This window comes from Dyella sp. 2HG41-7 (genome assembly GCF_021390675.1).
In the GTDB taxonomy this organism is placed as follows: Bacteria; Pseudomonadota; Gammaproteobacteria; order Xanthomonadales; family Rhodanobacteraceae; genus Dyella_B.
Genome location: NZ_JAJEJV010000004.1, coordinates 516,417 through 572,254, shown reverse-complemented (window position 1 = coordinate 572,254; position 55,838 = coordinate 516,417). Strand labels below are relative to the sequence as shown.

Sequence of the window (55,838 nt, the reverse complement as noted above, 5' to 3'; positions counted from 1 at the left end):
CCGCTCGAATAAGCATTACACCCAGTCGCGCGGCTTGAGGTAATCCGCAAGCCGCGCTTCGGGGGACCCTTCCTCCGGCTGATAGGCGTATTCGAAACGCACGCGCGGCGGCAGGCTCATCAAGATCGATTCGGTACGTCCGCCGGATTGCAACCCGAACAGCGTGCCGCGGTCGTAAACCAGATTGAATTCGACGTAACGACCGCGCCGATAAAGCTGAAACTCGCGTTCTCGTTCGCCGTAAGGCGTGTCTTTGCGGCGCGCCACGATCGGCAGATACGCATCGAGAAAGCCCTGCCCCACCGCTTGTGTAAATGCAAAGCACTGCTCGAAACCGCCTTCGTTGAGGTCGTCGTAGAACAATCCGCCGACGCCGCGCGTTTCGCCGCGATGCTTGAGATAGAAATACTCGTCGCACCATTTTTTGTAGCGCGTATAGACGTCCGAACCGTACGGCGCGCATGCATCGCGCGCGATCGCATGCCAGTGCCGCACATCCTCGTCGAACGGATAGAACGGCGTGAGATCGAATCCGCCGCCGAACCACCACACCGGCTCGACACCCGGCTTGCTCGCCTCGAAATAGCGGACGTTGGCGTGCGTGGTGGGCACATACGGATTATTCGGATGCAGCACCAGCGAAACGCCCGTTGCGACAAAACTGCCGCCGGCCAATTCAGGACGATGCGCCGTGGCGCTGGGCGGCAGTTTGTCGCCATGGACCAACGAGAAATTCACGCCACCCTGTTCGAACACGGCGCCATCACGCAGCACGCGCGTGCGGCCACCACCGCCGGCGGCGCGCGTCCACGCATCTTCGACAAAACACGCTCGACCATCGACGTCTTCGACGGCTTTGCAGATGCGGTCTTGCAGATCCCGCAAGAAATGTTCGGCCCTTTCGACTTGCTCGCTTTTCATCTGCCCATCCGGCATTTCACTCTGCGTACAAGCTTAGCAAGGCGACGGCCGCAGGAAGCTGCGGCAGCTTACCGCGTCGCAGCGTGAACGCCGGTTAGCGCGCGCCGAAACGCCATCTAGGCAAGCCTTAAAGCCCTCGCTAGGCTCATGACATGCGCGTGACAACCCTTCCGCTCGCGGTGTCGGCCTTCACTGCAACCTCTGCATTGGGCTTCGGCCTGAGCGACCATCTCGATGCACTTCAACAGCAACAAAGCGGCCTGCGCACGAACGATTTCAGTAGCGCGCCGCTGGCTTGCTGGATCGGACGCGTCGCTGGCATAGAAAGCCAGCCGTTGCCAGACGCTTACGCGCCATGGGATTGTCGTAACAATCGCCTTGCCTGGACAGGGCTGAATCAGGACGATTTTTTCGCCAAAGTACAGGCGGCGCGAGCACGTTACGGTGCGATGCGTCTTGCGCTTCTGTTGGGCACATCCACGGCAAGCATCGGCGCGACGGAAGAAGGCTACCGGCGTCTGGACGGCGCACGCCTGCCGGACGATTTGCACCGCACGGCAATCCATACGCCGCACTCGTTGACCGCTTTCGTCGCCAAAGCGTTGGACATTGGCGGCCCGTGCCTGACCATCTCCACCGCGTGCTCGTCCAGCGCCAAGGTGTTCGCCAGCGCGGAACGACTGATTCGATTGGGGCTCGTCGACGCGGCTGTCGTGGGCGGCGTCGACTCGCTGTGCGATAGCACGTTGTTTGGTTTTAACGCGCTGGAACTCGTATCGCCCGAACCGTGCCGTCCGTTCGATGCTGCACGCCGAGGTATTTCCATCGGCGAAGCAGCGGGATTCGCATTGCTGGAACGTGTCGATGCGCAACCCGATGCAACGCTGCGATTGCTCGCCTGCGGCGAATCGAGCGACGCGCACCATATGTCGACGCCCGATCCGGAAGGCGTCGGCGCCGAGCTGGCATTACGCGATGCGCTCGCGCGCGCGCAACTCGACGTCTCGGATGTGGATTACATCAACCTGCATGGCACGGCGAGCCACAAGAACGACGCTATGGAAGCTGCCTTGATCGCGCGATTGTTTCCGGCGCACACACGCGTGAGCTCCACCAAAGCACTGACCGGCCACACGCTGGGTGCGGCAGGCATGCTTGAAGCGGCGATTACGTTGCTCGCGTTACGTGAGGGATTCGTGCCTGGCAATGCCGGCGTTCGTGAAGCCGATCCCGCATGTTCCACGCACTTCGCATGGCGCAACGAAGCACGCCCACTGAAGGTCGCGCTCAGTCATTCGTTCGGATTTGGCGGCAGCAACGCATGTCTCGCCTTTGCACGCGCGTCGGCGGAGAACGCCGCATGAGCGCGTTGTGTGTTCGTGTGGAAGGCATCGGACTGTGGTCGCCGCAGCTCGCGAATTTCGATGCGTTGCGTCGTGCGCTTGTCGGAGAAGCCCCGGAGCCTCCAGGCGCGCGACCGACCGCGTCGGCGTTATCGCCGAACGAACGACGACGTGCGCCCGAGAGCGTGCTCGTCGCAATCGAGGCCGCTACGCAGGCCGTCGCCTTAAGTGGGCGCGCCGCAGAAGATTTGGCATGCGTGTTCGCTTCGGCCTATGGCGATCAAGCCACGACGGATTACATGTGCCGCGTGCTGGCAGGCACACCTACTGAGCTGTCGCCCACGCGTTTCCATAATTCCGTGCACAACGCCGCTGCGGGTTATTGGACCATCGCCACCGGTTGTCGCGCGCCATCGAGTGCGACGTGCGCGGGAAGCGCTAGTTTCGGCGCTGGTTTGCTGGAAGCCGTCGCATTGGCTTGCGCCGATGATCGCCCGATCGTGCTTGTTTGCAGCGATACGGCCGGTGCAGGACCGCTGGGCGAGTTGATCGGATGCACGTTCGCGTTTGGCTGCGCGCTGGTGCTCGCTCCTGCCACAGACGCAGGTGTGACATTGAGTCTTTCGACGACAAAGGGATCGGAGCCCATTCACCCGCCACTTCCCGAACATTTCGCGACGTGGATGCGCAACAACCCATCCGCCGGCTGTCTGCCGCTACTGGCCATGCTGGCGCGCGGCGAAGCCGAGTGTGTGGTGGCGGTATCGGAACATTTAGGATTGCACGTCCAGAACGAGATGGCCGCATGAGCAGCACGACGCGATGGTGCGTATTGATCCCCTGCCTCAACGAAGAGAAGGCGATCGCGTCGGTGGTGAAATCCGCATTGCGGTTGAATGCACCCGTGATCGTTATCGACGACGGCTCCGACGATCGCACGCCCGATATCGTTCGTTCGCTGCCCGTCACGCTGCTGCGTCATTCCTATCGACAAGGTAAAGGCCAGGCATTGCGCACGGGCTTTCGTGAAGCGTTGCGGCAAGGGTTCGACGCCGTCGCGACGATGGATGGCGATGGCCAGCATCTCGCCGAAGATATTCCGCGCCTGGTCGACGTGGGCCAACGTTTTCCCGATCACATCGTGATCGGCGCACGCTTGCTCCAGCGCGACCAGCAACCCAAAGGCCGTCGACGCGCAAATGCGTTGGCGGATTGGGGCATTTCGTGGGCGTGCGCGCAGCCGATTGCCGATACGCAAAGCGGACAACGCTGGTATCCGCGTAGCGCGTTGGAACTGGTGGAACTGGATGCGCAGAATTTCGTATTCGAAGCCGCGCTATTGATTGCGGCGTCGCGCGAAAAAGGACTCGGCATTGTGTCGGTCCCGATCGCTTCGCGTTACGAGCGATCATTCCGCCTCAGTCATTTCAGCCCGGTGCGTGACGTGACGCGGATCGCGTTTTACACCATGGGGCGCCTTTGGCATTACGGCAAAATCTGGGCGAGCTACAGCCGCTCCCGCGCCGCGCCCATGATCGTGGACGATACGTACTCGCGCCGCATCGTCTAGCTAAACTACGCGTCGGCGTACATCACGGTCACGCGACCGGTTGCATACAACTTCCCGTTTTGTTCGACTTTGAAGGTGTACTGCGCGCCCTGCTCATCGGCGTAGAAGCACTCGGCATGGATATCAAGGCGACCGTCAGAAAGATCGATGTATTCGATCGCAAACTGCGCATCTCGAACACTGATCAATCGGCCCGCGCGCATTTTGGTGTCACCGCGCGCGCTGGCGAGCAGCGCGCCATGCACCGCTGTGGCTTGCGCGCCGTATTCGATCAGATGCACGACATGCAGACCCGACGCATTGCGCAGCGGATGCTCGCCCGGCTTATGCCGCTCGCCGATGGCGTGGATCGTCGTCTCGGTCCAATTCGCCACGGCGTCGATAAGCGCCATTGCGCCAGCGTGCGGAATAAGCGATTCCCAAACGTTTCGCGTCTGCACGCTTAGGCCTCGCGCGCGGCGCGTGGATGGGTGACGGCGGCGTCTTGCGTGCTTTCCTGCTGCCAGAAATCGTAGAAATTGAACCAGTTATACGGCTCCGCGCGAGCATAGTGTTCCAAGCGCTGCGCATAGCGGCGCAGCACCGTGTCGATGGCCTGATGACGCGCTTCGCGCGGAATATCCACGCTTTCCATAAACGGCTCGAAGTGCAGCGCGTAGCGGTTTTTGCCCCGATAAAGACCGAAGCACAGCATCACCGGCACCTGCAGCGTGCTCGCCAACAACCACGGGCCGATGGGAAAGGGTGCGGGCTCGCCCAGAAAATCCACGCGCCGCAGCGTTTCGTGCGAACGCCCGCGATCCGCAAGCAGCGCCACCATGCCGCCTGTGCGACAGGTTTCCGCCACGGCCAACGTGATGGCCGCGCCGCCTTGCGACACGTCGATCACGGCGTCGCCCACCTGCGGAGCCAGAGCTTCGAGCAACTCGGTGATCGCCGGCGTTTTTTGTTTGTCCAGCAAGACGCGCAACGGCACATCGGGACAACGCGCTGCCAGCACACGCATCACTTCGAAGCTGCCTTGATGCGAGCCGACCAACAACACACCACGCCCTTGCGCGATGCGATGCTGAAGCTCTTCGATGCCGCCGACCTCAATATCGAAATCGCGCTCACCGTGCGCCAGCAGATAGATGCGATCGAGCATCGTGGTTGCGAAGAAATAGAGATGCTTGAACACCTCGCGCATTCGCGCAGGACGGCCGAACAAACGCGTCAGGTAATCGCGCGACGCACGACGTTCCGCGCCACGCCGCAGCAGGTAATAAAGACTGATGGGATAGAGACAGAGCAACAGAAAGCGACGACCCAGATTCAGCGCGGCGGCCACCAGCACGCTCAACCAGAATCGATTGCCGCCCTCTCGCTGATTTTGCCAATGATCGCTCACGCCGCACCCTCGACCACGCCGCGTGCAATCACATGACCGTCGCAACGCATTTCGAAACGAACGTGCCCGGACTTTTCCGACAACTCAAGCTCGGCCGTTTCGCCTGGACGCAACGGCGCAAGAAATTTTGCTTCTCCGATACGCGCTATTCGTTGATTGCGCCAATCTCGCAATGCGTTGGCGACGTGCTCAAGCAGAATCACCCCAGGCACCAGCGGCTGTCCCGGGAAATGCCCAGGGAGGCACGGATGCTCCGACGTTACGCAAAACGTCGTTTGGAATCGGTTGTCAGAGGCGCGCTGATCCACGTGACTTGCCTGATGGAATACACGCCGATGATGCGGATTCGACCTGTCAGCCGGCTTAACCGCGGCCTCAGGCCGTACGCTCCCGTTCAATATGTTCGGAAAGCGCGTGCAAGCTGCTGAAGATGTGCTGGTTGTCCGGATGATCCGAGCGCAGTTGCATACCGTAGCGTTTGGAAACCGCGAGCGCGATCTCCAGGGCGTCGATCGAATCCAGCCCCAGGTCCCCGCCGAATAAAGGCGCCTGTGGATCGATCTGCGCGGGATCGATCGTCTCCAGATTGAGGGCGTCCACAATCAGGATGGCCAGTTCGTGTTCGGCGGCGGTCTGCGTGGGCATGCTGGGTTTCACGGCTCCGGATGCATGGCCAGCCCCCGAGGCTGGGTGGCCGGCCAGTGTAACATAGGGGTTCTGTCGTCCTCGGCTGCACGCATGGTTCAGGCAAGCGAAAACCTGCAGGCTCAACCCGCTTTACCGCGTACGCCGCGCGTCACGTATCGCATGGCGCCGCTTGCAGAGGCGTTGGCTGAGCCCGACACACTGGCCGTTTTCGGTTTCGGCGCCGGCTCGCCTCAGGACGACGATCCACGCTCGTTATGCGTAGCGCTGGAGTGTTTTGATGCGCCATCTCCGCTGGAGTTGTGGCAGGTCGAGGGCGAGGTCACCAGCGGCCGTCACGGGGACGTGCGGTGGTCCAGCGGCGGCGGCTGGGTATTCGCCGCGGTTGAAATGAACGAAAACGCGCACGGCGGCATCGAAGGCGCCGCCCGTGAGGCTTATGCGGCCTTGCGCGACTTCATGGGTACGCGCCGTGAACGCAACGTGTTGCGCATCTGGAACTACATCGGCGACATTAACGAAGGCGATGGCGATACCGAACGCTACAAGCAGTTTTGCGACGGCCGCGCCGCCGGTCTCGGGGATTTTTTCGCGGAAGGTTTTCCGGCCGCCACCGCTATCGGTCATCACGACACGAAACGCGCGCTGCAAATCTATTTGCTGGCCAGCATCGATGCTGGAACGCCGATAGAAAATCCTCGCCAAGTGAGCGCATGGCGTTATCCGCGCCAGTACGGCCGCACCTCACCCGGTTTCGCGCGCGCGATGTTGATGCCTGCGCACGATGCGCTGGCTATCTCGGGCACGGCGGCGGTGGTCGGTCATGCGTCGGCGCACGAAGGCGATCTGGAAGCGCAACTCAACGAAACGCTGACGAATCTGGAAACATTGCTGAGCACAGCAGAGATGGCTGCCGGTTTCGACACGCATTCGCCGCTCAAAGTGTACGTTCGTCACGCCACCGACGCGCCACGCGTACGCGACATTCTGCAGCATCGCTTGCCCGGCGTGCCCGCGCTGTTGATGCACGGCGACGTATGCCGCCGTGAGTTGTTGGTGGAAATAGACGGATGGCGCTACGTCTGATCCTGCGCGACGCTCCGCTTTCTAGCAGCGGAGCGGCATGATCATTTGGACTGCTTGGTCGGACGTTTCCAACCCATGAGCGTAGATTGCCTCGCACGCGCCACGGTTAGTTCGCCGGCCGGTGCGTCCTTGGTGATCACCGAGCCCGCACCGATCGTCGCACCGGCGCCCACGGTCACCGGCGCTACCAGCGCGGTGTTGGAGCCGATAAACGAATTGTCTTCGATGGTGGTGACGAACTTATTGATGCCGTCGTAGTTGCACGTGATCGTGCCGGCGCCGACGTTGACGCCACGACCGATCACCGTGTCGCCCAGATAGCTCAGATGATTGGCTTTGCTATTCTGGCCAATCGTTGTCTTCTTGGTTTCCACGAAGTTGCCCACGTGCACGCCGGACGCCAACACCGTGCCGGGGCGCAAGCGTGCAAACGGTCCGATGATGCACGGGCCGTGCGTTACGACGCCATCCAGATCGCAGTGCGCCAGCACCACGGTGCCGGCGGCCAGCTGCGCATCTTTTACGCGCGTGTAAGGCCCGATGCGCACATCGTCGCCGAGTTGCACGTTGCCCTCGAGAATGACGTCGATATCGATTTCCACATCGCTCGCAACGGCGACCTCGCCACGCACATCGACGCGGCGCGGATCGGCGAAGCGCACGCCGTTGAGCGACAGCGCCTGCACCGCACGTTGACGAAGGGCATCTTCGAGTTCAGTCAATTGCCACGGCGTATTGGCGCCGGCGGCTTCCATTGCGTCTTCGCACTCGATGCATTCGGCCGATTTGCCTTCCGACGCGGCCATCTTGAAGATGTCCGTGAGGTAATACTCGCCTTGCGCGTTGTTACGGTCGAGTTTGCCGATCCATTGTTTGAGCGCAGCAGCGTCACCGGCCACGATGCCGGTGTTGATCAAATTGATGGCGCGCTGCGTTTCATCCGCATCTTTTTCCTCGACGACGGCGCGCACGTACCCGTTGCCGTCGCGTTGAACGCGACCGTAGCCGTAAGGCATGGCTACGCGCGTGGCGAGCATGGATAGATTGCTTTCCGTCGACACTAGGCGATGCAGCGTTTCTACGCGCGTGAGCGGTACGTCGCCGTAAAGCACGAGCACCTTGGCGTTATCGGGGACGTCTTTCAAAGCCTGTCCGACGGCATGACCCGTGCCCAGTTGTTCGGCCTGCAAGGTCCAGCGCAGATCCGGTTGATCCTTGAACGCCGCCAGCACCTGATCGCCATGAAAACCGTAAACGACGTGAATCGCTTCGGGGCCCAACGCACGTGCCGTCGCGAGAACGTGCGCGAGCAGGGACCGGCCGGCGAGCGGCATCAGCACCTTCGCTTTCTTGGACTTCATGCGCTTGCCTTCGCCGGCGGCGAGGACGATCACGTGCAGAGAGGGTTGGCTCATGGCGGTTTTGATACCTGGGCGGTCCAGCGTTAAGGATACCTGTTCATTCGGTCGTGCTAAGGGCATGGCGGCGTCAAAGCGGTGTGCAAATAAAAACGCCGGCGCAAGGCCGGCGTCTAGTCAATCGCGCTGCGCAAGGAGATCGCAGCTTCTTTTGACGATGCGGCCATGGATGGCCGCTTTTTGATCTTTTTCTGCGCTCAAGGACGAGCGCCCACATCAGTGCTTCAGGTTCTTGCGCAGGCGTTCCAACGCCTGGAGCTGCGCCAGTGCCTGGGCGAGCTTGGCTTGCGCCTCGGACACTTCGACCGCGTCGGTGCGATTGGCCAGCGCGTCCTCGGCTTCTTTCTTGGCGCGCTGCGCGGCGGCTTCGTCCAGGTCGGCGGCGCGCGCGGCGGTATCGGCCAGCACCGTGACCACCTGCGGCTGCACTTCGAGAATGCCGCCGGAGACGTAGAACTGCTGACGCTCGCCACCTTCCAGTACCACATCGATGTGGCCGGGCTTAAGGCGCGTGATCAGCGGGGCGTGGCGCGGCGTGATGCCTAGCTCGCCCAACTCGCCGGTGGCGACCACCATCACCGCATCGCCGTGAAAGATTTCGGCTTCGGCACTGACGATGTCGCAACGAATGGTGCTCATAACGTTCTCGCTTCGTTCGACGTATCGAACGGAAATGATGTTGTCTTGCCGGAGTCACCCGTGCGGGCGACTCCGGTTGGAACGATCGATCAGGCCGCCTTCTTGGCGCCCATGTCCTCGGCCTTCTTGATGGCTTCGTCGATGGTGCCGACCATGTAGAACGCTTGTTCCGGGATATGGTCCACGTCGCCGTCGACGATCATCTTGAAGCCGCGGATGGTTTCCTTCAGCGTCACGTACTTGCCAGGCGCGCCGGTGAACACTTCGGCCACGTGGAAGGGCTGCGAGAAGAAGCGCTCGCACTTACGTGCGCGGTACACGACCTGCTTGTCTTCTTCGGACAGTTCGTCCATGCCGAGAATGGCGATGATGTCTTTCAGTTCTTTGTAACGCTGCAGCATGCCCTGCACGCGGCGGGCCACGTCGTAGTGTTCCTGACCGACGACCTGCGGATCGAGCTGACGGCTGGTGGAATCCAGCGGATCCACGGCCGGGTAGATGCCGAGCGAGGCGATCTGACGGCTCAGGGTAACGGTGGAGTCCAAGTGCGCGAAGGTGGTGGCCGGCGACGGGTCGGTCAAGTCGTCCGCAGGCACGTACACGGCCTGGATGGACGTGATCGAACCGGTCTTGGTCGAGGTGATGCGTTCCTGCAGCACGCCCATTTCTTCGGCGAGCGTCGGCTGGTAACCCACGGCGGACGGCATACGACCGAGCAGCGCGGAAACTTCGGTACCGGCCAGCGTGTAGCGGTAGATGTTGTCGACGAAGAACAGCACATCGCGGCCCTTGCCGTGTTCGTCTTTTTCGTCGCGGAAGTATTCGGCCATGGTCAGACCGGTCAGCGCCACGCGCAGACGGTTGCCCGGCGGCTCGTTCATCTGGCCGTACACCATCGCCACTTTCGATTCCGGCAGGTTGTCCAGCTTCACGACGCCGGCGTCCTGCATCTCATGATAGAAGTCGTTGCCTTCGCGGGTACGCTCACCCACGCCAGCGAACACCGACAGGCCCGAGTGCTGGGTCGCGATGTTGTTGATGAGTTCGAGCATGTTCACCGTCTTGCCCACGCCGGCGCCGCCGAACAGGCCGACCTTGCCGCCCTTGGCGAACGGGCACACCAGGTCGATCACCTTGATGCCGGTTTCCAGCAGTTCGTTGGCCAGCGCCTGATCGTCGTAGGACGGGGCTTCGCGGTGGATGACCCAATGGTCTTTCGCTTCGATCGGACCGACTTCGTCGATCGGGTTGCCGAGCACGTCCATGATGCGGCCGAGCGTAGCCTTGCCGACCGGTACTTTGATGCCTTCGCCGGTGTTGCGCGCCACGAGGCCGCGCTTCAGACCGTCGGTGGAACCGAGGGCGATCGTACGCACGACGCCGTCGCCCAGCACCTGCTGGACTTCCAGCGTGATGCTGGTGCCGTCGATCTTGAGTGCGTCATACACCTGCGGCACTTGATCGCGTGCGAACTCGACGTCGATAACCGCGCCGATGATCTGTACAACTTTGCCCTGGCTCATGAATGTGCTCCGGATAGATCTTTAAGTGTTTGGTCTAACTCAGCGCCCAACGAAGGTCGCTTGCTCTTTGTGAAAAATGCGGCCACGGATGACCGCTTTTTGATCTTCGCGGTCAAGGATGACCGCACTTGTGCAAACTTACACCGCTGCTGCACCACCTACGATTTCGGAAATTTCTTGCGTGATAGCCGCCTGACGCGCCTTGTTGTAGCTGAGCGTCAATTCGCCGATCACCTTGGTCGCGTTGTCCGACGCGGACTTCATCGCGACCATGCGCGCGGCGTGTTCGCTGGCGAGGTTTTCCAGCGCCGCCTGATACACCACCGATTCGATGTAACGCGTCATCACGTGCTCAAGCACGGTGGCCGCATCGGGTTCGTAGATGTAATCCCAGTCGTGCGACTGCTCCAGCGTCGCGCCCGCAACCTTCTGCGCTTCCATCTCGGCGGCGACTGCCGGCAGCGGCAGCAGCGCATCGATGGTCGGCTTCTGCGTCATCGTGTTGACGAAGTCGTTGTAGGCGAGAAACACGCGGTCCAACTTGCCTTCGGTGTACGAATCCAGCACCACCTTGATCACGCCGATCAGCTGCTCCACCTTCGGGCGCTCGCCCAGGTGCGTGGCGCTGCCGATCAGGTTGACGCCCTTGAGGCGGCGGAAGAACTGCACAGCCTTCTGACCGATGGCCACGACGTCGACCTGCACGTTCTTGTCTTGCCACTCGCGGATCGCGGGCAGCAGACGACGGAACAAGTTCGAGTTAAGACCGCCACACAATCCGCGATCGGTGGTGACCACGACGTAGCACACGCGCGCGACGTCGCTGCGCTCGGTCATGAACGGATGCTGGAAATCGGTGCTGGCGTGCGCGACGTGCGCAATCATCTTGCGCATGGTGCGCGCATACGGGCGCGAGGCCTTCATGAGATCCTGCGCTTTGCGGATCTTGGAGGCCGAGACCATTTCGAGCGCGCGCGTCACCTTACGCATGTTCTGCGTGCTCTTGATCTTGGATTTGATTTCGCGTCCGCCTGCCATGTCTCTTCGCTCGCTTTGCTCGCTCTAGGTACGTGAATTGGAATCAAGGATCGACGCGATGGCGTTGCGATCCTTGTTCCCTATTCCGTGCTTACCAGCTACCGGTTTTCTTGAACTCGTCCAGGCCGGACTTGAACGTTGCTTCGATGTCGTTGTTCCAATCGCCGGTGGCGACGATTTTCTTCATCAGGTCGCCGTAGTTCTGGTGGAAGAAGGCGTGCAAGCCCTTCTCGAACGGCAGCACCTTGTTCACCGGCAGATCGTCCAGGTAGCCCTTTTCGGCGGCGTACACGGACAGCGCCAGTTCGGCGATCGAAAGCGGCGCGTACTGCGGCTGCTTCATCAGCTCAGTGACGCGCTGACCGCGGTCGAGCTGGGCGCGCGTGGCCGGATCGAGATCCGACGCGAACTGTGCGAACGCAGCCAGTTCGCGGTACTGCGCCAGCGCCAGCTTCACGCCGCCGGAGAGCTTCTTGACGATCTTGGTCTGCGCCGCACCGCCCACGCGCGACACCGAGATACCGGCGTTCACGGCGGGACGGATACCGGCGTTGAACAAGTCGGTTTCCAGGAAGATCTGACCGTCGGTGATCGAGATCACGTTGGTCGGCACGAACGCGGACACGTCACCGGCCTGCGTTTCGATGATCGGCAGCGCGGTCAGCGAACCGGTCTTGCCCTTCACTTCGCCGTTGGTGAACTTCTCGACGTACTCTTCCGAAACGCGAGCAGCGCGCTCAAGCAGACGCGAGTGCAAATAGAACACGTCGCCCGGATACGCTTCGCGGCCCGGCGGGCGCTTTAGCAGCAGCGAGATCTGGCGGTAGGCCACGGCCTGCTTGGACAGATCGTCGTAAATGATCAGTGCGTCTTCGCCGCGGTCGCGGAAGAATTCGCCCATGGCGCAGCCGGAGTACGGCGCGATGTATTGCAGCGCGGCCGATTCGGAAGCCGAAGCCACCACCACGATGGTGTTGGCCAGCGCGCCGTTTTCTTCGAGCTTGCGCACCACGTTGGCGATCGACGAGCGCTTCTGGCCGATGGCCACGTACACGCACTTAATGCCGGAATCTTTCTGGTTGATGATCGCGTCGATGGCCAGCGCGGTCTTGCCGGTCTGACGGTCGCCGATGATCAGCTCGCGCTGACCGCGGCCGATCGGGATCATCGAGTCGACGGACTTGTAACCGGTCTGCACCGGCTGATCGACCGACTTACGCCACACCACGCCCGGCGCGACCTTTTCGATCGGCGAGGTGATTTTGCTGGTGATCGGGCCCTTGCCGTCGATCGGATTGCCCAGCGCGTCGACCACGCGGCCCAGCAGTTCCGGACCGACCGGCACTTCGAGAATGCGGCCAGTGGTTTTGGCGGTGTCGCCTTCGCGCAGATGCTGGTATTCGCCCAGCACCACGGCGCCGACGGAGTCGCGCTCCAGGTTCAACGCCAGCGCAAACGCGTTGCCCGGCAATTCGATCATTTCGCCCTGCATCACGTCGGCAAGGCCGTGGATGCGCACGATGCCGTCGGACACGCTGATGATCGTGCCTTCGTTGCGGGCTTCCGCGCCAAGCTTGAACTGCTCGATGCGGTTCTTGATCAGCTCGCTGATCTCGGACGGATTCAAAGTGGTGCTGGACATGGTCGTATCCTAGATTTGTATGCTTAATTCGTGAGCGCGCTGGCCAGGCGTTGCAGGCGACCGCGGGCGGAGCCGTCGATCACTTCGCTGCCGGTATCGATCACCACGCCACCCAGCAGCGAAGGATCGACCTGGGTTTCCAGTTCGATCTCGCGCTTGAAGCGGCGCTTGAGCGACTCCTTGAGCTGCTCGGCCTGCGCGGCATCCAGAGCCATCGCGCTGGTGATCTTCACCAGCAACTGCGACTCGGATTCGCGCTTATAGGTTTCGTACAGCGCGCCGATGTCCGGCAGCAGCGACATGCGATGCTGTTCGGCCAACTCGCCGAGAAACTTGCCAAACGCGCTGTCCGCCTTCATGCCTTCGGGCAGATGCAGCGCGACGAGCTGTTCCGGCAATACGCGCGGATCGGTGCTGAGCGCGGCCACGCGCGCGTCCCTCGCCACTTCGGCGGCGAACGCCAATGCGTGTGACCAAACGGCGAGCGCACCTTCGGCCTGCGCCAGCTCGAAAGCGGCGCGGGCGTAAGGACGAGCGAGAGTGATCGACTGGGCGGCCATCGATTAGATCTCGGTCGCGAGCTGGTCGAGCATCGCCTTGTGCGCAGCCGGATCGATTTCGCGCTGCACGATCTTCGATGCGCCTTGCACGGCGAGCGCGCCGACGCGTTCACGCAATTCTTCGCGTGCGCGCTGCGCCATCGAAGCGATTTCTTCCTGCGCGGCCGCCTTCTGGCGATTGATCTCGGTCACGGCGTCGGCGCGGGCCTTGTCCAGAATTTGGTTGGCCTGCTGCTGCGCGCGATCGATGATCTCGGTCGCTTGCTGACGCGCCTGCTTGACCTCGGCCGCCGCTTTGTTGTCGGCAGCCTTCAATTCCGCGTGCGCACGCTCGGCCGCGTTGAGACCTTCGGCGATCTTCAGCTGACGCTCTTCGATGGCCTTGTTGAGATGCGGCCAGACGAATTGCGCGCAGAACCAGATCAAGATCGCGAATGCGATCATTTCGCCGATTAGAGTGGCGTTGAATTCCATCGCTGCGTTACCTGTACTTGCATGATGTGACGGGCTTGGGCATCGAAGACGCCCTTACGGAATGTGGCGCCGCCCAACGGAGGCGCCACGAACCGCATGGTTTAGTGACCGGCAGCCGCCTGCGCGAGGTTGCCGAGCAGCGGGTTCGCCACGGCGAAGTACATGGCCAGCGCCACGCCGATCAGGAACGCCGCGTCGATCAGGCCGGCGAGCAGGAACATACGGCCCTGCAACAGCGGAACCAGTTCAGGCTGGCGAGCGGCTGCTTCGAGGAACTTCGAGCCCATGATGCCGATACCGATACAAGCGCCAAGTGCGCCGAAGCCGATGATCAAGCCGAGAGCGATGGCGGTGAAGCTCTGGACCTGAGCAATGTGAGCGACTAGTTCCACGATAATCTCCTCAAGAAAAAGAAAGCAGTTGTTCTAACTAAGGTGAACGAAATCAGTGGTGATCGTGAGCCATCGAGATGTACACGATGGTGAGCACCATGAAGATGAAGGCTTGGATCGAAATGATCAGGATGTGGAAGATGCCCCACACCGCATAACCGATAATACCCATGCCGAACAAAACCCAGCTGCCGGCGCTGAACAGACCCGCGATGAGCAAGAACACCAGCTCGCCCGCGTACATGTTGCCGAACAGTCGCATCGCCAGACTGACCGGCTTGGAGGCGAGCTCCACCAGGTTCAGCGCGAAGTTGAAGGGGAAGAACCACTTGCCGAACGGCGCAGTGAACAGCTCGTGCGCATACCCGCTCAGGCCTTTGGCCTTGAAGCTGTAGAAGATCACCAACAACAGCACGGTGATCGACATCGCGAACGTCATGTTGACGTCGGCCGTCGGCACCGGGCGGAAGTGACCCAGACCGAACTTGGACGTGATCCACGGCAGCAGATCGACCGGCAGCAAGTCCATGGCGTTCATCAGGAACACCCACACGAACACCGTCAGCGCCAACGGGCCGAGGAAGCGGCGATCGCCGTGGAAAACGTCTTTAACCTGACCGTCGACGAACTCAAGCACGATCTCGAGGAACGCTTGACCTTTGCCCGGCACGCCCGCGGTCGCCCGGCGCGCCTTCAGCCAGAACCAAAAGCAGAACATGATGCCGAGCACCAGCGACACCGTGACGGAATCGACGTGTACCGACCAGAAGCCACCTTCGCTCACGTGCGGCGGCTTCAGATGCTCCAAATGGTGCCTGATGTATTCGGTAAGACCGCCCGGCTCGCTCGCCATCTCTCAACCTTTAAATCTGAACGCTAGAAGATTAACCGCGTAAGCAGCCACCAACCCCGTGATGGCGGCCAGCGGCGGCAATTTGAATTTAACCATGACGATGATCAGCCCCCCGACGATCACCACCCATTTCAGGAGCATGCCCGTCAGGAAGCGAAAAAATGCCAAACCAGCATGACTCACTTGCCCAAACAACCTCGTCGACAGCAGCGCGGTCCCCAGCGCCACGATCGTCGCCCCCGCTGCCGCCGCTATCGCCCATCGGAACCCACGTACCGAGAAAGCGAGGCCCACGACTATGGCCACGACTAGCTGCCATAACAGCAATCGCAGAGCAAGGCGCCGACCGGAGGTTAAGCTGTTGAGCACGTGAGGTTCCCGCGGTTTTTCGCACCAGGCATTCATCACGCCACGGGTCACGATCCAATCTTTAAAAGTATATCAGCGTGACTTTTGGACCATCAAGCCAAAAGCCATGCGACACGGGGTCTCACGGGGGGAATTTCGGACAAGAAAAAGGCCGGGCGCGAAGGCCCGGCCTAAGGCATATCGAGGGGGAGCCGCGATATGCGCGAGGGTAATTACTTGGCGGCAGCAGCTTTCTTGATGGCGGCAACCGGAGCGGCAACCGCTTCGCTGGTGGCCTTCTGCTGTTCTTGCAGGAGCGCATTGAGAGATTCGGCCGTCTTCTGGGCCACGGCGACCACTTCCTTGGTCACGGAAACGGCGCTTTCAGCCTGTTCGCGGCTCAGCGAGGTGCCCTTTTCCCAGAGACCGCGCAGCGCGTCGATGTCGCGCACTTCGGCCGCCTGGACGATGAAATCAGCCGTAGCCTGGGTCTGCTTTTCCAGCGCTGCGAGCTGCAGTTCGGCAACCTGCTCCAGACCTTTGATGGCCAGGACGTGAGCCTTGAATGCATTGTCAGCCAGCTGCTTGGCGTAGGCGAAAACCTGGGTGTTCAGTTGCTGAGTCATGGATTTGCCCCTCGAGGGGAATGTGGGAGAGTGGAACAAATCCTATCAGGGCTTTTTGTGCGGTGCAATATCTTTTTTGTGAAGATTTCGCGATGTCACAAAAATTTCAATAAATTTACTAACTTAGTTACAAAACCGTGAATTTTGCGACGCGTCAAAAATTCGTTCGTGAGCAGCTGGCGCCCGAGGTGCAGGTCTCATGCACCACCACTTTGTCCAATCCCGGCAGGCTCGGCTCGAGGTGGCGCCAGATCCACCGCGCCAACATTTCGCTGGTGGGGTTTTCCAGGCCTTCGATGTCGTTGAGGTAGTGGTGATCGAGCTGTTCGTACAACGGCGCGAACGCGGTTTTGACGTCGGCGAAATCCATCACCCAACCGAGTGTCGGATCCGGTTCGCCGACGACATGAATTTCGATGCGAAAAGAATGCCCGTGCAGACGCGCGCACTTGTGCCCCGCCGGCACGTTGGGCAAGCGGTGAGCCGCTTCAATTTGGAAGACTTTGAAAATATGCATGGCGTCATTCTACTCGGCCCGATGCACGGGCCGCTTTCGCGGCGACGCGTTTAAGCGTCGCCGTTGTCGGCGATCGGACGCCACACATGTCCAGGATCGAGCAAGCGCTTCTGAGTGCTTGGCCCCTCGGAACCAGCGGCGTAAAAATCCGGCGTGCCGCTTTGCCACGCTTCGAGCACCGGCGTGAGCAAACGCCATGCCCACTCCACTTCATCGAAGCGTAAGAAGTGCGTGCGATCGCCTTCGATGGCGTCCATCAGCAATTGTTCGTAGGCCGAGAATTCGCGGTGATCGGGCGTCGCGTAAGGCGCGGTCAGCACTAGCGGACGACCGGAAAGTTCCAGACCGGGTTGCTTTGCGGTGACCATCAAATCCATTTGTTCGGTCGGGCGAATGCGAAAAATCATCCAGTTGTTGCCCGCTTTGATCGCCTTGGGCAACGCACCCGGTACTTCGCGAAACTGCACCGCGATTTCCGAATAATTGCTCGCCAGCCGCTTGCCGCTGCGCAAATAGAACGGCACACCGCGCCAGCGCCAGTTGTCCACTTCAAAACGCAACGCCGCAAACGTTTCGGTGTTCGACCGACGCGGGATGCCTGGCTCGCTGCGATAACCGATCAGTTTCTTGCGGCCTAGATGTCCTGCTCGATATTGACCGCGCACCGCGTGCGCATTCACCGTCGCCGCGGTAATCGGCACCACCGAACGCAACACTTCGACTTTGTGATTGCGCAACACCTCCGCATCCCATTCGCCCAACGGCGCCATCGCCGTCAGGCTGAAAAGTTGCATGAGATGGTTCTGCAACATGTCGCGCAGCGCGCCGGAATGGTCGTAATAGGCCGCGCGCTTCTCCACGCCCAGCGTTTCTGCGTAGGTGATCTGCACTTGCTCGATGTGCTGCGCATTCCAGATCGGCTCGATAAAGCGATTGGCGAAGCGGAACACCATCAAATTCTGCGTGGTTTCCTTGCCGAGGAAGTGATCGATTCGCAGGATCTGTTCTTCTTCCCAATGCGCATGCATGGCTTGACGCAGCGCTTCGGCAGACGCCAAGTCCGTACCGAAAGGCTTTTCGACAATCAACCGACGCCAACCATTGCGCGGCGCTTTGGCGAATCCGGCCTCGCCCAGCGCTTCGGCCGCCGTGCCGAACAGCGGCGGCGGCAACGCGAGATAGAACAGTGTCGCGGGACTCAACGAATCTTTGAGCGCACGCAGATCGTCGGCGGTGAGTTCGCCGCCGACGTAATCGATTTGCCGACGAAAGCGGTTCCACTGCGCCGGTTTGAAATCTTGCGCAAACGACTGCAGCGCTTTGTGGATGTGCTGCTCGAATCGGGCGCGACTCCACGGCTCTTTGGCGTAACCCACGATCCGCAGATCGCGGGTTAATCCCAACGCATGCAGGCGATACAACGCCGGCATCAACAATCGCTGGGTGAGATCGCCGCTTGCCCCGAGAATCACCAGCGTTGTCGCCGTCATGTCTTATCCTTTGTTGTCGGTCTTGATCTCGGCATGTCCGCCAAACGCATGTCGCATCGCCGACATGACTTTGTTGGCGTAAAGGTCGTTGCCTTGCGACGTGAATCGCCCGAACAACGCAGCCGTAAGGACCGGTACCGGCACGCCTTCGTCGATCGCCGCCTGCGCCGTCCAACGACCTTCGCCGGAATCCGAAACGCGACCGGTGTAGTTTTTCAGCGTCGAATCGCGCGCCATTTCGTCGGCCGTCAAATCGAGCAACCACGAACCGATCACGCTACCGCGACGCCACAACTCCACCACGTCGCCAATCGGGAAGTCGTACTGATAGCGCTCCGGATTTTCTAACGGCGCGGTTTCCGCATCGGCATTGCGCTGCTGCTTACCCGCGTTGGCATTCTTCAGCACATTGAGGCCTTCGGCATACGCAGCCATCAAGCCGTATTCGATGCCGTTGTGGACCATCTTTACGAAGTGACCGGCGCCATTTTGTCCGCAGTAGAGATAACCCTTTTCGGCGGGCGACGGTTCGCCGCTGCGGCTTTCACTGCGTGGTGCGGCCTCAACGCCCGGCGCCAGCGCGGCGAACGCGGGCTCAAGACGTTTGTACGCCTCTTCGGGACCGCCGATCATCTGACAATAGCCACGCTCGCGGCCCCACACGCCGCCACTCACGCCGACATCGACATACATCACTTTATGTTTGCCCAGCGCCTCGGCGCGCCGCAGGTCTTCGACGTAGTGCGAATTGCCGCCGTCGATCACGGTATCGCCCGCACTCAATAGCGGTACGAGCTGATCGAGCACCGCATCCACCACGGCGGTCGGCAACATCAGCCACACCGCGCGTGGCGCTTTGAGTTTCGCGACCAGATCCTGGATCGATTCCGCTGCCGTCGCGCCGTGACTCGCCGCTTCTTTGCGCGCGTCAACGTGCGTATCGAACACCACGCAATCGATGCCCGCATCCTGCATGCGGCGAACCATATTCAGGCCCATGCGCCCCAACCCGACGAAGCCGAGCTGCAATGCGCCTTTCTGCGCTTTATCCGCGCTCATGTGTTGTTCTCCCATAACCGGAAGCCGCCCGCGAAGGCGTTGTGGTTGTCGCCGCGGCGTACGCCCGCTGGCAATTCGCTGAGATGACGCACGTTGCCGCCGCCGAGCACGACGTAATCGGGCTCAAGCGCCGCGCTCAACTGCGCGATGACATCGAACACGTGCGCGTGCCATTTCTTTTTGCCGTGTTGCTTGAGGCCGCGTGCGCCAACGTAATCTTCGTACGTGCCTTTTTTGTACGGCAGATGCGCCAGCTCCATCGGCTCGACGATGCCGTCGACGACAAATGCGGAACCCAATCCCGTGCCAAGGCCCAGGAATAACATGCGGCCGCCTTCATAACTGCCGAGCGCCTGCATCGCGGCGTCGTTGACGACTTTGACGGGACATCCGAACGCTTTGTTGAAATCGAAACCCACCCATCCTTTGCCAAGGTTGTAGGGCTCGCGCGCGATGCGTTCGTGAATCACCGGACCAGGATAACCGATCGACACCGCGTCGTATTTCCAACCGCGAATGCTGGCGCGCAATTGCTTGACCATCTCCGCCGGCGTGAGTTTGCGGCTGGATTTGATTTCCACTTCGCGCGGATTGCCGGTCAACATCGCTTTGACATGGCTGCCGCCGATATCGATAACCAGCACTTTGCGTTGCGCCTTGGCGACGGCCGCGGCGCCAGCCGGTTCCGCCTTGCGACGCGCTTTGCGATACCACGCGATCGCCGCGTTGGTGGCGCTGTCGTGATTGAGCGGCTTGCGCGGCGATTCGATTTCGTCCACCACGCGCACCGCGAGCTGCTTGCCGAGCTCCACGCCCCATTGATCGAAGGGGTTGATGTCCCAGATCGCCGCCTGCGTAAACACGATGTGTTCGTACAACGCCACCAAACTGCCCAACGCCTGCGGCGTAAGACGTTCCGCCAACAACAAACTGGACGGACGATTGCCTTCGAATACACGATGCGGCGCCAGATGCTCGTCGATACCTTCCGCGCGCACTTGTTCCAGCGTTTTGCCCATCGCGAGCGCTTCGGCTTGCGCGATCATGTTCGCCAACAGCAGATCGTGATGACGCCCATACGGATTGAGCGACTGGCCGAAACCGATAAAGTCGCACGGAATCAATCGCGTGCCCTGGTGGATAAGCTGATAGAACGAATGCTGCCCGTTCGTACCCGGCTCGCCCCAATAAATCGGCCCCGTGTTGTAGTCGACCGTCGCGCCCTCGATGGTGACGTGCTTGCCGTTTGATTCCATCGTGAGTTGCTGCAAGTACGCGGGAAAACGCTTCAGATACTGCTCGTACGGCAGCACCGCCACTGTCGCGGCGTCGAAGAAATCCGTGTACCACACGCCTAGCAAGCCCATGATCACGGGCAGATTGCGCTCCAGCGGCGCAGTGCGGAAATGTTCGTCCATCGCGTGAAAGCCGGCGAGCATCTCGGAAAACGCATCCGGCCCGATGGCGATCATGGTCGACAGACCGATCGCCGAATCCATCGAGTAGCGACCGCCCACCCAATCCCAGAAGCCATACATCTGCTGGGTGGAAATGCCGAATTCTTCGACGGCTTTCTCGTTAGTGGACAAAGCCACGAAGTGCTTCGCCACCGCACCCTTGTCGCCGTTCGCCGCAGCCATCAACCAATCGCGCGCGCTGTGCGCATTGGTCATGGTTTCCAGCGTGGTGAACGTTTTCGACGCAACGATAAACAACGTCTCGTCCGGACGCAGATCGTGCACCGCTTCGGCGAAGTCGGTGTAGTCGACGTTGGAGACGAAGCGAATCTGCAGCTTGCGATCGCTGAAATGACGCAACGCCTCGTAAGCCATCACCGGACCCAGATCCGATCCGCCGATACCGATATTGACGATGTTGCGAATCGGCCGACCGCTGAAACCAAGCCAGCTGCTATCGCGAATGCGATCGGCGAACGCGCGCATGCGCTTGAGCGTGGCATACACATCCGGCACCACGTTGACGCCATCGACCTTGATCGACTTGCGCGCCGGCGTTCTCAGAGCAACGTGCAACGCCGCACGTTGCTCGGTGGTGTTGACCTTCTCGCCTGCGAACATCGCATCGCGCCGCGCTTCGACGCCGCACTCGCGCGCCAAGGCGAACAAGTGCTGCAGCGCTTGATCGTCGATGCGGTGCCTGGCGTAATCCAGACGCCAGCCGGCCGCTTCGGCGCGATAGCGCTCGGCGCGGCCGGGATCGGCCTCGAACAGATCGCGTAAATGTCGTTTTGCCAGTTCTTGCTGGTTCGTCTCCAGCGCGCGCCATGCTGCCTTCTCGCGCAGCGCGCTCATGCAGCGGCTCCGATCCGTTCGCTCACCGTGTCGACCAATTCACGCCAGGATTTCACAAACGCTTCGGCGCCTTCTTTTTGCAACTGCTGCGCGAGCGGTTCCACTTGAATGCCTTCGGCTTCGAAACGCGCCAGCGTGCTGGCGATGCTCGGGTCGTTCAACGTCATCAAGCGTTCCGCCTTGCCGTGATCGGCGAACGCAAGCAGCGTTTTTTCCGGCATGGTGTTGATGGTGAGCGGCGCGATCAGATGCTCGATGTACATCACGTCGCTGGCCTTCGGATCTTTAGTGCCCGTGCTCGCCCACAGCAGACGCTGGATGCGCGCGCCGGCATTCTGCAGACGCTGCACGCGCGGCGAATCGATCAGCTCACGGTACTTGGCGTAGATCTGCCCGCAAACCGCAAAACCGAGTTTGTTCTGCAGCTCGGCCGGCACCTTGTCCGCCACTTTCACGTCCCAGCGGCTGATAAACACCGACGCCACCGATGCCACATCCAAATCCAGACCGGCTGCATGACGACGCTCGAGACCGCGCAACCATGCTTCGGCAACGGCCTGATATTGCTCGGCCGAGAACAGCAAGGTTACGTTGATCGGCACGCCGCGGAAGATCAGTTCTTCGATCGCGGGAACACCGGCGGGCGTGCCCGGCACCTTGATGAAAAGGTTATGCACGGCGGCTTGCTTATGCAGCGCCACGGCTTGCTCAATCGTGCGCTGCGTATCGTCGGCCAACAGCGGCGACACTTCCAACGACACCCAACCGTCCACGCCATGCGTGTGCTGATACACCGGCTCGAAGATCGCAGCCGCGCGGCGTAGATCGTCGATGGCCAGACCGAAGAACACCGTTTCCGGATCGACATTGCCGGCCGCACGGATGGACGCGTCGTAATCTTTGCCGGACTTGATCGCCTGGGCGAAGATCGTAGGGTTGGACGTGAGGCCGGTGACGGATTTCTGCTCGCGATAACTGAGCAAGGTGCCATCGCCCAGCATGCCGCGGGTGATGTTATCCAACCAAAGGCTCTGTCCGAGCCCATTCAGCGTGCGGGTCGGTTGTTCCATTGCAGTACTCCTTCAAACGTTGAATGAGGGCGACGCGTCGTCGCGATGCGTGGCACGCGGCAGAGAGCGGCAGCCCGAAAGGGGAAAGCTCCACGCTGAAATTTAAATCCATTCAGCAGAGTATCAAGGGGCCTGTCACGATCTGATGACCATTGCGACTATGCGCCCGGTCGCATCCATTTAGGCAACTTCTTGCCAGCGGTAATAGCGGCGGTGCGCCAGCTGCAACATTTCAAGATCTTCGTGCGTGTCGCCATAGGCATAAACCACTGGAAATTCATTGAGATCCAGCGTCTCGCGGATGCGCCGCGATTTTTCCGGCCCCACGCACTGCTCGCCACGGAAGCGCCCGGTCAACAGATCGCCCCGCGTTTCCAGACCCGAACAGATCAGATCCAGCCCGTGCTGTTTGCACCAATGGGTGAGATAGACATCCAGCGCGCCGGACACCACCACCACCCGATCGCCTTGCTGTTGATGCCAGCGAATGCGCTCCAGCGCATCGGGTCGCATGGCCGTTGGCAGCACATCCACTGCAAATCGGCGTCCCGCCGCATGCACTTTGTCGGCGCGCACGCCGCGAAAGCCGAAGCGCACCACGCTCGCGCGAATCACATTGCCCGAAACAAGACCCAGCTTGTATCCCGCCAGCATCGGCCCGAACAACACGCCGCCCGCCAACATGCGCCGCGTGCTCACCGCAGCGCTCATGAAATCGGCAAACATTTCACGCTGTGTAATCGTTCCGTCGAAATCGAACAAAGCCAAGTTCATGCGTCATACGCCTCGTGAACAGCAGAAGACACGTCTTTACGGCAGTCTACGCAACCGATGGCGATGGACGCCACTCCATCGACGCATGCAAAACGTGCGCGTTGCGTTTTCGGCGAATGTTTCGGTTGAACGCATGTGAATGTCGAGTCAACGCATGTTTGCAACACAAAATTCAACGAGATGTCATCGATGGTTTTGCGAGCGCATTTATAAATTTCGTGTTCGTCGAAATCGGCATTTGCTTTAACCGGATACGAACGAACCAATCGATAGTCTGAACCTCCCACCACAAACAACTGCGGAGTGCATATGGATCCGATGACCCTTGATGCGCTAGTTGCGCGTGCTGAGCAAACGCCGGACACCAAGCGCGTGTCCTTCGAGCCGATCGACGGCTATGTCCTCAATCCTTGGTCCGGCCTGTATCAGGAAACGGATACGACCTATATGAACCGCCTCGCGGCGGAGGTTGCCTGAGGCGACGCTCCGACGGAGCAGTATTACAACGTTCAACGATGCGATGCGCCGTAGCGGCGAAACGCTGCGGCGCCACGATGCGCATCGAACACGTTCGTCGCGACCAACGCACACGAAAACGCCAGCGAATGCTCGATGAGCATGGCGGCGGCGTTTGCGTATCTTGATAGATGGTGGCTATGGGTGGACTCGAACCACCGACCCCAGCATTATGAGTGCTGTGCTCTAACCGGCTGAGCTACATAGCCAAGAGATGCGCCGTCCGGTGGGACCGGATCGGGCTAGATTCAGGCGGGGCGCGGCAGTTTAATCGGGCTGCCCTTGTCGTTCAAGTGGTTGGCTTGCTCCGGCTTTGTAGGCTGTGGTTGAATCGATCCAGGGTTACACGTGCCAAGGCCATTTAGGCCGTGTCACGGGGCTCGAGGAGGCTGGATGATTGACGTTGATGGCTACCGTCCGAATGTTGGGATCGTTCTGCTTAATGCAGACGGCCGACTATTCTGGGCGCGCCGCGTCCATCGCGACGGCTGGCAGTTCCCGCAAGGCGGCATGCGCAGCGACGAAACCCCGCTGGAAGCCATGTACCGCGAGCTGCAGGAAGAAACCGGCCTGCTCCCCGAACACGTCGAAGTCTTGGGCAGCACGCGCGGCTGGCTGCGCTACAAGCTGCCCAGCCGCTATATCCGCCATCACCAGCACCCGACCTGCATCGGCCAGAAACAAGTGTGGTTTCTGTTGAAGCTGGTGAGCAGCGAAGACGCCTTGTGCCTGGATGCCTGCGACAAGCCGGAATTCGATCTCTGGCGCTGGGTGGATTTCTGGTACCCGGCCGTGCACGTGGTCAATTTCAAGCGCGACGTTTACCACCGGGCGCTGCGCCATTTCGCGCCGCTGGTGGAAAATATGCTGTCGATCCAGCTGGGCCCGCAGCCACACCATCAAACCCGGCCAGGCCGGGGCGGGCGGGCCGCCGCCTGAATCGCAGCGACCGTCCTCATCGAATCTAGTTGACAATCATTCGCATTCGCGTTGAAATGCGCGCATGTACATTTGCCTTTGCAACGCCGTTACCGACCACGACATCCGCCGCGCTGCGGCCGATGGTGTGCAAAGCTTCGCCGAACTGCAGGCGCGCACCGGTTGTTCCGATTGCTGCGGCTGCTGCGAATCCGAAGCGCGCGCCACGCTGGATAAGGCCATCGCGCAAGTCGCGCTCGATCTGCCGATTCTGGTCGCCGCGTAACCCACCGTTGTATTGATTGCCAAAACGCCATCGCCTTTCGCGATGGCGTTTTTGTTTGGGCGCGTAACCCTTCTCAATGCCCCAACCCGACGTGCCGAGCACGTATAGTCGGAGCTTGTCCCTCTGCACGGAGAGCAAGCCATGAAAGGCGACGCCAAGGTCATCGAGTTCCTCAACAAGGTGCTCTTCAACGAACTGACCGCGATCAACCAGTATTTCCTGCATTACCGCATGTACAAAAACTGGGGTTACCGCGAACTCTCCGAACACGAGTACAAAGAATCGATCGACGAGATGAAGCACGCCGATCATCTGATGGAACGCATTTTGTTCCTGGAAGGGCTTCCCAATCTGCAACATCTGGGCAAGCTGCGCATCGGCGAAAACGCGCTCGAATGCCTTCAGTGCGATCTCGATCTGGAATTGTCGGCAGTCGTGGATCTGCGCGCGGCGATCGGCTATTGCGAAAGCATCGCCGACTACGTCAGCCGCGATCTTTTTAAAATCATCCTGCGCGACGAGGAAGACCATATCGACTGGCTGGAAACCCAGCTCAGCCTGATCAAGGACATCGGCGCAGAGCGTTATCTGCAGTCGAAAATGGAAAGTTAACGTTAAGAAGATGTGTTCGGTGGCGGATTAGAGCGATCCGCGCCACAAAGCGCCTGCCCGTTTCTTGACGATTTCATCACGCAGGGGCTATATCCACCGTTTTGCCCGGAAGTGCCCGATGGCTTCCCGCCCACCACCGCGCTACGTCGTACGCCCGCACGACGCTGCCAGTCAGCGTCGACGTTTGCTGTGGATGGGTCTGGCGTGGCTGGGCAGCGTACTGGTCGTGGCGATTCTCGCGGCGCTGGCTGCGGGCGCATGGAAAAATGTGGCGCCGCGCATTTCCGATCATCGCGCGGTGCGCGCGCTCACCGCCGAGAACGATCAGCTCAAACAGCAAGTCGCGAATCTTGAACGCTCGCAACAAGTCGGCGATATCGCCACCAAGGCGTTGCGTCAAACCATTTCGCAACGCGATGAAGAAATCAGCGGCTTGCGCGCGGATCTCGGTTTCTACTCGCGCCTGGTCGGCGGCGATGCGCAACGCCAAGGTTTGAAAGTCCAAGAAGTCGCGCTGCAGCCGGTATCGCATTCGTCGGCGTGGAATCTCACCGTCAGCCTCACGCAAAACGTAAAACGCGACGACGACACCAGCGGCACCACCACGGTGACCGTAGAAGGCTTGCGCAACAACAAAGTCGTGCAGTTGGAATGGTCCACGTTGGGGAATGCGTCCGAAAAAGACGGCATTCCTTTTCGCTTCCGCTATTTCCAGCAGTTGCACACCACCATCGCGCTACCCTCCGATTTTCGTCCGACGCGTTTACATGTCACGGTTCAGCCCGAAAATGGCGAGCCCGTCAGTCGCACCGTTGCTTGGAGCGATGCTCTTTCCACCCCAGTCACGATCACCCAAGGGGAAACCGATGCTCAACCGTAAACGCCAAGAACCCAGCAGCCGCCACGGCGAAACCAGCCTGATTTCGCACGGCACAATCATCCGCGGCGATGTCCGTTTCACCGGCACGCTGCATCTGGACGGGCGCATCGAAGGCGCGGTGTTGGGCGAAGGCCCGAACGCGATGTTCACGTTGAGCGAGCACGGCCAGGTGCAGGGCGAGGTGCGCGTGCCGCACGCGATGATCAACGGCCAGGTGACCGGCGACATCTACGCCAGCGAGCGGCTTGAACTGGCCGCGCAGGCCCGCGTGGTGGGCGACGTTCGCTACAACTCGCTGGAAATGGCGGCCGGCGCGCAGGTGAACGGACGCATGGCGCATCAGGGCGAAGATCACGTTCAGCGCGAACTGCCGGCGCCGGATGTCCGCCACGAGCACGCAACCGCCTGAGCGCAACCTCCAGAGCGCAACCACCTGAATCGACCGCGAAAACCTGACCCGAGGCACGGGCCCGAGCTGATATGCTTGAGTCCGCAGTATCGCAGCCCAATATCCGCGTCATGGAAACCATCGTAGCCATCCCCGATTACCGCCAAGCCGGCGCCCCGCTCATCTTTACGGAGGCGGCCGCGCGCAAGGTGCACGAACTGATTCAGGAAGAGGGCAACCCCGACCTGAAGCTGCGCGTCTACATCAGCGGCGGCGGCTGCTCGGGCTTCCAGTACGGATTCACCTTCGACGAAACGCGCGCGGAAGACGATTTCGCGCTGGATCGCGAAGGCGTCACGCTGCTGGTGGACCCTCTCTCGCTGCAATACCTCACGGGCGCGGAGATCGATTACACCGAGAGCCTGAGCGGTTCGCAATTCGTTATCCGCAACCCCAACGCCAAGACCACCTGCGGCTGCGGCTCCTCCTTCTCCACTTGAACCATTACGGGTCCGGATGATTGCGACGAAGCTCAACACGTTCGCCGGACTCAGCCAGATTCTCGACCGCGTCGCCGAACAGCGCGACGTCGCCGAGTGGGTGTCGACCAAGGCCGGTTCTCCCGACGCGCGTTACTTGCTGCTCGATGCGGCCGGCGATGCGTTTTTGCACAAAGAACACGAAGTGCTGCGCTGGCTGGATGCGCGCGAGCGTGAACAATTGCTGGCGCATGCGTCCTGGAGTTTGCTCGGCATCGCGGACGGCCAGCCGCACTTCATGCTGCTGCTCGACGAAAGCGACGATGTCGCCGCCTTGGAATCCGCGTTCAATGCGCGCCGCATGGGTTTGCGCGAAGCCGGACTTCGCCTTGCGGCGGATGAAGCCGGATTGTTCGCCTACGCCAAAGGCCTCGCGCATTGGCAGCGGGAAACGCGTTTTTGCGCGCGCTGCGGTTCGCCGCTGACGCTCGTTTCGTCCGGCCATCGCGCGCAATGTACGAATCCGACGTGCGGTCGTTTGCATTTTCCGCGCACCGATGCGGCGATCATCGTCATCGTCGAATACCAAGGCGCATGCCTGCTCGGACGCCAGGCAAGCTGGCCGCCCGGGCGCTACTCCACGCTGGCCGGTTTCGTCGAACCGGGCGAAGCGCTGGAAGATGCGGTGCGGCGCGAGGTAGCCGAAGAATCCGGCGTGATCGTGGGCGACGTGCACTATCACTCCTCCCAGCCGTGGCCGATGCCGGCATCGTTGATGGTCGGCTTCACTGCCACCGCTCTCTCCCCCACCATTCGGCTGCGCGACGGCGAACTGGAAGACGCGCGCTGGTTTACGCCGCAGCAAATTATCGACGGCCTTGCCGACGGCAGTCTCACTGCACCGACCCAACTGTCGGTCTCCTATCAATTGCTTTCGCACTGGCTGCGCGAACGTGCCGGCTTGGATCTGGATGCGCTGATCGCGCGCTGACAGTCGCCGCGGGTTTGTGAACGGGCCGCATCCCTCGCTTACAATGCGGTCATCCAAGGGAGTCCGTTTTCATGGCCATTCGCCTGCTTGCCGCGCTTATCGCTTTGGGTTTGCTGCATGTGCAGCCGCAGCTCGCGCACTGGCGCGGCGATGCGGGCTTTCGGCGTTGGGTGAATCAGCTGGCCGACACCAACGGCGCCGGTCGCGTGACGCTGGCGGTGTTCGTGCCGGTGGTGGTCTGTGCCTTGGTGATCTGGATGTTGCGGCATCTGCCGTTGCCGGATCTGCTGCAACTGATCTTTGCGCTTGCGGTGCTGCTGTTTTCGTTCGGCCCGCACGCTTTCGAAGCGGATCTCGAAGCCATCCTCAAAGCGCCGGACCAAGGCAGCCGCGAAGCCGCCGCGCAAGCCTTGTCGGACGACGGCGAACAGGTGCCGTGGCGCACCGCCGATCTCGGCGAAGCGACGGCGTACGCCGCCTTGCGTCGCCGGTTCGCCGTGCTTTTGTGGTTCTTCCTGCTTGGCCCCGTCGGCGCGCTGCTTTATCGGCTTGCGCGTCAGCTGGGTCACGACACGTCGCTCGCGCTCGATGCGAATGCGCGCACTTATGCACGCTATCTCGCCAATGCATTGGATTGGCTGCCGGCGCAACTGATGGTTTTCACGCTCGCGCTCGTTGGTCATTGGGACGCGGTGATCGGCGCGTGGCGCCGCTGGCATCAACAGGCCATACCCAATAGCTGGTATCTCTCCAACCCCGATTTTCTCGGCGCCGCCGCGCGCGCCGACGTGCTGACCGACATCGAAGGCGGCGACGGTTACACGGAAGAGCGCACCGATACGCTGCACGAACTGCGTCGTTTGCGCGACGCCCTGCTACGCGCACTATTGGCGTGGCTAAGCGTGGTGGCGTTGATCGTGATGGGTAGTTGGCTGCATTGACGCGTCGTTAGGCCATATCGCCGCGCAGCGCGCGCACGCGCGCTTCCAAGACCGCCGCGCTCGCCTCTTCCGCTGGCTTGGGCGCATCCACCACCAGTTCGACGCGCGCGCGAAAACGACGCGGCAAACGCGCGCGCCCAAGCATGGAATCGCGCCGGCTCCACACGCTTCCCCATAACCCGCGCAGCGCCATCGGCACCACGGGTACCGGACGCCTGGACAAAATCTTCTCTACACCCGGCCTGAAGGGGCCCATGTCGCCGTCTTTGGTTAAACCGCCCTCTGGAAAGATGCATACCACCTCACCATCGGCCAACGCGGCGTCCACGTCGTCGAAGGCCTTTTGCAGGACGGCGGGATCTTCCTTTTGTCCGGCGATCGGTATCGCTTTCGCCGTTTTGAACACAAAATGCAAAATCGGAAACTGGAAGATCTTGTAATACATCACGAAGCGCGCAGGACGCCGCAGATTCGCCATCAGGATCAACGGATCCATAAAGCTGACGTGGTTGCATACCAGCAACGCAGGGCCTTCTTCCGGCAAATGCTTCATGCCATCCACGCGAATGCGATACAGCGTATTCACCAAGATCCAGGTGATAAACCGCATCAGGAATTCGGGCACCAGCGTGAAGATGTACGCCGCCACCACCACGTTCAGCAGCGCCGCGATCAAAAAGATCTGCGCCGCGTTGAAGTTCAGCCGTTCCATCGCGAGCCCGAAGCAGGACGCCACCACGATAAACAACGCATTGAGAATATTGTTGCCGGCAATCACACGCGACAACTTTTCCTTCGGCGCGCGCGATTGCACGAAGGCGAACAAAGGGACGACATAGAAGCCGGCGAACATGCCGATTAAGGTGAGATCCAGCACGATGCGCCAGCTCCCCGGCGCATGCAGAAACGCAAGCCAGTTCAAGCCGCGTTCCGCCGCTGCGCCGGAGCGCGCAAAAAACAGATCGACCCCGAACGCGGTGAGTCCGAACGCACCCAGCGGCACCAGGCCGATTTCCACGCGCTTGCCGGACATCTTTTCGCACATCAGCGAACCCACGCCGGTGCCGATGGAGAACAGCGTCAGCACCAGCGTGTTGACCGTGCCGTCGCCGCCCAGGTTGATGCGCGTGTACAGCGGCAATTGCGCGACCAGCACGGTACCGAAAAACCAGAACCACGAAATACCCAGCACGGCGTTGAATACTGCACGGTCTTCGCGCGCGATGCGCAGCACGCGAACCGTTTCGCTGGCCGGATTCCAATTGAAGACGAGATTCGGCGCGGAAGCAGGCGCGGGCGGAATAAACCGGCTCGCGAAATAGCCGATCACCGCCACGCCGATGGTGAGCGCGGCCGAAAGATGCGGCCCGACGCCGGCAATCAACATCAGCACATTGCCAGCCGTCATGCCGATCAGGATCGCCATCTGCGTCCCCATTTCCACCATGCCGTTGCCACCCACCAATTCGGAAGGCTTCAACGCCTGCGGAAGAATGGCGTACTTGATCGGGCCGAATACGGTGGAGTGCACGCCCATCATGAAAAGCACGACGAGCAATAGTGCCAAGTGATGGCCCAAAAATCCGTACGCCGCCAGCACCATCGCCGCGATCTCGAACAGCTTGACGTAACGGATGATGCGGGTCTTTTCGAACTTCTCGGCCAACTGCCCCGCCGTCGCGGAAAACAGAAAGAACGGCAGAATAAACAGCGCCGGCGCCAGGTTCGTATACAAACCCACGTCATGATCCGACAACCCCATTTGGAAGGCCGCCAACATCACCATGGCGTTGCGAAACGCACTGTCGTTGAACGCGGCCAGCGCCTGGGTCCAGAAAAACGGCGCGAAACGTCGACTGCCTAACAGAGCGAACTGGCTCATGCGAATCCCTGGCGGAAACTAATGCTGCGTAGCCTAGCGCGAAAACCGGGCCAGTTACGCACGGCGGCTCGACCCGTTTCGGAGGCAATCTCGGTATGCTTCGAAGGACGGATTTCCATCGCCGTCATCCCCGTGCGACAGGAGCGTCCCTATGCCACTTTTTCAACCCAGACGCGTCGAAAGCCACGCCGACTGGCGCGATACCGACGGCGTCAAGTTGTATACGATCTCGGTGGAAAACCGGACGGTCGATCAGACACCTTATCTGGCGCGGCTCAAAGAAATAAAGCGCGCGCGCAACATCGCCTGGGATACCACGCCAGCGTTCGCGATTTTCCATAACGCCGCCCAGGCGCTTTACCTCGTGCTTGGATGGTGGGGTAACGACAACGAGCTGTTTACGTCCACATCCGCCCGAACGGCGGAGGGATGGGTGGAAGATCCCTCGCGGTTTTCGTTCTGCATCTGGGATATGGAAGTCATGTGGCAGGAGCGCAATTTCTTCGTCGAACACATGTACTGCCACACGCCAGATCTCGAACGTTATCGCGCAGCGCGCTTTACCCTCGCCTGATCATGTTTCTGCTTGCCGCCGACGCCGTTCTGACGCTGCATCTGGCGTTCATTCTGTTTGTCTGCCTGGGTGCATTGCTCGCGTTGAAATGGCGCTGGATTCCCTGGCTGCAACTTCCGGCGGCAGCGTGGGGATTTTTTGTCGAATTAAGCGGGCATCTCTGTCCGCTGACGGATATCGAAAACTATTTTCGAACCCGTGCAGGGGAATCGGCCTACCAAGGTGACTGCATTGGACATTACTTGGTTGCCACGATTTATCCCGAGGGTTTAACTCGATCGATCCAATTCGTGCTGGCGGCGATCGTCCTTGCGATCAACTTAGGCATCTACGCATGGCTGTGGCGGCAACGGGTTCGGCGTAAGCATCGCGGCTAATCGATCCGCATGGATTTACAGGCATCGGCTCGCTTATGCTTGATCACCCAGCGTGCCGCCGATTCGAGCATCCCATGATTATTTTCGGAAGCTGTCATTGCGGAAACATCAGCTTCACGCTCGACTGGAAATCGCAGCCGTCGGAAATATCCGCGCGCGCCTGCACCTGCACGTTCTGCACGAAACACGGCGGCGTCTGGACATCCTGCCCGACGGGCACGCTCACCATCGCGATCAAAGATCTCGCGTACGTTTCTCGCTACGCATTCGGCACGATGACGGCCGATTTCCTGATCTGCACGCGTTGCGGCGTGGTGCCAGTGTCGACAAGCACGATCGACGACAATATGTATGCCGTCGTCAACGTGAATACGTTTCAGAACGTGGATGCGTCTCTGCTGAAACGATCGCCATCGACGCTCGACGGCGAAAACACCGAAGACCGCCTGGCTCGACGCAAACGAAACTGGATCGCTGATGTGCGGTTCGCCGAGAGCCTGTCGCCGCACAATCCAGTGATCGGGTGAGACGGACCATGTGGTACCAAGGCAGCTGCCATTGCGGCGCGGTGAAGTTCGAAGTGGAAGCGTCGGAGACCGTGACGTGCGAAGAGTGCAATTGCTCCATCTGCGCGAAATTCGGGTATCTGCATCTGATCGTCCCCAAATCGCGCTTTCGGTTGCTGCAAGGCGAATCCAGTCTGACGACGTATACATTCAACACCGGCACCGCCAAGCACACGTTCTGCAAAGTGTGCGGCGTGAAGGCGTTTTACATTCCTCGCTCCAATCCAGACGGCTACGACGTCAACGTGCGTTGCCTCGATCCGCAGCCGGCGGCCTTGGATATCCAGCCTTTCGACGGCCGGCATTGGGAATTGCATGGCGCCAAGTTGGCGCACAAGAGCAAAGAAATCTGACGCCTTAAAAAACGAAGCCGGCAATGGCGCCGGCTCGTTAATCACTTGCGATGCAATGCGCGATGCGCGATATCGCGCCGGCAGAACGCGCCGTCAAAATGAATGTGGCGAATAGCGTCGTACGCGTGCTCGCGCGCCGCCGCGATATCTTTGCCAAGCGCGCATACCGTCAACACGCGACCGCCGGCGGTCATGGCGCGGCCTTGTGCATCAAGCTTGGTGCCGGCGTGGAAAACCTTCACGTCCGCGCCAAAGTCGGTATCCAGTCCTTCGATCACGTCGCCGGTTTGCACTTTGGCCGGATAACCGCCGGCCGCCATCACGACGCCGATGGAAGGCCGCGCGTCCCATTGCACGTGCTTGCGGCTCAGCTCGCCATCCAGCGCCGCTTCGATCAAATCGACGAAGTCGGATTTCAGTCGCAGCATGATCGGCTGCGTTTCCGGATCGCCGAAGCGCACGTTGAATTCGATCACTTTCGGCGCGCCGTGCTTGTCGATCATCAGGCCCGCATAGAGGAAGCCGATAAACGGCGCGCCTTCGCTCGCCATACCGCGCAGCGTGGGTTCGATCACTTCCTTGAGGATGCGTTTTTCGACGTCCGGCGTTACCACCGGCGCAGGCGAATACGCGCCCATGCCGCCGGTGTTGGGGCCCAGATCGTTGTCGTCGCGGCGTTTGTGATCCTGGCTGCTCGCCATCGGCAGCGCGAAAGAGCCGTCGCTCATCACGATGTAGCTGGCTTCTTCGCCGTCGAGAAATTCTTCGATAACCACGCGCGCGGACGCATCGCCGAAGGCGTGCGCGCCGAGCATGTCATGCAGCGCGAGTTCGGCGTCGCCCAGCGTTAGCGCGACGACCACGCCTTTACCGGCAGCCAGGCCGTCCGCTTTGATCACGATGGGCGCGCCGTGTTCGCGCACATACGCCAGCGCCTTGGTGAGTTCGGTAAAGACCGCGTAGCGCGCGGTGGGAATGTTGTGGCGGAGCAGAAAATCCTTGGCGAAGGCCTTGGAACCTTCGAGCTGCGCGGCGATGGCGCGAGGCCCAAAGATGCGCATGCCTGCCGCGCGGAATTTGTCGACCACACCGGCCACCAGCGGCACTTCCGGGCCGACCACCGTCAGCTCGACCTTCTCCGCCTTGGCCAACTTCAACAGGCCTTCGATATCGGTGACGGCGACATCGGCATTGCGCACGCCGTGCTCGCGCGCGGTACCGGCGTTGCCGGGCGCCACGATCACTTCGCCGACGCGCCGCGATTGCTTGAGCTTCCACGCCAGCGCGTGCTCGCGACCGCCGTTGCCGATGACCAAAACCTTCATGCCGTTGACTCCGTCACTGCCAGCGCCGAGGGCGCAAGCCGCTTATTGTAGCGGGAGTGCGGGCTTTCGTAGGCTCAAAACGGGGTTCCAGCGGGCTTTCAGGCCGCCACGTGCGGCGCCAGCATGGCCAGCAACGCGGCGCGCGGCAGCTTGCCGGTTTCGTTGCGCGGCAGGCTTTCGACCCGACGCAACGGACGCGGTAGAAACACCGGATCGATCGATGCGCGCAACGCATCGAGGATGACGTGCTCATCCAGCGTCGGCGCCACGGCCAGGGCGGCGATGCGGCGCACGCCAATGGCGTCCGCGTCGTCCAGCTGGACCACGACGCCGTCCTCGACACCGGGGATGGCTAGCAGACGGCGGGTGAGGTCGCCCAGCGAGGCGCGCTTGCCGGCAATTTCCAAGAGATCGGCGTGGCGTCCGCAGAGTTCGAAGCGGCGGCCTTCGTCGTGTAGCGCCACGATATCCGCCAGCACGGTCGGCGCGTCGAGTTGCGGGGCTTCGATCTGCGTGCCGTCCGGCTGCGGATGAAGATGCACGCCGTGATAAAGCGACCAGTGGCTGTCCGCCGTGACGCGTCGCGATGCGAACGCGCAGGTTTCGGTGGATCCGAAGACTTCCAGCAGTGGCGCGTGGAAGCATAGCTCGGCGTCCAAGGCCAGCTCAGGCGGCATCGGCGCGGTCGCTGAGAGCATTGCGGCTAGCGACGGCAGCGTGACGCCAGACGCGACCAATGCACGCAGATGCACCGGCGTAGTAACCAGCACGCGCGGCGCGGGCATCGCTTCCAATGCGGCGGCGATATCGGCCGGGAAAAACGGCCGTCCGGCATGCACCTGCACATCGCCGAGCAGCGGCAACAGGATGGACATTTCCATACCGTAAACATGTTGCGGCGGCACGGTCGCCACCACCGAGAATCGTTCGCCAACCACCTGCTGCAACATGCGCAAATTGCCCGCCGTGCTTGCATGCAGACTGCGCCAGGATTTCGTATTCGGTCGCGGCGTTCCGGTGGAACCGGAGGTGTAGCCCACCGCCACCGTTTGCAGCGCCGATATGGACGGCCAAACGCGTTCGCGCGTTGCCGATGCATCCACCGGCAACGGCGGCAACACGTGATAACGCTGCGGCGCCGGATGCATGGGGCGATCGCCCAAGGCGTGACAACCCGGATGCGCCGCCATCACTTCTTCCACCGCTTGCGGCGCGCGCGATGGCGGCAACAGATTGGCTTGTCCGCGTAACGCGATGGCGCAAAACGCGACGAGAAACGCATAGCGGTCTTCGCACAGATTCACCGCTGCCGATGCTTCCGGCAACAAAGCGGCGACGCGTTCCACATGATCGATAAATTGCGCAGCAGTCACCGGATAACCGTCGTGCACGGCGACCACGCGCTGCGGATCGTCCACCTTCAACAGAGGCAACAGGCGCGCCGCTTCTTCGCGTTGATAGGTGTCGTAGACGATCGCCACGCATGGACTCCCGATTGCTCGTCGATACAACAATCCCCGCGCCGGCCGATTGGGTCGGTTGCTGCCGGTACTCGGGATTGTTTCCTGCATCCCCCATCCTCACGGTGACGGCTGAATCGGCCCCGACCGCGCCATTACCGTGTTTCGCAGGATTCAGGTTCGGATGATAGCGCCTGTCAATGCATCGCGAATGGTGGTGGGTGCGGTCGCGCCACCCAACGGCGCATCCACGACTCCGTCCAGGCGGTCTCCGAAATAGGTTGCGACGGTGACCGTGTCGCGCGCGCCAGGCTGCCCGTGGGGGTTGGCGCTGGTGGATACCAACGCGCCGCCGTACGCCCGGCACAAGGCTGCAGCCGGGCCGTGCGCGGTCACGCGCAACGCGATGCCGGCATGTCCGCCCGCCACCCATTCGGGTACCTCGGCGCTGCGCGGAAAAATCCAAGTGAACGGCCCCGGCCAGCTCGCACGCACTTGCGCCAACACGCCGGCCGGCACCTTGGCCATGTCGATGTAATGTGCGATCTGCGTGAAGTCGGCGGCAATCAGCAACACGCCCTGCGTGGCGGGTCGCTGCTTGAGTTCGAAAATCCGTTCGAACGCCGTGCGGTTATGCGGATCGCAACCGAGACCGAACACGGCTTCGGTGGGATACGCCACCACACCGCCGCTGCGCAATACGTCGGCGGCGCCATCAAGCTCGGCGAGGGTGTAACGCTTACTCATGCGCGCGCCACGCGGGCGAAAGCGCGAGTTTCACGTTCACGCCTTCGCCTTTTTGGCCGCTGCTTTTTTGGTGGCGGTTTTCTTTGTGGCGGCTTTTTTCGCAGCCGTTTTCTTGGTAGCGGCTTTCTTGGTCACCGTCTTTTTTGCCGGCGCTTTTTTCGCCGCGGCCTTCTTCGCGGCCGGCGCCGCTTTCGCGGTAGCGGTCTTCTTGCCGAAGCGGCCTTTCTTCACCGGCGCGGCAGCCAGCAATTCCAGGCACTGCGTTTCGGTGAGTTCCTTGGGTTCCTGATCTTTCGGAATGCGCGCGTTCTTTTCGCCATCGGTGATGTACGGACCGAAGCGACCGTTGAGCACCTGCACGCCGTTGCCGAAATCTTTGATGATGCGGTTGGCGAGCAGCTCGAGCTTTTCCTGCACGATCTGCAGAGCGCGCGGCAATTCGATGGTGTACGGATCGTCTTCCGCCTTGAGCGAGGCGTAGGTGCTGCCCTGCTTCACGAACGGCCCGAAACGACCGACGCCCACGCTCACTTCATCACCGTTTTCCGCTTGACCGAGCTTGCGCGGCAGCTTGAAGAGTTCCAGCGCTTCTTCGAGCGTGATCGTGTGCATGCTTTGGCCGGGACGCAACGAGGCGAATTGCAGTTTCTCGTCGGTGTCCTTGTCGCCGATCTGCGCATACGGTCCATAGCGACCCAGGCGCACGGAAACGGGTTTGTTGCTCTTGGGATCGGTGCCGAGTTCGCGCGCGCCGGTGGCTTCGCTGCGATCGACCGATTCGGTTTTTTCTTCCACCTGCTGCTTGAACGGTTCCCAGAAGCGGCGCATCAGCGGCACCCACGCTTCTTCGCCGCGGCTCACCGCGTCGAGCTCGTCTTCGAGCTTGGCGGTGAAGTCGTAGTCGACGTATTGCGTAAAGTGCTGCGTCAGGAATTTGCTGACCGCGCGACCCACGTCGGTGGGACGGAAGCGGCGATTGTCCAACAACACGTATTCGCGGTTCTGCAGCACTTGAATGATGCTGGCGTACGTGGACGGACGACCGATGCCGTATTCCTCCAGCGCCTTCACCAAACTCGCTTCGGAATAACGCGGCGGCGGCTCGGTGAAATGCTGATCGGCGAGAACGTCCTGCAGCGGAACCTGCTCGCCCTTGACGAGTTTCGGCAAGCGACGACCTTCGTCGTCGTCCTCGGCGGATTTCTGATCGCGACCTTCTTCGTACACGGCAAGAAAGCCCGGATCGATCACCGTGGTGCCGGTCGCGCGAAACGCCGCATCGCCGCCTTTCACATGCTTGAGATCGAAATCCACCGACACGGTGTTCATCGTGGCGTGAATCATCTGGCACGCGACCGTGCGCTTCCAGATCAATTCGTACAACTTGCGCTGATCATCGGTAAGGAACGCGGCCACTTCGCGCGGCGTGCGCATGGCGGAAGTGGGACGAATCGCTTCGTGCGCTTCCTGCGCGTTCTTGGATTTGGTGCGATACACCTGCGGATGATCCGGCACCGCTTTTTTGCCGTAGTCGCGCGCAATGAGCTGGCGCAGTTCGCCGAGCGCGTCGCCCGAGAGCGCGGTGGAGTCGGTACGCATGTAGGTGATCAGACCGACATTGCCTTCGCTGCCGATGCTCACGCCTTCGTACAACCCTTGCGCGATTTTCATCGTGCGCGTGGTGCCGAAGCCGAGTTTGCGCGCGGCTTCCTGTTGCAAGGTCGACGTGGTGAACGGCGGCGCAGGACGGCGCTTGCGTTCCTTGCTGCCGACTTCGCTGACCGTGAGGCTGCCGTGCGCGGCTTCTTTCAGCGCGGCGCGCGCCGCCATCGCATCGGTTTCGTTGGTCAGGTCGAACTGTTCGAATTTCTTGCCGTTGAGCTTGGTGAGGCGCGCGCTGAAATCGCCGTCGGCGTGCTTGAGCTGCGCTTCCACGGTCCAGTATTCGCGCGCTACGAAGGCTTCGATTTCTTCTTCGCGCTCCACGATCATGCGCAGCGCCGGGCTCTGCACGCGACCGGCGGAAAGACCGCGCTGCACTTTGCGCCACAGCACGGGCGAAAGGTTGAAGCCGACCAAATAGTCCAGCGCGCGGCGCGCTTGCTGGGCGTCCACCATGTCGTGCGAAAGTTCGCGCGGTGCAGCGACGGCGGCCTTGATCGCCTTGGGCGTGATCTCCGAAAACACCACGCGATGCATTTTCTTGCCTTTGGCGAGGCCGCGCTCCTTGAGGATCTCGCTGATGTGCCAGCTGATCGCCTCGCCTTCGCGATCCAAGTCGGTCGCGAGGAAGATGTCGTCGGCGACCTTGGCCGCCTTGGCGATGGCGTCGACGTGTTTCTCGTTGCGCTCGATCACCTCGTACTTCATTTCGAAGTTGTGGTCCGTGTCGACCGCGCCCTCTTTGGGCTTCAGGTCGCGCACGTGACCGTAGGAGGCCAGGACCTGGAAGTCCTTGCCGAGGTATTTGTTGATCGTCTTGGCCTTGGCCGGCGACTCGACGATGAGCAGGTTCTTTGCCATGTAGCTTGAGATTCCGAGAAGTCCATGTGCGGCCGTTTCTGAACGGTCGCCTATTAATAGTTGGGGCACGCCGGCTTAACGGCTGTCAAGCTGGTACGTGTGAAAGCGAGGTCTAGCGCGCCTTCTGGGCAAGATCAAAGACCCGGTAGAAGCTGATAGCGACCACCCGGCAAGCCCTCGACGCAGCCTTCCAGCTCCAGCATGAGCAGCATGGATGACAAGACGGCGGCACTCTGCCCGGTGCGCGTCGCCAGGTCGTCCAAAGCCATAGGATCGTGTCCGAGCACGTCCAGCAGCCGCTGGTATTCCGGATCGTCGCGCCAGCCGCCAGCCGCCGATTGAGCGCGCCCCACAGGCGCCGCCGGGTTCCGTTCGAGGCGCTGCGCCAGGTCGGCGCCGAGCGCCCGCGCAGCGGGAACCAGGGTTTCGGCAATTTCCGTGGGGCTTTCGACCAATCGCACACCGTCCCTGATGAGTCGGTGGCAGCCGCGAGCGAGCGGATTATGGATGGAACCGGGCACGGCGAACACCTCCCGCCCCTGTTCGCCCGCCAGCCGGGCGGTGATCAGGGAGCCCGACTGCAGCCCCGCCTCGATCACCACGGTCCCCAGCGACAACCCCGCGATGATGCGGTTGCGGCGTGGAAAGTGATCCGCCCGAGCTGCCGTGCCTGGTGGAAATTCGCTGACCAGCGCGCCCTGCGCCGTCACGCGACCGGAGAGCTCGCGATGCTTGCGTGGATAGACTAGATCCGGCCCCGTGCCGACTACCGCAATCGTGGGATGACCTGCCTCCAAGGCCGCCTCGTGCGCGGCGCCATCGATGCCGTCCGCCAAACCGCTGGTGACCACAAAGCCGGCGAGCGCGAGATGCCGCGCGAACGCGCGTGCGTTCGTTTTCCCGGCCGCGCTGGCGCTGCGCGCGCCGACGATCGCCACCTGCGGATGCAGCAACAAGCTGGCGTCACCGGCCACGAACAACGCGACCGGCGGCTGCGGAATGGTTTCCAACTGCGGCGGAAAATCCGCATCGGTACAGCGCAGCAGGCGATGCTGTGGATCGCTCAACCATGCAAAATCGGCGGCGAGACGCGCCTCATCGGGCTGTTCCAGCCACGCCTGCGCTTCCGCGCCGAGGGTGAAGGCATGACGTCGAAGATCACTGAGTACGCCGCCGATACTCCCAGCCGCCGCGGCGAGGCGTTCGCGCAATCCGCCGGGGCCCAGACCTGGCGTGCGCAGCGCCACCAACCAATCGCGCAGTTCCGCTTGCTCGTTCATCCGTCGAGTCTACGCGAGCCCAGAAACGGCAACGGCGCGGATTGACCGCGCCGTGCTGTGGGTATTTACGCTAACTAAGGCGCGTTATTCGGGCATCTTCGCGCGTGCGCCGACCTTCACCGGCTTCAGACCGTCCATCACCAAGCCGTAGCTGACGTGATCGAAGGTGCGGAAGATCATCATGTGGCCGACGTATTCGTCCGGCAACGTCACGAACTTGTGGTCATAGCGACTGAAGCTGCTGTGCGCCACGTCGTCGGGCACCTGCTCGCCCGGCTGCCACAAGGAGAACGTGGTGCCGTTGTCGACGCCGTCTTTCGAACCCACCGACAGCACCACCACGTCGTACGGGCCAACCTGGCTCATGCGCTCTTGCGCAAAGGCGATCACGCGCGCGCCATCGGGCGAGCTCTTCGGCGGATGCGGGTAGTAATACGGGTCGTACGGGTTGTCGTCGATCGGCATCAAGCGATCGCCGGCGCGGATTTCCACGATGGAATTGAGCAGCAGCAATGTGGACGGATCGCCGCCGCGCAGCACTTCGGCCTCGCCGATCACCGTCACTTCCATCCCCAGCGTTTTGCCGCGGAAGGCATGATCCGGCGTGACGTTGTCGACGCTGGTGGCCCATTCTTCGTTCCAGGGCGTACGGATGGTGGCGACGTCGCTGTCGGCGATGTTGGCCGTCATGCCGTCGCTTTCCTCGGCGCCGGAACCGCCATGGGTGCGGAACACATGCGTCGGACGCACGATCGCCCAGCGCTGGCCCGGCTTGGCGTCGAGATTGCGCACGTAGACATTGCGGCCGACGGTGCCCGTGAGGTCGCCTTCTTCGAAGCCCATCACATACGGGGCGTTCTTCACCTCGTCCGGATCGACCACGCGCGAATCTTTCAAGAATTGCTTGATCTGATCGAGCGGAACGGCGGGGATGGCCTCGCCTTCGCGATGCATGGAGGGCTCCAGACGCAACGCCGGCCCGCCATTGATAAAGGACAGATCCAGCACGTCGCCCGGATAGATCAGGTGCGGATTACGAACCTGGGGATTGGCCTGCCAGATTTCCGGCCATAGCCAAGGCTTGGACAGGAAACGGGCGGAGATGCCCCACAGGGTATCGCCCCGATGGACGGTATAGCTGTCGGGGTGATCGGCACGAAGCTGAGCCCCAGCCGCATAGACGGCCACGGTGACCAGCATGCCGGCCAGCAGCCCAATGGACTTTTTGATCATAAACGGGAATCCCCCTCCCCCTACGCTCGGGCGAGTGTAACCGAACCGTTAACCCAAGCAACACGAGCCAGTTGGCAAATTCGTGCGCCGACAGCATGTTGAAGCACGTACAATAACCATATTCTAGACCGCGCGCGGCGGGGCTTTTATTAAATTGCCCGCAGTTCCGGCGCCTGAGGTAATCCGCTCATGTCTGTCCTGACCATTCTCGAATTCCCCGACCCCCGGTTGCGCACGAAAGCCGCGCCCGTCACCACGTTCGACGCCGCATTGAAGCAGTTCGTCGATGACATGTTCGAGACTATGTACGCCGCCAACGGCGTCGGTCTCGCCGCGACGCAGGTCAACGTGCACCAGCGCGTGCTCGTCGCGGACATGAGCGAAGAGCGCAACCAACCCCTCGCGTTGATCAACGCGGAGATTCTGGAGAAGGACGGCACGCAGGTGTATCAGGAAGGATGTTTGTCCTTCCCCGGCATCTATGCCGACGTCACCCGCGCGTTGAAAGTGAAAGTGCGCGCGCAGGATGTCGAAGGCAAAACCTTCGAACTGGAAGTGGAAGGTCCGCTCGCTGTGTGCATTCAGCACGAGATGGATCATCTGGCCGGCAAGGTGTTCGTCGATTACTTGTCGCCGCTCAAGCGTTCGATCCTGCTCAAGCGCATGGAGAAGCAGCGCAAGCAGGCTGCGAGCGCGTGAGCTTGCGCATTGTTTTTGCGGGCACGCCGGAATTCTCCGTCCCATGTCTTGAAGCATGCCGAGCGAGCGGCGCTGAAGTCGTTGCCGTTTATACGCAACCGGATCGCCCCGCTGGCCGTGGCCGCAAGCTCACACCCAGTCCCGTGAAGCAGGCGGCGCTCGCCGCAAATATTCCGGTCGAGCAACCCGAATCGCTGAAAACCGTCGAAGCGCGCAATACGTTGGAAGCGTATCGCCCCGACTTGATGGTCGTCGTTGCATACGGTTTGATTCTTTCGCGCAAAGTGCTCGCGATTCCGCGCCTCGGTTGTTGGAACGTACACGCAAGTCTGTTGCCACGCTGGCGCGGCGCCGCGCCGATTCAACGCGCGATTCTCGCCGGCGATGCAGAATCCGGCGTCGATCTGATGCAGATGGAAGCTGGGCTCGATACCGGCCCTGTGTTGCTCGAACGTCGCACCGTCATCACGCGTGAGGACACCGGCGGCACGCTGCACGATCGTCTTTCCGTTCTCGGCGCGGATGTACTCGCCGAAGGTTTGCGCCGCACGTTGGCAGGCGAAATGCTGCATGCGACGACGCAATCCGATGACGGCGTGGTCTACGCGCACAAGTTGGAAAAAACCGAAGCGCGCCTCGATTTTTCGAAGCCGGCGATCGCGCTGGAACATCAAGTACGCGCGTTCGACCCCTGGCCCGTCGCCGAAGGCGATATCGCCGGCGAAAACGTGCGTATCTGGGCCGCTCGCGCCATCGATCAATCGCACGATGCAACGCCCGGACAAGTGATCGGCGCACAACGCGATGGCATCGACATCGCCTGCGGCGAAGGCGTATTGCGCGTCGCGGCGTTGCAACGCGCGGGCGGCAAACGCATCAGCGCGGTCGATTACCTCAACGCACGTCCCGAATTGCGTCAGGCGCGATGAACGACACGCGCGCCCTCGCTGCGCAAGCGCTGGCGGATATCGCGCTACGCGGCGTATCGCTGCGCGAAGCGATGGATCAGCGCGCACCGAAGCTGCGCGATCCACGCGACCGCGCCTTGCTTACTGCTTTGTTGAGCGATGGCGCGCGCTGGTGGTTGCGCTTCGACGCCGCGCTCGATCGCTTGCTGGATAAACCGCTGCGCCGCAAAGAACCCGAAGTGCATGCGTTGCTGGTGCTTGGCATCGTGCAGTTGGAAATTCTGCAAATGCAGGATTACGCCGCCGTCGCCGCTACCGTGGAGGCCGTGCGCGCGTTGAACCGTCCGCGTCTGGCCGGATTGGTGAACGCCATCCTGCGTCGCTGGCAGCGCGAACGCGTCACGCTGTTGGCCCAATTGGATGCGCAAGCACAGACGCGCTACGCGCTTCCGCCGTGGCTGACCGACACCATCGCTACCGATTGGCCCACGCACGTGGAAGCCGTGCTCGCCGATAGCAATCGCGAACCGCCGTTGATGTTGCGCGCGAATCGTCGCCGTGCTGCGCGCGATGTGCTGATTGAGCAACTTCGCGCCGCCGGTTACACCGCCGACGCGCATCCCTGGCTGGTCGACGGCATCGTGCTGCCGCATAGCAGCGATGTGACGCGCATGCCCGGCTTCTCCGATGGGTTATTCGCCGTGCAAGATGGCGCTGCGCAAGTCGCGGCCGATCTGCTCGATATTCACGATGGTCAACGCGTGCTCGACGCGTGCGCCGCGCCGGGCGGGAAAGCGTGTCATGTGTTGGAACGCGCGAATATTTCGCTTACCGCTGTCGAATTCGACGCACCGCGCGCTGCGCGCATTCGTCAAAACCTGGAGCGGCTAGGTCTACAGGCCGATCTGCGCATCGGCGATGCGGGCGATCCCTCCGCCTGGTGGGACAAGCAAGCTTTCGATCGCATCCTGATCGACGCACCTTGCTCGGCGACTGGCGTGTTGCGTCGTCGACCGGATGTGCGTCTGCATCGTCGCGCCAGCGATATCGATACGCTGGTCGCGCAGCAACAGCGAATTCTGGCGGGGCTGTGGCCGTTGCTCGCGCCGGGCGGACGTCTGGTCTATGTCACCTGCTCGCTGTTGCGTGCAGAGAATGAAGCGGTGATCGCGCATTTCTTGAAAGATCACGACGATGCGCGCGTTGTGCCCGTGCAACTTCCGGCGGGACAACCTGCAGCGATCGGCTGGCAAATCCTGCCTGGCGATGACGATCTCGACGGCATGTACTATGCCGTGCTTGAACGGCGGTGATGCCGATGCATGCCTCAAGCAACTCCCTCCCCTACGTGCAGTAGGGGCGGTTGGGGTGGGGTGAAGTCCCCACAACTTGCGGCAAGCTCGGACCACCCCCTCCCAACCTCCCCCTGCAAGCAGGGGGAGGAGTAAGTACTCGGACGCTTGCATGTCGATCACCGCTGCCACAACTCAGGAACGCCGCCAGTTCTGGCTACTGGTCTTCTTCGCCATCCTGATCCTCGGCGTCGGTATCGGCCTGCGCGATCCCTGGCCGTCCGACGAACCCCGCTACACGCTCGCCGCGAAACAAATGGTGGAAAGCGGCGACTGGTTGTTCCTGCATCGCGGCGTGGAGCTTTACGCAGACAAGCCGCCGATGCTGATGTGGTTGGAAGCCGCCAGTTTCGAGCTGGTGCGGAACTGGCGCATCGCTTTCATGCTGCCGTCGTTTCTCGCTGCGCTGGGCACGCTGTGGCTCCTCTATGACCTTGGTCGACGTCTGTGGGATCGCAAGACGGGCATGTACGCCGCGATGGCGGCGCTGATGTGCATCCAGTTCGTGTTTCAAGCCAAGCGCGCGCAGATCGATCCGCTGGTCGTGTTCTTCATTACTGCAGCGAACTGGGGCTTATTGCGTCATACGTTGTGCGGACCGAATTGGCGTTTGTACTGGTTCGGCTGTTTTTGCGCAGGCCTCGGCGTCATCACGAAGGGCGTCGGCTTTCTCGCGTTGTTGATGTTGGTGCCTTACGCGTTCGCTGCGTTCGGTCGATGGAACGGTGTTAGCGCGATGAACAACGGCGCGCGGTGGCATTGGCTGCTGGGCCTCGTCGCCACCTTGTTCGCGATCGCGTTGTGGTTGGTTCCCATGCTGCTGGTCGCGCGCGCGCACGCCGACAATCCGGTGTATGCGGCTTACGTGCACAACATTCTTTTCCATCAAACCGCGGGCCGCTACGCACATGCGTGGCACCACATCCATTCGGCGTTCTTCTATCTGCCGTTGATGGTCTACAACTGGCTGCCGTTGTCGCTGACCTATCCCGGCACGTTTCCGCGTTGGTGGAATGCGTTGAAAGCCAAGGATGCGCGCATCCTGCTGCCGCTGGGATGGATCGTGCTGGTGCTCGTGTTTTTCAGCGCATCCGCCGGCAAACGCGACGTGTACGTGCTGCCTATCGTGCCGATGCTGGCGTTGATCACTGCACCCTATCTTGAAGCGTTGCTCGCCACGCGCTGGCTGCGCGTGCTCGGCGCTGCGTTTCTGCTTGTGATCGGCGGCTGCATGCTTGGGCTGGGCGTTTACGCATTAACGGCGCATCCGGCGTTCGCCACCAAGCTCGCTTACGATCGCGGTTTCAATGGACCTGCGGACAGCTTGTGGTGGATGTGCATCGTTATCGGCGCCGCGCAGTGGTTGGCGCTCGCCATTTTCCGCTTGCGTCGCGTGCACGTCGCGGTGGCCAGCGGCATGCTGGCGCTGTGGCTGGTGTGGGGACTGTGGGCGTATCCATTGCTCAACGACAGCAGTTCGTCGGCGGAGCTTATGCAACATGTCAGCGCGCGTTTGAGTGCACAAGACGAAGTAGGTTTGGTCGATTGGAAGGAACAAAACATGCTGATGCTCGACCGGCACGCGATGGACTTCGGTTTCAGCGCGCCTACATCGCAGCAGTTCGTGCATGCCGTGCAATGGCAGGCTGCCGCGCCGGCTACGCGTTGGCTGTTCGCACAAGATCCATCCATGGGCGAATGCGTAGATCGCCGCAAAGCCATCAACGTCGGGCACGCCAATCGCCGCAATTGGTGGCTGTTCAAATCCGACGCGGCGATCCAAGGCTGCGTACCTAAGAATGCCGACGAAATGCCGGAGCCCGACGATGCCGCAAACTGATCGCACCATGCTGCGTTGTCAGTTAATTGCCCGCGACAACGCCGCGGGCCTCAGTCGCGATCTGCCACTCTTGGCGGACGCACTGCAAGGTACGAGTTGCCAGACGCAGACCACCGGTTTGCCGCATCGCGGACGGTTCGCCGAATGGTTGACGCGTATGACACTTGCGCGCAAACCGCCCGCGTTCGACGTAAACGTAATGCTGGAACGCATCCGCCCCGAATTTCTGCGCGGCGCGAAGCGCAACGTGCTGATACCGAATCCAGAATATTTTCGGCCACAGGACAAAGCCGCGCTGTCGATGGTGGATGCGGTGTGGGTGAAAACCCATCACGCCGAGCGCCTGTTCCAACAGCTTGGCGCAACCACACGTTTTATTGGCTTCACTAGCACGGATCGATACGACGCCAGCGTCGCGCGTCGCTACACTTTCTTTCACGGCCCGGGGCGCAGCGGCAACAAAGGCACGCAAGCCTTGCTCGAGCTATGGCGCAAGCATCCCGAATGGCCGATGCTCACCGTGGCCTGGCGTCGTAAACGCGTCGAGATCGAAACGCTGCCGGCAAACGTCACCCTGATTCGCGACCATCTCAGCGACGCCGATTATCGCCGTTTGCAAAACGAACATCGCTTTCACCTATGCCCGTCGCAAACCGAAGGTTTCGGCCATTATTTGGTCGAAGCGATGAGTTGCCGCGCAGTTGTCGTGACCTTAAATGCCGAACCGATGAACGAACTGGTGAGCGTCGAGCGCGGCTTGCTGGTGCCCGCGCAAGCCATTGGCACGCAAGACCTCGCCACGACGTATGGCTTTACCGAAACCAGTATGGAAGCGGCCATCGAACGATGCTTGAGCATGGATGTTTCGACGGCCGAAGCGATGGGCGAAGCCGCGCGCGCTTGGTTCGAACATAACCATGCGCATTTCCCGCAACGATTACAGAACGCATTAGCCGCGCTGTAGCGCTAGCTGTTGACGAATTCCGCGGTGTGCTGATCGATGCCAAGCTCGCAACGCACAAGGCGCTGCTCGATGCTCGCCTTGAGCAACCGATTGTTCGGCAAATCGGGATCGTTCAAGTTTTCCTGCTGACGCGTGGAGTGCTCAAAGTGCATCGCCAGCGCGCACCACTTCAGCGCTCGGCGGCGCAAACCTGCGTTCTCCAGTCTCACGACCAACTCGCGATCTTCCGCGCCATAGCCTTCCATGCGCTCGTCGAAGCCGTTGACGCGCAAAAGATCCTCACGCCAGAAACTCATATTGCAGCTCATCACGCGGCCGCCGTTGCGCGAGCGCGCTTTCCAACGCGCCAATAACGGCTGGCGAAACGCGTAAAGCCGGCGTGTACCGTCGAACTCATGAAAGTTCGCTTTTACCCACGGTGCGTAAACCGGCTCGCCGCCCGCAAGGAGGCGTTGGCTTTCCGCATCGTTCGCCTTGAGTCGACCGCCCTGCAGAAAAAAACCAGGCTCGGCCATCATCAAGTGGTCGGCGATAAATCGGGGATGGATCATCATGTCGCCGTCCAGCAGCACGATGTAATCGCCTTTGCTCGCCGCAATACCGCGGTTGCGCGAGCGCGCGGCGCGGAAGCCCAAATCTTCCTGCCACACATGCCGCAACGGCACCGGCAAGCTTTCGCTGGCGCGCGCAATCAGCACAGCGGTTTCCGCACCTGAACCGTCGTCGGCGATCAACACCTCGTCAGGAAGACGCGTCTGCATCGCCACACTTTCCAGCACGCGCGCCAACGCGGCCGGCCAGTTGTAGGTGGTGATAACCAGCGAAACGTTCATGCCGAGCGCTTTGCGGGGTTCGGCCGAGCGAAGGTCCAGCTCAGCGCCAGCGGTAGCCACGTAATCAACCAGCCGGGTCGCGGACTATCCAACAGGTGCGGCAGATCGAATTCCACGGCGATCGAACCGAACACCCACAGGCCAAGCACGATCAAGCCAAGCGCATCGTGCCGATGACGCCATGCACGCCAGCCGAGCGCCAGCCAAATGCCGAGCCACATCAGCACCGCCGGCAAACCCAGTTCGATGGCGAGCTGCGCGAACATGTTGTGCGCGTGATCGAGCGTTTCGTTGCCGGCTTCGATGGTGAACGCCGTGCCCTGCCCCAAGCCGCGCAACGGATGTTGCAGAAACATATCCAACGATTTCGCAAAGATTTCCGGGCGCAGCGACAAACCGCGCTCCATCAGCACATGGAATCCGGCGACGACACCCAATACGCCAAGGACGCAGATCACGCCCGCATACAGCCACGCGCGCCGACCGCCGCGGCACAGCACCATCACCACCAGCGCGCCGAACAACGCAGCCCAGGCGCTGCGCGTAAACGTAAGCAGGATAAACAGCGCGAGTGTGCTGATCGCCAGCCACTTCACCGTCACCCAGCGCCAACCTTCCGCGCGCCAAGGCCACAACCAGATCAATCCCGCGCCCATGCCGGCCGCCGCGAGATTGGCGTTACCCATCACACCGATGCCGATCAGACGATCGTCCGTGGGCGGATGCAGCGCAAATTCGACGATGTCGAACACGGACACCGCGGCGAGCACCAAAGCGCAATTGACCAGTAGCCAACGCGTACGCGCTTCGTTTCCGCCGAAAACCCAATGGCAGGCGATCAGAAACAAAAAGATGCTGAAATCGCGCATCGCTTCGTCGCCGCGGTGCGGCGCGTGACTCCACGCCAGCGACACGCAACCCCACGCCAGCAAGGCGATCACCCACGGCATCGTCGGCATCTTGCACACATCGACCACGCGCTTGGGTCGCATCGCGATCAGCGCCAGCGTCGGCAGCCACATCGTCAACGCCAAAACGATTTGATACGCCTTGCTGGGATTGAACGAAATGCTGGACGGCATCACCGCCATGCCAATGATGAGCCACGCCATGCCCGCCATCAGCAAGCGCTGCAACACCACCACGATGGGAGTGTTGCCCTGCGGGTTCCTGCTTTCCGTTTCCGTCGGAAGTCGCAACGGAGCGGTCATGCGCGTTGGCTCCCTGGCTTGCGGATATCCGCCGCCGGCGAGAGCACAAAATCCGCGAGATGCGCGTCTAGACCAAACTCGCTGCGCACCAGATGGCGTTCCGCGCTAGCGAACAAGAGTTTGTTGTTGGGCAATTCCGGATCGGCCGGATCCTGCGACGACACCGAGGCGTGCTCCAAGTGCAGCGCCAGCGCCGCAAATTTGATTTGCGAACGGCGCAATCCCGCATTGCGTAAACGAATATCGATTTCCAAATCCTCGCTGCCGTAACCGTGCATCCGCTCGTCGTAACCGTTGACGCGCAGCAGATCCTCGCGCCAGAAACTCACATTGCATCCCATCGGATGACCGGTGGAACGCGACTTGATGCGCGCCAGCCACGGCAACCGCAACGTGTGATGTCGACGGCCGAAGTGATACGTGCTGCGATCGTTGTCGTCGCGGAAATACGCATCAACGAACCAACCAAAACGCGGTTGACCGCCAGCGAGCAGGCGATCGGTTTCGGGAACCGTGGTGCGGATGCGCGTGCCCTGCAAAAACCGACCTTGCTGCGCGAGGCTCAGGTGATCCTCCACGAAGCGCGGATGCGCCAGCATGTCGCCGTCGAGCTGGATCACGTATTCGCCATGCGCGGCGGCAATCGCGCGATTGAGGATGCGCGCCTTGCGAAAACCCTCGTCCGCTTGCCACACGTGACGCAACGGCACCGGAAAGGTCTTGGCGATCTCGGCCAGCAATTGGGCCGTGTCTTCGCGCGATCCGTCGTCGGCCACGATCACTTCATCTGGCAGGCGGCTTTGCTTGGCCAGACTGCGCAGCGAAAGGGCCAACGCCTCCTTCCAGTTATAGGTGGAGACCATGACGGTAACGCTGGCCACGGCAGACTTGGGCATGACGATCTCGGTTTCCAATACGACTCACGAACGCCGATGCATCATTTCGCCATGCGGGCCGGCACATTTCGAGCTCACGAGAGGCCAAATGTGGTGAGCCGCCCGTGCGGCGCGCATCTTACCTTACCCTATAACGCGAGAATGGAACGTCGCCGGAACGCAGCACACCTAGCCGTGACCCGGCTCACACCCCTCGGCACGTCGGATGCCCGCTAGAATGCGCGCATGGCGCCCCTTCTACCCATCACGCTTGTTGTGATCACCCGCAACGAAGCGCAAAAAATCGCGCGTTGCCTGGACAGCGTGCCGTTCGCTGCCGAAAAACTGGTGGTCGACAGCGGCAGCACCGACGATACCGTGGCGATCGCGCAAGCCCATGGCGCGCGCGTGGTGCATCAGGATTGGCTGGGTTTCGGGCCGCAGCGTAATTTTGCTGCCACACAATGCCGTCACCCTTGGATACTCGCGCTGGATGCAGACGAGTACCTCACGCCCGAACTCGTCGACGAACTGCAACGTCGCCTGCCGGCCTTGATGGAAAGCGACGCGGCGGCGGCGATTCTGCGCCGGCATCTCATCTACATGGGCAAGCCCATGCGCTGGTACCGCCCTGCGGTCGGCGAAAAGATGGCGCGTTTCTATCACCGCGACCGCGCGCGCTGGAACGATGTGCGCGTGCACGAGTCGCTGCAATTCAGCGGCGCATCGGTCACCTTTCATGCGCCGTTTCTGCACGACAACAATCCCAGCCTGGTGGAGAAGCAGCTTAAAGTGCTGCTTTACGCCGAACTGAAATGTCGCGACTGGCTGGACAAGAACAAGCCGACTCGCATGTGGCAAACACCCTTCGTGTTCGCGCTGGCGTTCTTCAAAGACTACGTGTTGCGCCTCGGCTTTCTCGACGGTTGGCGCGGTTACGCCATTGCGCAAACGGCCGCCAGCTACGCGGCATACAAGCGCATGCGTTACTACGAAATGCGCCAGAATCCCGCCTCCCGCGACACCGCTGCCGCCGCGCTCACGCGTAGCGGACTGGATCATTGAACGATGCCGAAGCACTACCTTCTCTACGGATCGGAACGTTACGCGCTGGCCATCCTGCGCCCGCTGCAAGACGCCATCCGCGCGCGTGGCGATGAAACCGCCTGGTTCTTCGACGGTCCCGGCGCGGAAGATCTGGTCGAAGGCGAACGCCTGCTCAGCGTGCAGGACGTGCGCAAGTGGAATCCCATCGCGGTGATCACGCCCGGCAATCATCTGCCGCATTTCTTTCCCGGCGTGAAAGTCGAGGTGTTCCACGGCTTCGACGCAGGCAAACCGCGACATGTCTACATCCGCGGATTCTTCGATCTGTACTGCACCACCGGTCCGCGCGATACGGAGAAGTTCGGCGCGCTCGCGAAACAACTCGGGCATTTTGCGGTAACGGAAACGGGCTGGCCGAAAGTCGATCCCTTTATGAAGGAAATCGCCGGGCCGCTTCCACCCGTGCGCACCCCGCGCGTCATTTTGTATCACTCCACCTTCTCGCCATCGTGGAGCGCAGCGGAAACCTTGTACGACGAAGTGAATCGTCTTTCGCGCGACGGGCGTTGGCGCTGGATCGTTTCCTTCCATCCCAAGATGAACCCGGAGACGGTGGCGAAGTTCAAGTCGCTGCAGAACGCGTATCTGACGTTCGCCGAGAACGACAATATTCTCGAACTGTTCCCGCAGGTCGACATGATGTGTTCGGATACATCGTCTGCGTTGAACGAGTTCCTGCTCACCGGCAAACCGGTGGTGACGTTCAAGAATCGCGCGCCCGGTCCGCAGCTGATCGATATCGACGATCCGTCGCAATTCGAGCCGGCCATCGAGCGAGCGCTGGCGCGTCCGCCGGAACTGATGCAGGCGATTCGCGCATACAGCGACGCGATCCATCCTTATCGCGACGGTCACTCAAGTGAACGGGTGCTGGATGCGATCGACGCGTTTATTGTCGCTGGCGGACGCAATCGCAAAGCCAAGCCCTTGAATTTGTGGCGCAAGCTAAAGTTGCGCCGTCGCATCGGTTATTGGGGTCCGGCCTGAATACAGAACCAGTTCAGGCGCTCAAGTTGTTAAAATTCCGATTACATCAACACGGATGGCCTTAGAAACGTGTCTCCTACTCACTATCGCCGTTCTGAAGTGTTACGCAGCGTGTGGCCGTGGCTGCCGTTGTGGACCGTTGTCGCGCTGATCGCGATCTTTTCGCATGGCCCGATGCCGCTCTACTCGACGCGCACGCTCGCCGTGGCGTGGGACATGTGGCGCGACCATCACTGGCTGGTGCCGCATATCAACGGCGAGGCGTACAGCGAGAAAGTGCCGCTGCTGTACTGGCTGATTCATGCCGGCTGGTTCGTGTTCGGCGTCAACGACGTGTGGCCGCGCGTGCTGGAAGTGATTTTCGGCGGCGTGCAGCTGGTGCAGGTGTCGATACTCGCGCGTCGTCTTTTCCCGGAGCGCCCGTGGGTGTCCAAAGCGGCGCCGTGGATGTTGATGGCGTTGTCGTACGCCTTCCTGTTCGGCCTGCAAGTGATGTACGAAGTGCTGCTTGCCGATTGCGTGCTCGGCGCGCTGCTGTGCTTGACGCCAACCGTGCGCCGCAGCGAACCGCGCTGGTTGTTGTTTGGCGTTTTGATCGGCGCCGGCCTGCTCACCAAGGGACCGGTGATGCTGCTGCATATCGCGTTTCCGTGGCTGCTGGGCCCGCTGTGGAACGATTGGGCGCGCGAACATCGCGCACGTTGGTACGGTCGCGGTGCGTTGTCGGTGCTGTTGGGTTTCGCGTTGTTGGTGGCGTGGGCGGTACCGGCCGGCTTCAGCGGCGGCGATGCGTATCGCCACCGTTTGTTCTTTACGCAAACCGCTGGTCGCGTGGTAAACGGCGCACAGCACGACGAGCAATTGCAAAGCCATCCCAACTGGTTCGGCTGGTACCTGGTGTGGCTGCCGATGCTGCTGTTCCCGTTCAGCGGTTGGCCGCGCGCATGGGTTGCGTTGGGCACGCTGCGCAAACCGTTCACCAACGGTCTGCGCTTTGCGCTTTGCTGGCTGATTCCTTCGTTCGTGGTGTTTTCGTTGATCAGCGGCAAGCAGTGGTATTACCTGCTGCCGGAATTCGGCGGCTGGATGTTGCTGGTCGCCGGCGCCATCGCGGAATTGCGCGAGCAACGCGTGGCGCTGTCGGAAAACTACTGGCTGGGCAGCTGGATTCTTGGCGTCGGCGGCATTCTCTTCGCCGTAGTGCTGTTCGCGTTGCCGTACATTTCAGCGAGCCAAACGATTCACAGCGAATGGATCGTCGGCGCCGCGCCGTTCAGCCGCACCTTCAGCGTCGCCTTCTTGCTGCTGGGTTGTTTGCTGCTGATGCGCGGACGCGGTGAAATGCGTCGCGTCGCCGTCGCCGGTTTGCTCGGCGCGCTTGCGCTCAACACGCTGTTTACGCTCACGCTGTGGCACAAATACGATTTGAGCCCGACCACCGCGCTGATTTCCTCCGCGCAATCCGAACATCATCCGGTCGCGTTCGAAGGCAGCTACGAAGGCCAATTCCATTTCGCCGGACAGCTCACGCAATCGATCATCGAACTGCGCGACGGGCAAGCGCTGCAGACATTCGCCAGCGATCATCCGGATGGTTTGATCGTGACGCACCCCAATCAACTCGACGCCACGGCCCGTCGTTACGCGTTGCTGGCGCAGCCGTTCCGTTCGTCCTGGCTGGCCGTGTGGTCGGCGCCGACTTTGGCGGCGCTGCGCTCCGGTCGCACACCATCGGAACCGGCACAACCGCCGCGCGTCTTCCCTGCGGGTACCGCGGCGGTGCAGTACGGCGCGGAGCCGTGACATCGCTGATCGACAGCCTGCGCGCGCAGCGCGATGGTCCGCGCGATGGCGCGTTGCTACGGTTTTCGTTGGGGAAAGCGTTGCTTGATGCCGGCGATGCAAAGGGCGCGATGGAAGAACTTCGGCGCGCAGTGGCGTTTGATGCGCATTACTCCGCCGCTTGGAAATTGCTCGGCAAGGCGTGTTTGGCGAATGCCGATGAAGCGGGCGCTGCGGACGCGTGGCGGCAAGGCATTGCTGTCGCGCAGGAACGTGGTGACAAGCAAGCCGAAAAGGAAATGGCGGTGTTTTTGCGCAGAATCGAGCAGAAGTAGGTTCAATTCGCCAGCCATAACCCTACCTCACCGTCATTCCGGCGAAGGCCGGAATCCAGTTAAGTACGCTGTGCGAAGCACGCAAAATCTAAGAAGTTGAGTGCTTCGCACGACACGTTTGTACTGGATTCCGGCCTGCGCCGGAATGACGGTGAGGTATACGAAACTCTTCCGCAAAATAGCCCTCAATATGGACTCGGCCGGTTATCCGCCGAATACCGCTTGTAATGCCACTGATACTGCGCAAACGCGATATTCACGCAGTTCTCCACGCCACGATTGAGCGCCGCGCACGCGCGCGGCAAATCCGCATCGTCCAACCCTTCCGGCGCCGGCAAAAAGTGGATGCGATAACCCTCGCCGCGTGGCAAGCGTTCGGCGAAGGCGAACAACACTGTCGCACCCGTGCGCGCCGCCAAGCGCGGCAACAACACCATCGTCATCGCCTCGCGACCGAAGAACGGCGCGAATTCGCCTTCGCCGGCGCGCGGTTTTTGATCCGGCAGAATGCCCACCGTGCCACCCGCCGCCAGTCGCTTGTACAACGTGCGCACGCCGGCGCCTTCGGCTCGCACTTGTTCCGGCGCCAACGCGCCGCGCACTTTGCGCAGCAGCGCTTCGACCGCGGCGATGCGCGGCGGTCGATACAAAATCGCGATCGGCGTTTTGCGGCACAGCCAGTAATTGAGCAGCTCCCAGCAACCCAGATGCGGCGCCGCGATGATCACGCCCTTGCCCGACGCCAGCGCCGCATCAAACAACGCCTCGCCACGCACTTCGCGCACCAGGCTCAATGCATGCTCGGCGCTGGAGCCCCAGATCTTGACGATCTCGGTGATCGATTTGCCGCCTTCGATCATCGCCTCGCGCACCAGAGCGGCACGCGACGCTTCGTCCAATTCAGGTTCGACGATGCGCAGATTC

At 61.3% G+C, this 55,838-nt stretch carries 60 protein-coding genes and 1 tRNA gene (2 of these 61 cut by a window edge); 27 read left to right on the top strand and 34 right to left on the bottom strand.

The window, feature by feature from the left end:
* On the top strand, positions 1-12 hold the end of the coding sequence (locus L0U79_RS04000) for a hypothetical protein (RefSeq protein ID WP_233840593.1). Its footprint begins 636 nt before the window's first position; 12 of the gene's 648 nt are visible here — the last part of the coding sequence; the start codon falls outside the window, past its left edge; its stop codon occupies positions 10-12.
* A gap of 3 nt (positions 13-15) precedes the next feature.
* Here the strand turns inward: L0U79_RS04000 and hemF are convergent, their stop codons facing one another.
* The gene (hemF, locus tag L0U79_RS03995) at positions 16-921 is read right to left on the bottom strand and encodes an oxygen-dependent coproporphyrinogen oxidase (protein ID WP_233840592.1); all 906 of its coding nucleotides are present in this window, start codon (positions 919-921) and stop codon (positions 16-18) included.
* A gap of 152 nt (positions 922-1,073) precedes the next feature.
* Between hemF and L0U79_RS03990 the strand changes: the two genes are divergently transcribed.
* Genes L0U79_RS03990 through L0U79_RS03980 form a run of 3 tightly spaced genes read left to right on the top strand, consistent with a single transcriptional unit; the run spans position 1,074 to position 3,834 of the window.
* Positions 1,074-2,285: a beta-ketoacyl-[acyl-carrier-protein] synthase family protein gene (locus tag L0U79_RS03990; RefSeq protein ID WP_233840591.1), complete on the top strand. Its 1,212-nt coding sequence runs from the start codon at positions 1,074-1,076 to the stop codon at positions 2,283-2,285.
* Positions 2,282-3,073 carry a beta-ketoacyl synthase chain length factor gene (locus L0U79_RS03985; protein WP_233840590.1) on the top strand — a complete coding sequence of 264 codons (792 nt, stop codon included), beginning with the start codon at positions 2,282-2,284 and terminating at the stop codon, positions 3,071-3,073. The genes L0U79_RS03990 and L0U79_RS03985 overlap by 4 nt, the downstream gene beginning before the upstream one ends.
* Complete coding sequence (locus tag L0U79_RS03980; protein WP_233840589.1) at positions 3,070-3,834, top strand: glycosyltransferase family 2 protein; 765 nt, start codon at positions 3,070-3,072, stop codon at positions 3,832-3,834. Before L0U79_RS03985 ends, L0U79_RS03980 begins: the two co-directional genes overlap by 4 nt.
* A gap of 5 nt (positions 3,835-3,839) precedes the next feature.
* On the opposite strand, the gene L0U79_RS03975 is transcribed toward L0U79_RS03980, so the two are convergent.
* The 4 genes from L0U79_RS03975 to L0U79_RS03960 form a co-directional block, all read right to left on the bottom strand.
* Positions 3,840-4,274: a phosphotransferase gene (locus tag L0U79_RS03975; RefSeq protein WP_233840588.1), complete on the bottom strand. Its 435-nt coding sequence runs from the start codon at positions 4,272-4,274 to the stop codon at positions 3,840-3,842.
* 2 nt (positions 4,275-4,276) lie between these two features.
* Positions 4,277-5,224 (bottom strand): acyltransferase, encoded by a 948-nt coding sequence (locus L0U79_RS03970; protein ID WP_233840587.1) that lies wholly within the window; start codon positions 5,222-5,224, stop codon positions 4,277-4,279.
* Positions 5,221-5,532: a hydroxymyristoyl-ACP dehydratase gene (locus L0U79_RS03965; protein WP_233840586.1), complete on the bottom strand. Its 312-nt coding sequence runs from the start codon at positions 5,530-5,532 to the stop codon at positions 5,221-5,223. The genes L0U79_RS03970 and L0U79_RS03965 overlap by 4 nt, the downstream gene beginning before the upstream one ends.
* Before the next feature lie 67 nt (positions 5,533-5,599).
* Positions 5,600-5,869: a phosphopantetheine-binding protein gene (locus L0U79_RS03960; protein WP_233840585.1), complete on the bottom strand. Its 270-nt coding sequence runs from the start codon at positions 5,867-5,869 to the stop codon at positions 5,600-5,602.
* 93 nt (positions 5,870-5,962) lie between these two features.
* On the opposite strand from L0U79_RS03960, the gene L0U79_RS03955 reads away from it, so the two are divergent.
* Complete coding sequence (locus tag L0U79_RS03955) at positions 5,963-6,955, top strand: pteridine-dependent deoxygenase (protein ID WP_233840584.1); 993 nt, start codon at positions 5,963-5,965, stop codon at positions 6,953-6,955.
* Between the two features lie 41 nt (positions 6,956-6,996).
* Here the strand turns inward: L0U79_RS03955 and glmU are convergent, their stop codons facing one another.
* The 17 genes from glmU to L0U79_RS03865 all read right to left on the bottom strand — a co-directional run bounded on the left by glmU (position 6,997) and on the right by L0U79_RS03865 (position 23,690).
* A complete protein-coding gene (glmU, locus tag L0U79_RS03950; RefSeq protein ID WP_233840583.1) occupies positions 6,997-8,370 on the bottom strand; it encodes a bifunctional UDP-N-acetylglucosamine diphosphorylase/glucosamine-1-phosphate N-acetyltransferase GlmU in 1,374 nt (457 codons plus the stop codon).
* A 219-nt stretch (positions 8,371-8,589) separates the two neighbouring features.
* Positions 8,590-9,012 (bottom strand): F0F1 ATP synthase subunit epsilon, encoded by a 423-nt coding sequence (locus tag L0U79_RS03945; protein ID WP_233840582.1) that lies wholly within the window; start codon positions 9,010-9,012, stop codon positions 8,590-8,592.
* Positions 9,013-9,101: 89 nt separating this feature from the next.
* Complete coding sequence (gene atpD, locus L0U79_RS03940) at positions 9,102-10,535, bottom strand: F0F1 ATP synthase subunit beta (RefSeq protein WP_233840581.1); 1,434 nt, start codon at positions 10,533-10,535, stop codon at positions 9,102-9,104.
* A 138-nt stretch (positions 10,536-10,673) separates the two neighbouring features.
* Positions 10,674-11,573, bottom strand: coding sequence for a F0F1 ATP synthase subunit gamma (gene atpG / locus L0U79_RS03935; protein WP_233840580.1), 900 nt, complete (start codon positions 11,571-11,573; stop codon positions 10,674-10,676).
* Between the two features lie 91 nt (positions 11,574-11,664).
* Positions 11,665-13,215 (bottom strand): F0F1 ATP synthase subunit alpha, encoded by a 1,551-nt coding sequence (atpA, locus tag L0U79_RS03930; protein WP_233840579.1) that lies wholly within the window; start codon positions 13,213-13,215, stop codon positions 11,665-11,667.
* Between the two features lie 23 nt (positions 13,216-13,238).
* The gene (locus tag L0U79_RS03925; RefSeq protein ID WP_233840578.1) at positions 13,239-13,775 is read right to left on the bottom strand and encodes a F0F1 ATP synthase subunit delta; all 537 of its coding nucleotides are present in this window, start codon (positions 13,773-13,775) and stop codon (positions 13,239-13,241) included.
* A gap of 3 nt (positions 13,776-13,778) precedes the next feature.
* Positions 13,779-14,249 carry a F0F1 ATP synthase subunit B gene (locus L0U79_RS03920; protein WP_233840577.1) on the bottom strand — a complete coding sequence of 157 codons (471 nt, stop codon included), beginning with the start codon at positions 14,247-14,249 and terminating at the stop codon, positions 13,779-13,781.
* 101 nt (positions 14,250-14,350) lie between these two features.
* The gene (gene atpE / locus L0U79_RS03915; RefSeq protein ID WP_233843826.1) at positions 14,351-14,647 is read right to left on the bottom strand and encodes a F0F1 ATP synthase subunit C; all 297 of its coding nucleotides are present in this window, start codon (positions 14,645-14,647) and stop codon (positions 14,351-14,353) included.
* 46 nt (positions 14,648-14,693) lie between these two features.
* Positions 14,694-15,494, bottom strand: a complete 801-nt coding sequence (gene atpB, locus L0U79_RS03910; RefSeq protein WP_233840576.1) for a F0F1 ATP synthase subunit A — start codon at positions 15,492-15,494, stop codon at positions 14,694-14,696.
* A 3-nt stretch (positions 15,495-15,497) separates the two neighbouring features.
* Positions 15,498-15,863 carry an ATP synthase subunit I gene (locus L0U79_RS03905; protein ID WP_233840575.1) on the bottom strand — a complete coding sequence of 122 codons (366 nt, stop codon included), beginning with the start codon at positions 15,861-15,863 and terminating at the stop codon, positions 15,498-15,500.
* A gap of 212 nt (positions 15,864-16,075) precedes the next feature.
* The gene (locus tag L0U79_RS03900) at positions 16,076-16,468 is read right to left on the bottom strand and encodes a phasin family protein (RefSeq protein WP_233840574.1); all 393 of its coding nucleotides are present in this window, start codon (positions 16,466-16,468) and stop codon (positions 16,076-16,078) included.
* A 154-nt stretch (positions 16,469-16,622) separates the two neighbouring features.
* Positions 16,623-16,985: a 6-carboxytetrahydropterin synthase QueD gene (gene queD, locus L0U79_RS03895; RefSeq protein ID WP_233840573.1), complete on the bottom strand. Its 363-nt coding sequence runs from the start codon at positions 16,983-16,985 to the stop codon at positions 16,623-16,625.
* A gap of 50 nt (positions 16,986-17,035) precedes the next feature.
* Positions 17,036-18,475, bottom strand: a complete 1,440-nt coding sequence (gene zwf / locus L0U79_RS03890) for a glucose-6-phosphate dehydrogenase (RefSeq protein ID WP_233840572.1) — start codon at positions 18,473-18,475, stop codon at positions 17,036-17,038.
* Positions 18,476-18,478: 3 nt separating this feature from the next.
* The gene (gnd, locus tag L0U79_RS03885; RefSeq protein ID WP_233840571.1) at positions 18,479-19,534 is read right to left on the bottom strand and encodes a phosphogluconate dehydrogenase (NAD(+)-dependent, decarboxylating); all 1,056 of its coding nucleotides are present in this window, start codon (positions 19,532-19,534) and stop codon (positions 18,479-18,481) included.
* Positions 19,531-21,846, bottom strand: a complete 2,316-nt coding sequence (pgi, locus tag L0U79_RS03875; protein WP_345778415.1) for a glucose-6-phosphate isomerase — start codon at positions 21,844-21,846, stop codon at positions 19,531-19,533. Before pgi ends, gnd begins: the two co-directional genes overlap by 4 nt.
* Positions 21,843-22,916: a transaldolase gene (tal, locus tag L0U79_RS03870; protein ID WP_233840570.1), complete on the bottom strand. Its 1,074-nt coding sequence runs from the start codon at positions 22,914-22,916 to the stop codon at positions 21,843-21,845. The genes pgi and tal overlap by 4 nt, the downstream gene beginning before the upstream one ends.
* Positions 22,917-23,096: 180 nt before the next feature.
* On the bottom strand, positions 23,097-23,690 hold the full coding sequence (locus L0U79_RS03865) for an HAD family hydrolase (RefSeq protein ID WP_233840569.1): 594 nt from the start codon (positions 23,688-23,690) through the stop codon (positions 23,097-23,099).
* Positions 23,691-23,999: 309 nt separating this feature from the next.
* Between L0U79_RS03865 and L0U79_RS03860 the strand changes: the two genes are divergently transcribed.
* On the top strand, positions 24,000-24,167 hold the full coding sequence (locus L0U79_RS03860; protein WP_233840568.1) for a hypothetical protein: 168 nt from the start codon (positions 24,000-24,002) through the stop codon (positions 24,165-24,167).
* A 171-nt stretch (positions 24,168-24,338) separates the two neighbouring features.
* On the opposite strand, the gene L0U79_RS03855 is transcribed toward L0U79_RS03860, so the two are convergent.
* Positions 24,339-24,415: transfer RNA gene (locus L0U79_RS03855), tRNA-Met, on the bottom strand.
* A gap of 184 nt (positions 24,416-24,599) precedes the next feature.
* Between L0U79_RS03855 and L0U79_RS03850 the strand changes: the two genes are divergently transcribed.
* The 8 genes from L0U79_RS03850 to ampE all read left to right on the top strand — a co-directional run bounded on the left by L0U79_RS03850 (position 24,600) and on the right by ampE (position 29,701).
* Positions 24,600-25,145, top strand: a complete 546-nt coding sequence (locus L0U79_RS03850) for an RNA pyrophosphohydrolase (RefSeq protein WP_233840567.1) — start codon at positions 24,600-24,602, stop codon at positions 25,143-25,145.
* Between the two features lie 64 nt (positions 25,146-25,209).
* Positions 25,210-25,410 carry a (2Fe-2S)-binding protein gene (locus tag L0U79_RS03845; protein WP_233840566.1) on the top strand — a complete coding sequence of 67 codons (201 nt, stop codon included), beginning with the start codon at positions 25,210-25,212 and terminating at the stop codon, positions 25,408-25,410.
* A 141-nt stretch (positions 25,411-25,551) separates the two neighbouring features.
* A complete protein-coding gene (gene bfr / locus L0U79_RS03840) occupies positions 25,552-26,022 on the top strand; it encodes a bacterioferritin (RefSeq protein ID WP_233840565.1) in 471 nt (156 codons plus the stop codon).
* 118 nt (positions 26,023-26,140) lie between these two features.
* Entirely contained in the window at positions 26,141-26,902 is a 762-nt protein-coding gene (locus L0U79_RS03835) for a DUF6776 family protein (protein WP_233840564.1), read from the top strand.
* Entirely contained in the window at positions 26,889-27,311 is a 423-nt protein-coding gene (locus L0U79_RS03830; protein ID WP_233840563.1) for a polymer-forming cytoskeletal protein, read from the top strand. Before L0U79_RS03835 ends, L0U79_RS03830 begins: the two co-directional genes overlap by 14 nt.
* Positions 27,312-27,421: 110 nt before the next feature.
* Positions 27,422-27,790 (top strand): iron-sulfur cluster insertion protein ErpA, encoded by a 369-nt coding sequence (erpA, locus tag L0U79_RS03825; RefSeq protein ID WP_233843824.1) that lies wholly within the window; start codon positions 27,422-27,424, stop codon positions 27,788-27,790.
* 16 nt (positions 27,791-27,806) lie between these two features.
* Complete coding sequence (gene nudC / locus L0U79_RS03820) at positions 27,807-28,760, top strand: NAD(+) diphosphatase (RefSeq protein ID WP_233840562.1); 954 nt, start codon at positions 27,807-27,809, stop codon at positions 28,758-28,760.
* A gap of 71 nt (positions 28,761-28,831) precedes the next feature.
* Positions 28,832-29,701 (top strand): regulatory signaling modulator protein AmpE, encoded by an 870-nt coding sequence (ampE, locus tag L0U79_RS03815; protein WP_233840561.1) that lies wholly within the window; start codon positions 28,832-28,834, stop codon positions 29,699-29,701.
* A 7-nt stretch (positions 29,702-29,708) separates the two neighbouring features.
* Here ampE and L0U79_RS03810 read toward each other — a convergent pair whose 3' ends face one another.
* Positions 29,709-31,583: an MFS transporter gene (locus L0U79_RS03810; RefSeq protein WP_233840560.1), complete on the bottom strand. Its 1,875-nt coding sequence runs from the start codon at positions 31,581-31,583 to the stop codon at positions 29,709-29,711.
* A 151-nt stretch (positions 31,584-31,734) separates the two neighbouring features.
* On the opposite strand from L0U79_RS03810, the gene L0U79_RS03805 reads away from it, so the two are divergent.
* The 4 genes from L0U79_RS03805 (at position 31,735) to L0U79_RS03790 (ending at position 33,453) form a co-directional block, all read left to right on the top strand.
* Positions 31,735-32,157, top strand: coding sequence for a hypothetical protein (locus L0U79_RS03805; protein ID WP_233840559.1), 423 nt, complete (start codon positions 31,735-31,737; stop codon positions 32,155-32,157).
* 2 nt (positions 32,158-32,159) lie between these two features.
* A complete protein-coding gene (locus L0U79_RS03800) occupies positions 32,160-32,534 on the top strand; it encodes a DUF2784 domain-containing protein (protein WP_233840558.1) in 375 nt (124 codons plus the stop codon).
* A gap of 74 nt (positions 32,535-32,608) precedes the next feature.
* The gene (locus tag L0U79_RS03795; RefSeq protein ID WP_233840557.1) at positions 32,609-33,061 is read left to right on the top strand and encodes a hypothetical protein; all 453 of its coding nucleotides are present in this window, start codon (positions 32,609-32,611) and stop codon (positions 33,059-33,061) included.
* 8 nt (positions 33,062-33,069) lie between these two features.
* The gene (locus L0U79_RS03790) at positions 33,070-33,453 is read left to right on the top strand and encodes a GFA family protein (protein ID WP_233840556.1); all 384 of its coding nucleotides are present in this window, start codon (positions 33,070-33,072) and stop codon (positions 33,451-33,453) included.
* Positions 33,454-33,494: 41 nt separating this feature from the next.
* Here the strand turns inward: L0U79_RS03790 and purD are convergent, their stop codons facing one another.
* The 6 genes from purD to L0U79_RS03760 form a co-directional block, all read right to left on the bottom strand.
* The gene (gene purD / locus L0U79_RS03785) at positions 33,495-34,778 is read right to left on the bottom strand and encodes a phosphoribosylamine--glycine ligase (protein ID WP_233840555.1); all 1,284 of its coding nucleotides are present in this window, start codon (positions 34,776-34,778) and stop codon (positions 33,495-33,497) included.
* Between the two features lie 98 nt (positions 34,779-34,876).
* Complete coding sequence (locus tag L0U79_RS03780; protein ID WP_233840554.1) at positions 34,877-36,259, bottom strand: AMP-binding protein; 1,383 nt, start codon at positions 36,257-36,259, stop codon at positions 34,877-34,879.
* 153 nt (positions 36,260-36,412) lie between these two features.
* Positions 36,413-36,985 carry a Sua5/YciO/YrdC/YwlC family protein gene (locus tag L0U79_RS03775; protein WP_233840553.1) on the bottom strand — a complete coding sequence of 191 codons (573 nt, stop codon included), beginning with the start codon at positions 36,983-36,985 and terminating at the stop codon, positions 36,413-36,415.
* Positions 36,986-37,021: 36 nt separating this feature from the next.
* A complete protein-coding gene (locus tag L0U79_RS03770; protein ID WP_233840552.1) occupies positions 37,022-39,508 on the bottom strand; it encodes a DNA topoisomerase I in 2,487 nt (828 codons plus the stop codon).
* Between the two features lie 134 nt (positions 39,509-39,642).
* Positions 39,643-40,788, bottom strand: a complete 1,146-nt coding sequence (dprA, locus tag L0U79_RS03765; RefSeq protein ID WP_233840551.1) for a DNA-processing protein DprA — start codon at positions 40,786-40,788, stop codon at positions 39,643-39,645.
* An 84-nt stretch (positions 40,789-40,872) separates the two neighbouring features.
* Entirely contained in the window at positions 40,873-42,021 is a 1,149-nt protein-coding gene (locus L0U79_RS03760; protein ID WP_233840550.1) for a LysM domain-containing protein, read from the bottom strand.
* Positions 42,022-42,210: 189 nt separating this feature from the next.
* Between L0U79_RS03760 and def the strand changes: the two genes are divergently transcribed.
* From def to L0U79_RS03735, 5 genes are all read left to right on the top strand, one after another.
* Complete coding sequence (gene def, locus L0U79_RS03755; protein WP_233840549.1) at positions 42,211-42,720, top strand: peptide deformylase; 510 nt, start codon at positions 42,211-42,213, stop codon at positions 42,718-42,720.
* A gap of 2 nt (positions 42,721-42,722) precedes the next feature.
* Positions 42,723-43,649: a methionyl-tRNA formyltransferase gene (gene fmt / locus L0U79_RS03750; protein ID WP_233843823.1), complete on the top strand. Its 927-nt coding sequence runs from the start codon at positions 42,723-42,725 to the stop codon at positions 43,647-43,649.
* Positions 43,646-44,941: a 16S rRNA (cytosine(967)-C(5))-methyltransferase RsmB gene (rsmB, locus tag L0U79_RS03745; protein ID WP_233840548.1), complete on the top strand. Its 1,296-nt coding sequence runs from the start codon at positions 43,646-43,648 to the stop codon at positions 44,939-44,941. The genes fmt and rsmB overlap by 4 nt, the downstream gene beginning before the upstream one ends.
* A 151-nt stretch (positions 44,942-45,092) precedes the next feature.
* Positions 45,093-46,820: a glycosyltransferase family 39 protein gene (locus L0U79_RS03740; RefSeq protein WP_233840547.1), complete on the top strand. Its 1,728-nt coding sequence runs from the start codon at positions 45,093-45,095 to the stop codon at positions 46,818-46,820.
* Complete coding sequence (locus L0U79_RS03735) at positions 46,807-47,784, top strand: glycosyltransferase (RefSeq protein WP_233840546.1); 978 nt, start codon at positions 46,807-46,809, stop codon at positions 47,782-47,784. The genes L0U79_RS03740 and L0U79_RS03735 overlap by 14 nt, the downstream gene beginning before the upstream one ends.
* 2 nt (positions 47,785-47,786) lie before the next feature.
* Here L0U79_RS03735 and L0U79_RS03730 read toward each other — a convergent pair whose 3' ends face one another.
* Genes L0U79_RS03730 through L0U79_RS03720 form a run of 3 tightly spaced genes read right to left on the bottom strand, consistent with a single transcriptional unit; the run spans position 47,787 to position 50,724 of the window.
* The gene (locus L0U79_RS03730) at positions 47,787-48,617 is read right to left on the bottom strand and encodes a glycosyltransferase family 2 protein (protein ID WP_233840545.1); all 831 of its coding nucleotides are present in this window, start codon (positions 48,615-48,617) and stop codon (positions 47,787-47,789) included.
* Positions 48,614-49,828 (bottom strand): O-antigen ligase family protein, encoded by a 1,215-nt coding sequence (locus L0U79_RS03725; RefSeq protein ID WP_233840544.1) that lies wholly within the window; start codon positions 49,826-49,828, stop codon positions 48,614-48,616. The genes L0U79_RS03730 and L0U79_RS03725 overlap by 4 nt, the downstream gene beginning before the upstream one ends.
* On the bottom strand, positions 49,825-50,724 hold the full coding sequence (locus L0U79_RS03720) for a glycosyltransferase family 2 protein (protein ID WP_233840543.1): 900 nt from the start codon (positions 50,722-50,724) through the stop codon (positions 49,825-49,827). The genes L0U79_RS03725 and L0U79_RS03720 overlap by 4 nt, the downstream gene beginning before the upstream one ends.
* A gap of 225 nt (positions 50,725-50,949) precedes the next feature.
* On the opposite strand from L0U79_RS03720, the gene L0U79_RS03715 reads away from it, so the two are divergent.
* The 4 genes from L0U79_RS03715 (at position 50,950) to L0U79_RS03700 (ending at position 54,914) form a co-directional block, all read left to right on the top strand.
* Positions 50,950-51,768 carry a glycosyltransferase family 2 protein gene (locus tag L0U79_RS03715; protein WP_233840542.1) on the top strand — a complete coding sequence of 273 codons (819 nt, stop codon included), beginning with the start codon at positions 50,950-50,952 and terminating at the stop codon, positions 51,766-51,768.
* A gap of 3 nt (positions 51,769-51,771) precedes the next feature.
* Positions 51,772-52,797 carry a CDP-glycerol glycerophosphotransferase family protein gene (locus L0U79_RS03710; RefSeq protein WP_233840541.1) on the top strand — a complete coding sequence of 342 codons (1,026 nt, stop codon included), beginning with the start codon at positions 51,772-51,774 and terminating at the stop codon, positions 52,795-52,797.
* Between the two features lie 69 nt (positions 52,798-52,866).
* Positions 52,867-54,600: a glycosyltransferase family 39 protein gene (locus tag L0U79_RS03705; RefSeq protein ID WP_233840540.1), complete on the top strand. Its 1,734-nt coding sequence runs from the start codon at positions 52,867-52,869 to the stop codon at positions 54,598-54,600.
* The gene (locus L0U79_RS03700; RefSeq protein WP_233840539.1) at positions 54,597-54,914 is read left to right on the top strand and encodes a tetratricopeptide repeat protein; all 318 of its coding nucleotides are present in this window, start codon (positions 54,597-54,599) and stop codon (positions 54,912-54,914) included. The genes L0U79_RS03705 and L0U79_RS03700 overlap by 4 nt, the downstream gene beginning before the upstream one ends.
* A gap of 185 nt (positions 54,915-55,099) precedes the next feature.
* On the opposite strand, the gene L0U79_RS03695 is transcribed toward L0U79_RS03700, so the two are convergent.
* Positions 55,100-55,838, bottom strand: partial view of a lipid A biosynthesis acyltransferase gene (locus L0U79_RS03695; protein WP_233840538.1) — the 3' portion only. It continues 140 nt past the right edge of the window; the window shows 739 of its 879 coding nt (coding positions 141-879); its start codon lies off the right edge, out of view; it ends in the stop codon at positions 55,100-55,102.

Coding starts and splice junctions, on each gene's coding strand:
- hemF (WP_233840592.1), bottom strand. CDS start 921: ATGAAAAGCGAGCAAGTCGAAAGGGCCGAACATTTCTTGCGGGATCTG.
- L0U79_RS03990 (WP_233840591.1), top strand. CDS start 1,074: ATGCGCGTGACAACCCTTCCGCTCGCGGTGTCGGCCTTCACTGCAACC.
- L0U79_RS03985 (WP_233840590.1), top strand. CDS start 2,282: ATGAGCGCGTTGTGTGTTCGTGTGGAAGGCATCGGACTGTGGTCGCCG.
- L0U79_RS03980 (WP_233840589.1), top strand. CDS start 3,070: ATGAGCAGCACGACGCGATGGTGCGTATTGATCCCCTGCCTCAACGAA.
- L0U79_RS03960 (WP_233840585.1), bottom strand. CDS start 5,869: ATGCCCACGCAGACCGCCGCCGAACACGAACTGGCCATCCTGATTGTG.
- L0U79_RS03955 (WP_233840584.1), top strand. CDS start 5,963: ATGGTTCAGGCAAGCGAAAACCTGCAGGCTCAACCCGCTTTACCGCGT.
- glmU (WP_233840583.1), bottom strand. CDS start 8,370: ATGAGCCAACCCTCTCTGCACGTGATCGTCCTCGCCGCCGGCGAAGGC.
- L0U79_RS03945 (WP_233840582.1), bottom strand. CDS start 9,012: ATGAGCACCATTCGTTGCGACATCGTCAGTGCCGAAGCCGAAATCTTT.
- atpD (WP_233840581.1), bottom strand. CDS start 10,535: ATGAGCCAGGGCAAAGTTGTACAGATCATCGGCGCGGTTATCGACGTC.
- atpG (WP_233840580.1), bottom strand. CDS start 11,573: ATGGCAGGCGGACGCGAAATCAAATCCAAGATCAAGAGCACGCAGAAC.
- atpA (WP_233840579.1), bottom strand. CDS start 13,215: ATGTCCAGCACCACTTTGAATCCGTCCGAGATCAGCGAGCTGATCAAG.
- L0U79_RS03925 (WP_233840578.1), bottom strand. CDS start 13,775: ATGGCCGCCCAGTCGATCACTCTCGCTCGTCCTTACGCCCGCGCCGCT.
- L0U79_RS03920 (WP_233840577.1), bottom strand. CDS start 14,249: ATGGAATTCAACGCCACTCTAATCGGCGAAATGATCGCATTCGCGATC.
- atpB (WP_233840576.1), bottom strand. CDS start 15,494: ATGGCGAGCGAGCCGGGCGGTCTTACCGAATACATCAGGCACCATTTG.
- L0U79_RS03900 (WP_233840574.1), bottom strand. CDS start 16,468: ATGACTCAGCAACTGAACACCCAGGTTTTCGCCTACGCCAAGCAGCTG.
- queD (WP_233840573.1), bottom strand. CDS start 16,985: ATGCATATTTTCAAAGTCTTCCAAATTGAAGCGGCTCACCGCTTGCCC.
- zwf (WP_233840572.1), bottom strand. CDS start 18,475: ATGACGGCGACAACGCTGGTGATTCTCGGGGCAAGCGGCGATCTCACC.
- gnd (WP_233840571.1), bottom strand. CDS start 19,534: ATGAGCGCGGATAAAGCGCAGAAAGGCGCATTGCAGCTCGGCTTCGTC.
- pgi (WP_345778415.1), bottom strand. CDS start 21,846: ATGAGCGCGCTGCGCGAGAAGGCAGCATGGCGCGCGCTGGAGACGAAC.
- tal (WP_233840570.1), bottom strand. CDS start 22,916: ATGGAACAACCGACCCGCACGCTGAATGGGCTCGGACAGAGCCTTTGG.
- L0U79_RS03865 (WP_233840569.1), bottom strand. CDS start 23,690: ATGAACTTGGCTTTGTTCGATTTCGACGGAACGATTACACAGCGTGAA.
- L0U79_RS03860 (WP_233840568.1), top strand. CDS start 24,000: ATGGATCCGATGACCCTTGATGCGCTAGTTGCGCGTGCTGAGCAAACG.
- L0U79_RS03850 (WP_233840567.1), top strand. CDS start 24,600: ATGATTGACGTTGATGGCTACCGTCCGAATGTTGGGATCGTTCTGCTT.
- L0U79_RS03845 (WP_233840566.1), top strand. CDS start 25,210: ATGTACATTTGCCTTTGCAACGCCGTTACCGACCACGACATCCGCCGC.
- bfr (WP_233840565.1), top strand. CDS start 25,552: ATGAAAGGCGACGCCAAGGTCATCGAGTTCCTCAACAAGGTGCTCTTC.
- L0U79_RS03835 (WP_233840564.1), top strand. CDS start 26,141: ATGGCTTCCCGCCCACCACCGCGCTACGTCGTACGCCCGCACGACGCT.
- L0U79_RS03830 (WP_233840563.1), top strand. CDS start 26,889: ATGCTCAACCGTAAACGCCAAGAACCCAGCAGCCGCCACGGCGAAACC.
- erpA (WP_233843824.1), top strand. CDS start 27,422: ATGGAAACCATCGTAGCCATCCCCGATTACCGCCAAGCCGGCGCCCCG.
- nudC (WP_233840562.1), top strand. CDS start 27,807: ATGATTGCGACGAAGCTCAACACGTTCGCCGGACTCAGCCAGATTCTC.
- ampE (WP_233840561.1), top strand. CDS start 28,832: ATGGCCATTCGCCTGCTTGCCGCGCTTATCGCTTTGGGTTTGCTGCAT.
- L0U79_RS03810 (WP_233840560.1), bottom strand. CDS start 31,583: ATGAGCCAGTTCGCTCTGTTAGGCAGTCGACGTTTCGCGCCGTTTTTC.
- L0U79_RS03805 (WP_233840559.1), top strand. CDS start 31,735: ATGCCACTTTTTCAACCCAGACGCGTCGAAAGCCACGCCGACTGGCGC.
- L0U79_RS03800 (WP_233840558.1), top strand. CDS start 32,160: ATGTTTCTGCTTGCCGCCGACGCCGTTCTGACGCTGCATCTGGCGTTC.
- L0U79_RS03795 (WP_233840557.1), top strand. CDS start 32,609: ATGATTATTTTCGGAAGCTGTCATTGCGGAAACATCAGCTTCACGCTC.
- L0U79_RS03790 (WP_233840556.1), top strand. CDS start 33,070: ATGTGGTACCAAGGCAGCTGCCATTGCGGCGCGGTGAAGTTCGAAGTG.
- purD (WP_233840555.1), bottom strand. CDS start 34,778: ATGAAGGTTTTGGTCATCGGCAACGGCGGTCGCGAGCACGCGCTGGCG.
- L0U79_RS03775 (WP_233840553.1), bottom strand. CDS start 36,985: ATGAGTAAGCGTTACACCCTCGCCGAGCTTGATGGCGCCGCCGACGTA.
- L0U79_RS03770 (WP_233840552.1), bottom strand. CDS start 39,508: ATGGCAAAGAACCTGCTCATCGTCGAGTCGCCGGCCAAGGCCAAGACG.
- dprA (WP_233840551.1), bottom strand. CDS start 40,788: ATGAACGAGCAAGCGGAACTGCGCGATTGGTTGGTGGCGCTGCGCACG.
- L0U79_RS03760 (WP_233840550.1), bottom strand. CDS start 42,021: ATGATCAAAAAGTCCATTGGGCTGCTGGCCGGCATGCTGGTCACCGTG.
- def (WP_233840549.1), top strand. CDS start 42,211: ATGTCTGTCCTGACCATTCTCGAATTCCCCGACCCCCGGTTGCGCACG.
- rsmB (WP_233840548.1), top strand. CDS start 43,646: ATGAACGACACGCGCGCCCTCGCTGCGCAAGCGCTGGCGGATATCGCG.
- L0U79_RS03740 (WP_233840547.1), top strand. CDS start 45,093: ATGTCGATCACCGCTGCCACAACTCAGGAACGCCGCCAGTTCTGGCTA.
- L0U79_RS03735 (WP_233840546.1), top strand. CDS start 46,807: ATGCCGCAAACTGATCGCACCATGCTGCGTTGTCAGTTAATTGCCCGC.
- L0U79_RS03730 (WP_233840545.1), bottom strand. CDS start 48,617: ATGAACGTTTCGCTGGTTATCACCACCTACAACTGGCCGGCCGCGTTG.
- L0U79_RS03725 (WP_233840544.1), bottom strand. CDS start 49,828: ATGACCGCTCCGTTGCGACTTCCGACGGAAACGGAAAGCAGGAACCCG.
- L0U79_RS03720 (WP_233840543.1), bottom strand. CDS start 50,724: ATGCCCAAGTCTGCCGTGGCCAGCGTTACCGTCATGGTCTCCACCTAT.
- L0U79_RS03715 (WP_233840542.1), top strand. CDS start 50,950: ATGGCGCCCCTTCTACCCATCACGCTTGTTGTGATCACCCGCAACGAA.
- L0U79_RS03710 (WP_233840541.1), top strand. CDS start 51,772: ATGCCGAAGCACTACCTTCTCTACGGATCGGAACGTTACGCGCTGGCC.